39 protein-coding genes (1 of these 39 cut by a window edge) are annotated in these 40,664 nt (G+C 71.1%); 19 read left to right on the forward strand and 20 right to left on the reverse strand.

The genetic code is table 11. From position 1 onward, the window contains the following. The 6 genes from ABFX51_RS26215 to ABFX51_RS26240 all read left to right on the forward strand — a co-directional run. Nucleotides 1-154: the 3' end of an IspD/TarI family cytidylyltransferase gene (locus ABFX51_RS26215; protein WP_091514451.1), read on the forward strand. The gene continues 488 nt to the left of window position 1, outside the view; 154 of the gene's 642 nt are visible here — the last part of the coding sequence; the start codon falls outside the window, past its left edge; it ends in the stop codon at nt 152-154. Next, the gene (ispF, locus tag ABFX51_RS26220; RefSeq protein ID WP_091514452.1) at nt 151-618 is read left to right on the forward strand and encodes a 2-C-methyl-D-erythritol 2,4-cyclodiphosphate synthase; all 468 of its coding nucleotides are present in this window, start codon (nt 151-153) and stop codon (nt 616-618) included. Before ABFX51_RS26215 ends, ispF begins: the two co-directional genes overlap by 4 nt. 61 nt (nt 619-679) lie before the next feature. Continuing rightward, nucleotides 680-1,348, forward strand: coding sequence for an HAD family hydrolase (locus ABFX51_RS26225; RefSeq protein WP_091514549.1), 669 nt, complete (start codon nt 680-682; stop codon nt 1,346-1,348). 34 nt (nt 1,349-1,382) lie between these two features. Next, nucleotides 1,383-2,774 (forward strand): cysteine--tRNA ligase, encoded by a 1,392-nt coding sequence (gene cysS / locus ABFX51_RS26230; protein WP_091514455.1) that lies wholly within the window; start codon nt 1,383-1,385, stop codon nt 2,772-2,774. 5 nt (nt 2,775-2,779) lie between these two features. After that, entirely contained in the window at nt 2,780-3,739 is a 960-nt protein-coding gene (rlmB, locus tag ABFX51_RS26235) for a 23S rRNA (guanosine(2251)-2'-O)-methyltransferase RlmB (RefSeq protein ID WP_091514457.1), read from the forward strand. Nucleotides 3,740-4,370: 631 nt separating this feature from the next. Then, nucleotides 4,371-5,804, forward strand: a complete 1,434-nt coding sequence (locus ABFX51_RS26240) for an MBOAT family O-acyltransferase (RefSeq protein WP_091514460.1) — start codon at nt 4,371-4,373, stop codon at nt 5,802-5,804. A gap of 8 nt (nt 5,805-5,812) precedes the next feature. Here ABFX51_RS26240 and ABFX51_RS26245 read toward each other — a convergent pair whose 3' ends face one another. After that, nucleotides 5,813-6,103: a hypothetical protein gene (locus ABFX51_RS26245; protein ID WP_346055204.1), complete on the reverse strand. Its 291-nt coding sequence runs from the start codon at nt 6,101-6,103 to the stop codon at nt 5,813-5,815. 170 nt (nt 6,104-6,273) lie between these two features. Here ABFX51_RS26245 and ABFX51_RS26250 point away from each other — a divergent pair, with 170 nt between their 5' ends. Beyond that, entirely contained in the window at nt 6,274-6,822 is a 549-nt protein-coding gene (locus ABFX51_RS26250; RefSeq protein WP_346055205.1) for a hypothetical protein, read from the forward strand. On the opposite strand, the gene ABFX51_RS26255 is transcribed toward ABFX51_RS26250, so the two are convergent. The 3 genes from ABFX51_RS26255 to ABFX51_RS26265 all read right to left on the reverse strand — a co-directional run bounded on the left by ABFX51_RS26255 (nt 6,797) and on the right by ABFX51_RS26265 (nt 10,079). Next, nucleotides 6,797-7,180 carry a VOC family protein gene (locus ABFX51_RS26255; RefSeq protein ID WP_091514467.1) on the reverse strand — a complete coding sequence of 128 codons (384 nt, stop codon included), beginning with the start codon at nt 7,178-7,180 and terminating at the stop codon, nt 6,797-6,799. The genes ABFX51_RS26250 and ABFX51_RS26255 overlap by 26 nt on opposite strands. A gap of 10 nt (nt 7,181-7,190) precedes the next feature. After that, nucleotides 7,191-8,831, reverse strand: a complete 1,641-nt coding sequence (locus ABFX51_RS26260) for an APC family permease (RefSeq protein ID WP_091514469.1) — start codon at nt 8,829-8,831, stop codon at nt 7,191-7,193. Nucleotides 8,832-9,038: 207 nt separating this feature from the next. Next, nucleotides 9,039-10,079, reverse strand: coding sequence for a coiled-coil domain-containing protein (locus ABFX51_RS26265; protein WP_245783338.1), 1,041 nt, complete (start codon nt 10,077-10,079; stop codon nt 9,039-9,041). Nucleotides 10,080-10,290: 211 nt separating this feature from the next. On the opposite strand from ABFX51_RS26265, the gene ABFX51_RS26270 reads away from it, so the two are divergent. Continuing rightward, nucleotides 10,291-11,466, forward strand: a complete 1,176-nt coding sequence (locus tag ABFX51_RS26270) for a DUF445 domain-containing protein (protein WP_425425877.1) — start codon at nt 10,291-10,293, stop codon at nt 11,464-11,466. A gap of 30 nt (nt 11,467-11,496) precedes the next feature. Next, the gene (locus ABFX51_RS26275; RefSeq protein WP_091514475.1) at nt 11,497-12,702 is read left to right on the forward strand and encodes a DUF445 domain-containing protein; all 1,206 of its coding nucleotides are present in this window, start codon (nt 11,497-11,499) and stop codon (nt 12,700-12,702) included. A gap of 6 nt (nt 12,703-12,708) precedes the next feature. Here ABFX51_RS26275 and ABFX51_RS26280 read toward each other — a convergent pair whose 3' ends face one another. From ABFX51_RS26280 to ABFX51_RS26290, 3 genes are read right to left on the reverse strand one after another with little or no spacing between them, the layout of a single operon-like run. Further along, nucleotides 12,709-13,575, reverse strand: coding sequence for a metal ABC transporter permease (locus ABFX51_RS26280; protein ID WP_245783342.1), 867 nt, complete (start codon nt 13,573-13,575; stop codon nt 12,709-12,711). A 9-nt stretch (nt 13,576-13,584) separates the two neighbouring features. Next, nucleotides 13,585-14,385: a metal ABC transporter ATP-binding protein gene (locus ABFX51_RS26285; RefSeq protein WP_346055206.1), complete on the reverse strand. Its 801-nt coding sequence runs from the start codon at nt 14,383-14,385 to the stop codon at nt 13,585-13,587. Next, on the reverse strand, nt 14,382-15,284 hold the full coding sequence (locus ABFX51_RS26290) for a metal ABC transporter solute-binding protein, Zn/Mn family (RefSeq protein WP_091514484.1): 903 nt from the start codon (nt 15,282-15,284) through the stop codon (nt 14,382-14,384). Before ABFX51_RS26290 ends, ABFX51_RS26285 begins: the two co-directional genes overlap by 4 nt. A 198-nt stretch (nt 15,285-15,482) precedes the next feature. On the opposite strand from ABFX51_RS26290, the gene ABFX51_RS26295 reads away from it, so the two are divergent. The 3 genes from ABFX51_RS26295 (at nt 15,483) to ABFX51_RS26305 (ending at nt 18,055) form a co-directional block, all read left to right on the forward strand. Further along, nucleotides 15,483-16,583 (forward strand): LacI family DNA-binding transcriptional regulator, encoded by a 1,101-nt coding sequence (locus tag ABFX51_RS26295; protein ID WP_091514486.1) that lies wholly within the window; start codon nt 15,483-15,485, stop codon nt 16,581-16,583. Between the two features lie 79 nt (nt 16,584-16,662). Next, nucleotides 16,663-17,157, forward strand: a complete 495-nt coding sequence (locus tag ABFX51_RS26300) for a beta-class carbonic anhydrase (protein ID WP_346055208.1) — start codon at nt 16,663-16,665, stop codon at nt 17,155-17,157. A 10-nt stretch (nt 17,158-17,167) separates the two neighbouring features. Continuing rightward, complete coding sequence (locus ABFX51_RS26305) at nt 17,168-18,055, forward strand: HhH-GPD family protein (protein ID WP_091514491.1); 888 nt, start codon at nt 17,168-17,170, stop codon at nt 18,053-18,055. Here the strand turns inward: ABFX51_RS26305 and ABFX51_RS26310 are convergent. Further along, on the reverse strand, nt 18,052-18,897 hold the full coding sequence (locus tag ABFX51_RS26310) for an SDR family NAD(P)-dependent oxidoreductase (RefSeq protein WP_091514493.1): 846 nt from the start codon (nt 18,895-18,897) through the stop codon (nt 18,052-18,054). The two genes, ABFX51_RS26305 and ABFX51_RS26310, sit on opposite strands and share 4 nt — an antisense overlap. A gap of 138 nt (nt 18,898-19,035) precedes the next feature. On the opposite strand from ABFX51_RS26310, the gene ABFX51_RS26315 reads away from it, so the two are divergent. Then, entirely contained in the window at nt 19,036-19,923 is an 888-nt protein-coding gene (locus tag ABFX51_RS26315) for a LysR family transcriptional regulator (protein ID WP_245783339.1), read from the forward strand. Nucleotides 19,924-19,927: 4 nt separating this feature from the next. On the opposite strand, the gene ABFX51_RS26320 is transcribed toward ABFX51_RS26315, so the two are convergent. Both ABFX51_RS26320 and ABFX51_RS26325 read right to left on the reverse strand, forming a co-directional pair. Further along, the gene (locus ABFX51_RS26320) at nt 19,928-20,731 is read right to left on the reverse strand and encodes an SDR family NAD(P)-dependent oxidoreductase (RefSeq protein WP_428832502.1); all 804 of its coding nucleotides are present in this window, start codon (nt 20,729-20,731) and stop codon (nt 19,928-19,930) included. Then, complete coding sequence (locus tag ABFX51_RS26325) at nt 20,694-21,476, reverse strand: alpha/beta fold hydrolase (RefSeq protein WP_346055209.1); 783 nt, start codon at nt 21,474-21,476, stop codon at nt 20,694-20,696. The genes ABFX51_RS26320 and ABFX51_RS26325 overlap by 38 nt, the downstream gene beginning before the upstream one ends. Nucleotides 21,477-21,542: 66 nt before the next feature. Between ABFX51_RS26325 and ABFX51_RS26330 the strand changes: the two genes are divergently transcribed. Continuing rightward, nucleotides 21,543-21,848, forward strand: coding sequence for an antibiotic biosynthesis monooxygenase family protein (locus ABFX51_RS26330; RefSeq protein ID WP_346055210.1), 306 nt, complete (start codon nt 21,543-21,545; stop codon nt 21,846-21,848). After that, entirely contained in the window at nt 21,838-22,665 is an 828-nt protein-coding gene (locus ABFX51_RS26335) for an SIR2 family NAD-dependent protein deacylase (RefSeq protein WP_245783340.1), read from the forward strand. The genes ABFX51_RS26330 and ABFX51_RS26335 overlap by 11 nt, the downstream gene beginning before the upstream one ends. On the opposite strand, the gene ABFX51_RS26340 is transcribed toward ABFX51_RS26335, so the two are convergent. Beyond that, nucleotides 22,652-23,632 carry an endonuclease/exonuclease/phosphatase family protein gene (locus ABFX51_RS26340; RefSeq protein WP_245783341.1) on the reverse strand — a complete coding sequence of 327 codons (981 nt, stop codon included), beginning with the start codon at nt 23,630-23,632 and terminating at the stop codon, nt 22,652-22,654. The genes ABFX51_RS26335 and ABFX51_RS26340 overlap by 14 nt on opposite strands. A gap of 113 nt (nt 23,633-23,745) precedes the next feature. On the opposite strand from ABFX51_RS26340, the gene ABFX51_RS26345 reads away from it, so the two are divergent. Further along, complete coding sequence (locus ABFX51_RS26345) at nt 23,746-24,696, forward strand: ATP-binding cassette domain-containing protein (protein ID WP_091514499.1); 951 nt, start codon at nt 23,746-23,748, stop codon at nt 24,694-24,696. Then, the gene (locus ABFX51_RS26350) at nt 24,693-25,493 is read left to right on the forward strand and encodes an ABC transporter permease (RefSeq protein WP_346055212.1); all 801 of its coding nucleotides are present in this window, start codon (nt 24,693-24,695) and stop codon (nt 25,491-25,493) included. The genes ABFX51_RS26345 and ABFX51_RS26350 overlap by 4 nt, the downstream gene beginning before the upstream one ends. A 643-nt stretch (nt 25,494-26,136) precedes the next feature. Here the strand turns inward: ABFX51_RS26350 and ABFX51_RS26355 are convergent. Both ABFX51_RS26355 and ABFX51_RS26360 read right to left on the reverse strand, forming a co-directional pair. Next, on the reverse strand, nt 26,137-29,265 hold the full coding sequence (locus ABFX51_RS26355) for an AfsR/SARP family transcriptional regulator (RefSeq protein ID WP_346055213.1): 3,129 nt from the start codon (nt 29,263-29,265) through the stop codon (nt 26,137-26,139). A 97-nt stretch (nt 29,266-29,362) separates the two neighbouring features. Next, nucleotides 29,363-31,915, reverse strand: coding sequence for an ATP-dependent Clp protease ATP-binding subunit (locus ABFX51_RS26360; protein WP_091514506.1), 2,553 nt, complete (start codon nt 31,913-31,915; stop codon nt 29,363-29,365). Nucleotides 31,916-32,225: 310 nt separating this feature from the next. On the opposite strand from ABFX51_RS26360, the gene ABFX51_RS26365 reads away from it, so the two are divergent. Further along, nucleotides 32,226-33,041 carry a (2Fe-2S)-binding protein gene (locus ABFX51_RS26365; protein ID WP_346055214.1) on the forward strand — a complete coding sequence of 272 codons (816 nt, stop codon included), beginning with the start codon at nt 32,226-32,228 and terminating at the stop codon, nt 33,039-33,041. A gap of 322 nt (nt 33,042-33,363) precedes the next feature. Here the strand turns inward: ABFX51_RS26365 and ABFX51_RS26370 are convergent, their stop codons facing one another. Together ABFX51_RS26370 and lysS are read right to left on the reverse strand one after the other, a co-directional pair. Further along, nucleotides 33,364-33,708, reverse strand: a complete 345-nt coding sequence (locus tag ABFX51_RS26370; RefSeq protein WP_091514512.1) for a histone-like nucleoid-structuring protein Lsr2 — start codon at nt 33,706-33,708, stop codon at nt 33,364-33,366. 149 nt (nt 33,709-33,857) lie between these two features. Next, the gene (gene lysS, locus ABFX51_RS26375) at nt 33,858-35,369 is read right to left on the reverse strand and encodes a lysine--tRNA ligase (RefSeq protein WP_346055215.1); all 1,512 of its coding nucleotides are present in this window, start codon (nt 35,367-35,369) and stop codon (nt 33,858-33,860) included. A 72-nt stretch (nt 35,370-35,441) separates the two neighbouring features. On the opposite strand from lysS, the gene ABFX51_RS26380 reads away from it, so the two are divergent. Then, entirely contained in the window at nt 35,442-36,194 is a 753-nt protein-coding gene (locus ABFX51_RS26380) for a class I SAM-dependent methyltransferase (RefSeq protein WP_346055216.1), read from the forward strand. Here the strand turns inward: ABFX51_RS26380 and ABFX51_RS26385 are convergent. From ABFX51_RS26385 to ABFX51_RS26405, 5 genes are all read right to left on the reverse strand, one after another. Next, nucleotides 36,191-36,961: a type III pantothenate kinase gene (locus ABFX51_RS26385; protein ID WP_346055217.1), complete on the reverse strand. Its 771-nt coding sequence runs from the start codon at nt 36,959-36,961 to the stop codon at nt 36,191-36,193. The genes ABFX51_RS26380 and ABFX51_RS26385 overlap by 4 nt on opposite strands. Beyond that, nucleotides 36,962-37,450, reverse strand: coding sequence for an aspartate 1-decarboxylase (gene panD, locus ABFX51_RS26390; protein ID WP_346055219.1), 489 nt, complete (start codon nt 37,448-37,450; stop codon nt 36,962-36,964). 13 nt (nt 37,451-37,463) lie between these two features. Beyond that, complete coding sequence (gene panC, locus ABFX51_RS26395) at nt 37,464-38,345, reverse strand: pantoate--beta-alanine ligase (protein WP_346055220.1); 882 nt, start codon at nt 38,343-38,345, stop codon at nt 37,464-37,466. Then, nucleotides 38,342-39,226 (reverse strand): Rossmann-like and DUF2520 domain-containing protein, encoded by an 885-nt coding sequence (locus tag ABFX51_RS26400; protein ID WP_091514523.1) that lies wholly within the window; start codon nt 39,224-39,226, stop codon nt 38,342-38,344. Before ABFX51_RS26400 ends, panC begins: the two co-directional genes overlap by 4 nt. Nucleotides 39,227-39,361: 135 nt before the next feature. After that, nucleotides 39,362-40,465, reverse strand: coding sequence for a PrsW family intramembrane metalloprotease (locus ABFX51_RS26405; RefSeq protein ID WP_091514565.1), 1,104 nt, complete (start codon nt 40,463-40,465; stop codon nt 39,362-39,364). Between the last annotated feature and the right edge of the window lie 199 nt (nt 40,466-40,664).

Genomic DNA, 40,664 nt, shown 5'->3' on the forward strand with positions numbered 1-40,664 from the left:
AGTGCTGCGTGAGGCGTGTGAACGGGGTGTGGACCCGGTCAGCGAACCCCCCGGTACGGTGCGGACGATCGCCGGGCACCAGAACGCGCTCCGGCTCGCGACGCCGTTCGACGTGGCCGTCGCGGAGGCACTGCTGAGCGAGGAGCAGGCGTGAGGATCGGTACCGGCGTCGACGTGCACCCGGTCGAGCGGGGACGTGAGTGCTGGATCGCGGGGCTGTTCTGGGAGGGCGTGGACGGGTGCGCCGGGCACTCCGACGGGGACGTGGCCGCGCACGCGCTGTGTGACGCGATGCTGTCCGCCGCGGGCCTGGGCGACCTCGGCGCGGTGTTCGGCACCGGCGACCCGCGCTGGGCCGGGGTGCACGGGCCGGAGTTCGTCGCCGAGGTGCGGCGGCGGATCGAGGCGGCCGGATGGCGGCTCGGCAACGCCTCCGTGCAGGTCATCGGCAACGCGCCGCGCATCGGCAAGCGCCGCGAGGAGGCGCAGGACGTGCTCGGGAAGGCCGCGGGCGGCCCCGTGAGCGTCAGCGGCACCACCACCGACGGGCTCGGCCTGACCGGCCGCGGCGAGGGGATCGCGGCGGTCGCGAGCGCGCTGCTGCTGCCGGCCGAGTAGCTCACAACTCCTGCCGGTGCGGCTGGCGCCCCGTTACGGTGGAGGCGTGATCCGTGCGGTGATGTTCGACTTTTCCGGCACCCTCTTCCGGCTCGAGCAGAACGAGAGCTGGCTGGTCCACCTCACCGACACCGACGGCGACCCGCTCGACATCGAGGCGCAGGCCGAGCTGATGCGGCGGATGACCGCTCCCACCGGGCAGGTCGTGCAGCTGTCGGAGGAGTACCAGCACGCCTGGGAGAACCGCGACCTCGACCCGGCGCTGCACGAGAAGATCTACCTCGAGGTGCTGCGCAAGTCCGGCGTTCCGCGCGTCGAGCAGGCCAAGGCGCTGTACAGCCGCCTGATCGACCCCGACGAGTGGACGCCGTACCCCGACACCGAGACGGCTCTCAAGGACACCGCGGCGAAGGGGCTGAAGGTCGGGGTGCTCAGCAACATCGCCTTCGACATCCGGCCCGCGTTCACCGCGCGCGGCCTCGACCAGTACGTCGACCAGTTCGTGCTGTCGTTCGAGGAGGGCGTCATCAAGCCGGACCCGGAGATCTTCCGGATCCTGCTCGGCCGGCTCGGCGTCGCGCCGGAGGAGGCGCTGATGGTCGGCGACAGCGAGGAGGCCGACGGCGGGGCCCGCGCGCTGGGGTGCGCGTTCGCGCTGGTCGACCCCCTGCCCACCAGCGAGCGCACGGACGGCCTGGTCACCGCGCTGCGGGCGCACGGGGTGCTCTAGCACACCGCCCCGGCGGGGCCCGTACCATTTCGGGGTGGCCTTACACCTCTTCGACACCGCGACCAGGAGCGTGCGGGAGTTCCACCCCGCCCGTAGTGGGACGGCGTCCGTCTACGTCTGTGGGGCCACCGTGCAGGGCGTTCCGCACATCGGGCACGTGCGGGGTGCGCTGAACTACGACGTGCTGCGCCGCTGGCTCGTCCACAGTGGACTGGACGTGCTGTTCGTGCGCAACGTCACCGACATCGACGACAAGATCCTCACCAAGGCCGCCGACGCGGACCGCCCGTGGTGGGAGTGGGCGTTCACCCACGAGCGTGCTTTCGAGGACGCGTACACCACGCTCGGCTGCCTGCCGCCCTCGATCGCGCCCCGCGCGACCGGGCACATCACGCAGATGGTCGAGCTGATGCAGCGCCTCATCGACAGCGGGCACGCGTACGCGGCGGGCGGTGACGTGTACTTCGCCGTCAGCACGTTCCCGGGGTACGGCGAGCTGTCGCGGCAGAAGCTCGACGAGGTGCAGCAGGGCGAGTCGCTCGGCGAGGGCAAGCGGGACCCGCGGGACTTCACGCTGTGGAAGAGCGCGAAGCCGGGCGAGCCGTCGTGGCCGACGCCCTGGGGCCCCGGCCGTCCGGGCTGGCACCTGGAGTGCTCGGCGATGGCGACGACGTACCTCGGCGCGGAGTTCGACATCCACGGCGGCGGCGTCGACCTGGTGTTCCCGCACCACGAGAACGAGCGGGCCCAGTCGAACGCGGCGGGCGACCCGTTCGCGCGGTACTGGCTGCACAACGCCTGGGTGACGCTGTCGGGCGAGAAGATGTCGAAGTCGCTGGGCAACACCGTGTCCATCGAGGCGATGCTGCGGAACTACCGACCGGTGGAGCTGCGGTACTACCTCGTGCAGCCGCACTACCGGTCCACGATCGAGTACTCGGACGGTGCGCTGTCCGAGGCGGCGCAGGGCTACCGGCGGATCGAGCAGTTCCTCCGCCGGGCCGTGAGCAGGCTGGGCGCGGTCGAGCCGGGCGCGCTGGCGCCGGAGTTCACCGCGGCGATGGACGACGACCTGTCCACCCCGGCCGCGGTCGCGGTGGTGCACAACGCGGTCCGCGAGGGCAACGCCGCACTCGACGGCGGGAACGACGAAGCGGCGCGGGAAGCGGCCGGTTCGGTGCGGGCGATGATGGGCGTGCTCGGGCTCGACCCGCTGGCGCCGGAGTGGGCGGAGAGCACGAGCACGGAGAGCCCGGCGCGGGACGCGCTGGCCGACCTCGTGGACGGCATGCTCGCCGAACGCCAGGAAGCCCGTGCGGCGCGTGACTTCGCGCGTGCGGACGCGGTGCGGGACCGGTTGCTCAAGGCCGGGATTTCAGTCGAAGACACACCAGATGGTCCTATGTGGACTGTGAGGGACGCGTAGGAACTATGGCAGGGAACTCGAAGCGCCGGGGTGCGATCCGCAATCCGGGGACGAAGAAGGGCGCCGTCAAGGGGTCCGGCGGGCAGCGTCGCAAGGGGCTGGAGGGCAAGGGCCCGACGCCGCGCGCCGAGAACCGGCCGGGGCACCCGGCGCAGCGCCGGGCGGCCGCCGCGGCGAAGGCGGCCGAGCGGGCTCGGGACAAGAAGGCCGAGGGGCCGGAGATCATCGCCGGGCGCAACCCCGTCGTGGAGGCGCTGCGGGCGGGCGTACCGGGTACGACGCTGTACGTGGCGCTGAACATCGACGCCGACGACCGCGTGAACGAGGCCGTGCGGATGGCGGCCGACAAGGGCATCTCGGTACTGGAGATCCCGCGCGAGGAGCTGGACCGCAAGACGAACCGGGCGGTGCACCAGGGGCTGGGCCTGCAGGTTCCGCCGTTCGAGTACACCCACCCGGACGACCTGCTCGCCATCGCCCGCGATTCCGGTGAGCCGCCGCTGCTGGTCGCGCTCGACGGCGTGACGGATCCGCGGAACCTGGGCGCGGTGGTGCGTTCGGCGGCGGCGTTCGGGGCGCACGGCGTGTTGTTGCCGGGGCGGCGCAGCGCCGGGATGACGGCGGTCGCGTGGCGCACGAGCGCCGGTACGGCCGCGCGGATGCCGATCGCGGTGGCGACGAACCTGACGCGCCAGCTGAAGGCGTGGGCGGGCGAAGGGCTGATGGTCGCGGGCCTCGACGCGGACGGTTCGGTGGACATCGACTCGATGGACCTGGCGACGGACCCGCTGGTCATCGTGCTGGGCTCGGAGGGCCGCGGCCTGTCCCGGCTGGTGCGCGAGACGTGCGACGTGACGGTGTCGATCCCGATGGCCGCCGGGGTGGAGTCGCTGAACGCCTCGGTGGCGGCGGCCGTGCTCCTGGCGGAAGTCGCCCGCAGGCGGCGGATCGCGGGCCGGATCTAGGGCTTTCGCTCCGGGCGGGGCTCGGTGGCTCGCGGCGGGTGACGAGGTCCGCGCTTCGGGCGGATCGCGCGCTTGGCGCCCCTCGCCCTGCTCGCACGCTTGAGGGCAGGGCGGCCGGTCGCTGCCCCGGGCGACGGTCTTCCGCTCCAGCAAATGCGGCCATCCCGGGCGGGGAATCCCGCCCCCCGGCGGCAGGCACTTGCTCCCGGCCGTTTCCTCAACAGCGCCGCCGCCTGCGGCAGGTGCTCCCGCTCGTGGCGGGCGCCACCGTTCCCAGGCAGGATTTCCGCTCGCGGCAATGCCACCCGGGCGAGGCTCCCGCCCCGTCACTCCCGGGGCGGCCCTCCGCCCCTGCGAACAAACCCCGCCTCCCGCCGACGCCCGGCCACCGCAGCCACTAACCCCGTCTCCCGTCCGCGCCCGGCCCCCGGCGAACAAACGCGCCTCCCGTCGCCAACCCGGCACCCCCGTCACCAACCCCACCTCCCGCCGACACCCGGCCACCCGAGCCACAGCCACCCACCTCCCGCCGATGCCCCCGATCCCTGTGAGGTCCAGGCCTTTTACCCCGGCGCGCGGCGTGCGTCGGTTAAGGTTCTCGGGCTGATCCTGATGGGGGGCCTCCGCACCGATGTCGTTCGTCTCGCCACTGTTCCTGTGGTACTTCATGCCGGCGTTGCTGCTCGCCGTGCTGGTGCTGCCGCGGAGCTGGCGCAACGGCATCGTCGCGGTCGCGAGCCTCGTCTTCTACGCGAGCGGCGCGGGCGCGTTCACACTGCTGCTGCTGGCGTGCATGGTGGTCAACTTCTTCGCGGGCACCGCGCTCGAACCGAACGAGTGGGACGTCCGCGCCGCCCGGCGGAAGCGGTTGCTGATCGGCGTGATCTGCTTCGACGTCGGCATGCTGGTGATCTGGAAGTACGCCGGGTTCGCGACGCAGCAGTTCGCGTTCCTGGCGCGGCTGCTGGGCGGCGACTTCCCGATCGTGCACCTCGCGCTGCCGATCGGCATCTCGTTCTTCACGTTCCACCACATCTCGTACGTCGTCGACATCTACCGCGGTGAGCGGCGGGCGTTGCGGAACCCGGTGTCGTTCGTGACGTACATCGCGATGTTCCCGCAGCTCGTGGCCGGGCCGATCGTGCGCTACCGGGAGATCGCGGACCAGCTCCCCCAGCAGCGGTCCCACCGGCTCGACGACATCGCGGCCGGCTTCCCGCGGTTCGCGCTGGGCCTGTGCAAGAAGACGATCATCGCCGACTCGCTGAACCCGATGGTCGAAGCGTGCTTCTCGACGCCGCCGGACAAGATGACGTTCGGGGTCGCGTGGCTGGGCGCGGTCGGGTACACGCTGCAGTTGTTCTTCGACTTCTCCGGTTACTCGGACATGGCGATCGGGCTCGGGCGGATGCTCGGGTTCCGGCTGCCGGAGAACTTCGCGCGGCCGTACTCGTCGGTGACGGTGACGGAGTTCTGGCGGCGGTGGCACATGTCGCTGTCGCGGTGGTTCCGGGACTACGTGTACATCTCGCTCGGCGGCAACCGGAAGGGCGCGGCGCGGACCTACCGGAACCTGTGCATCGTGTTCGTGCTGACCGGTTTCTGGCACGGCGCGAACTGGACGTTCCTGGTGTGGGGGTGCTACCACGGCGCGCTGCTGATCATCGAGCGCGCGTTCGGCTGGGACACCACCCCGGCCGCGCGCTGGCCCCGCCTCGGACGGCGGTTGCTGACGCTGGTGCTCGTGGTGTTCGGGTGGGTGTTCTTCAAGGCGCCGGACCTGCAGCAGGCGCTGACGATGATCGGCCACATGTTCCTGCCGGACTTCGCGGGCCTGACGGACGTCGTGTCGGCGGCGCTGACGAACCAGCGCCTGGTGATCCTCCTGCTCGCGCTGCTGGTGTTCGCCCTGCCCGCGCACCCCGTGACGGGCCCGCTGCTGGAGTCGTCGCGCACCCGCCCGGCGACCACGCTGCGGATCGGGGTCATGACGGCGGGCCTCGCCTACGCGACGATCCTGGTCGCGAACGGCACGTTCAGCCCTTTCCTGTACTACCAGTTCTGACGGCGGGGCTAGGCGTCCCTGACCTCGTCGACGTGGAAGTAGCCGACAGGACTGAACCCCTCGGTGACCACGACCACCGTGCCCGGCTCGATGTGGTACGGCCCGGTGTTCTCGACGACGAGCCAGCACGCTTCGGCTGGCGAGACCAGCACACCCGGGGTGACGTTGCGGAGCACGAACGAGGCCAGGCCGGAGTCGGCCGTCTGCGGCGGCACGAACGCGGTGGTCGCGTAGTCGACGTGCTCGTCCGCCCGCGGTGGTTCCGATCTGCGGCTGCCTTGCTCTGGCGTGAGCCACACGACTCGTCCACGAAACGGAAAGGGGATATCGTCCGCCAGCTTCGCCACGAGCGCGAGTATCCCAGTGGCTTCAGCCTCGTCCGACAAGCGATCCCGCGCATGACGGGCCACCCCGGCTTCTTGATCCAAAACGCCCCGCGCCCCTGCCCCTGTGGGCAAAGATGGTCCCCATGCACGTCACCCGCCGGAGGATGCCCGGCCAACTCGTCGGGTCGTTGGTCGCCGTCGTGTTCGGCGTGGTGTTCGTCGTGGTCAACAGTGGTGGGCTGCCCTCGCCGTGGCCGCTCGTGTCGCGGATCGCGGCCGCGGTCGTCGCCGTCGGGTTGCTCGTCGGGCTGCGCGGGGTCACGGCCCGGCCGGACGAGGGAAAGGGCTTCACCGACCGCCGTTACTGGCTCGTCGTCCTCGCGGAGGCCGTCGCCTTGTTCGGCGGGCTCGCGCTCATCAACGGCGTGTGGCGGCACAGCGAACTCGCCGTCGCGTGGATCGCGTTCGTCGTCGGGGTGCACTTCTTCGGGCTCGCCGTCGTGTTCCGGCTCCGCCGGTTCCACGCGCTCGGCGCGGTGCTGACCGTGCTCGGCCTCGCGGGGTTCGCGCTCGGCGCGGCAGGCGCCTCCGCGGCGACCATCGCGCTCGTGTCCGGGGTGCTGTCCGGCGCCGCGCTGTTCGCGACCGTCGCGGTGTCGCTGCGCCTCACACCGCCGGCAACCGCCGCTTGAGCAGGCAGAACTCGTTCCCCTCCGGATCGGCGAGCACGTGCCACTCCTCGGTGCCCGTCTGGCCCACGTCGGCGCGCACCGCGCCCAGCGCGAGCAGCCGCTCCAGTTCCGCGTCCTGCTCACGGTCCGTCGGGTTCACGTCCAGGTGCAGCGGGAGCTTGCCACGCTTGGGAGCCGCCGAAGGGCTGAGCACCAGCGTCGGCTGCGGCCCGCCGAACCCGACGCCCGGCGGGCCGATTTCGATGCTCCCGTCGTCCTCCCTGCCGACCTCCACGTAGCCCAGCACCGCGCACCAGAACGCCGCCAGGCGCTCGGGATCACGGACGTCCAGTACGAGTTCGCTGATCCGGCAGGCCATGCGGGACAACCTACCCGTGCGCGACGAGTTCCTCGGTCTCCCGCTCGATCGCCGCACGCACCTTGTCCGTGGACACGGCCAGCGCCACCGCCCAGTAGAAGACCACCAGGCTGAACACGATCACCACGACCAGGTCCCACCACTCCGGCAGCGCCTTGAGCTCGCCGCCGTCGCCGTACCGGCCGAGCCACGCGATCAGCACCATCCCGCCCAGCCAGACCGGCACCCACGTCACGGCCTTCCAGTCCACCGGCAGGCGGTCGGCGGGCTTCGTCGTGGCGCGGGCGATGAGGAACAACACGAAGCCCACCACGATCGCGATCATGATCTTCCACGTGATCTCGAACCCGGTCCAGTAGATGATCAGGTTCGCCGCCACGAACCCGGCGGGCGCGAGCACGTGGCCCGCCGGCGCGCGGTACGGCCGCGTGCGCTCCGGGTCCCGCTTGCGCAGCGCGATCATCGACACCGGCGCGAACGCGTACATCAGCGCCGTCGCCGACGTGATCACCTCGACCAGGTCCTGCCAGCTGGGGAACGGCAGGAACATGATCTCGCCGACCACGAACGACAGCAGGATCGCCCACACCGGCACCCCGCGCACGCTCAGCTTGCCCAGCTGCTTCGGCAGCACCCGCTCCTTGCCCATCGCGTACGACAACCGCGACGACGTGCCGAGGTAGAGCAGACCGGTGCCCGCCGGGGAGACGAACGCGTCCGCGTACAGGATGTACGCCAGCCAGCCCGCGCCGGCGAGCGTCGCGAGTGTCGCGTATGGACCGAACGAGCCCTGCGTGATCGGGTTGTCCCAGTTCTTCGCGATGGACGCTGGGTCGAGCGAACCGATGAACGCGATCTCCAGCAGCAGGTAGACGATCGTGCCGATCACCATCGCCGTGATGATCGCGCGCGAGATGTCCTTCTGCGGGTTACGGGACTCGCCACCCAGCTGCACCGCCTGCTCGAAACCCTGCAGCGCGAACACGACACCGACCGGCAGCGCCGCGAACACCCCGTGCGCACCGGACGGCGCGAACCCTCCGCCCGCCGTGAAGTTGCCGGGGTGGAACCGCAGCGACAGCAACACGACCACGGTCAGCACCGGGACCGCGACCTTCCAGATCACCGTCGCCGAGTTGCTCTCCGACAACAGCTTCACGCCGACCAGGTTGATCACCGTGAAGACCAGCATCAGCAGGGAAGCCCAGGCGAACCCGCTCGCCGTCAGCGTTTCCCCACCGGTGTGCAGCAGGTTCAGGTGCTGTTTGACCCAGGTGATGTTGTCCAGGTACTGCAGGCTCGCCTCGACCTCCACCGGCGCCAGCGCGACCGCCTGCAGCCACGCGACCCAGCCGCCGGCGAACCCACCGAGCACGCCGTAGGCCAGCGCGGGGAACCGCGCCGTGCCACCCGCCATCGGGTACGCGGCGCCCAGCTCGGCGTGCACCAGCGCGAGGGTCGCCATGATGACCGCGGTCAGGACCCACGACAGCAACGACGCGGGGCCGGCCACCTTCGCGGCTTTCAGCGCGCCGAGCAGCCAGCCGGATCCGATGATCGAACCGAGCGACACGAACATCAGGCCGTAGAAGCCGACCGACCTGCGCAGGTGCGGAGTACCTGCTTTCGTGGACTGGACGGGTTTGACCATGGAAAGCCTCGCTCCCGAATTCACCACCGGCGATGATGGCGAACTCTACGGGACGGCGGAATGGTGTTTCCCCCGCAGGTGGGTTTTGGCCGAGGAATTCGGACTTCTCGTTAATAGCGGACAAACCGCAGGTCGGGGCCCATCCGGGAACGAAAAAGCCGCCTTTCCGCGTGAGCGAAAAGGCGGCTGCGAACGGGAAATGGGACGTCAGGCGGGCACCTTCGGCGATTCCTCCGCCGGCACGAGTTCCTTGAGCGCCTCCTGCAGCGCGGAATGCGTCGCGGTGAGCCGTTCGGTGACCTCGCGCTTGAATTCCGCGGCCTGCGTGCGGTTGTGCTCGGCCTCGGCCAGCTGCTGCTCGGCGTCGGCGACGAGCACCGCGGCGCGCTCCTCCGCCTCGCGGGTCTGCGTGGACAGGCGCTCCTCGGTGGCGGACACCTTCGCGGCGAGCGCCTCCTCGGTCTCGCGGACCTTGGTGGACAGCGATTCCTCGGTGTCGCGGACCTTCGTGGCCAGCGACTCCTCGGTCTCGCGGACCTTCTTGCTCAGCGCTTCCTCGGTGGTCGAGACCTTGGTCGCGAGCTGCTCCTCGGCCTCGGCGATCTTGAGGGAGAGCTCCTCCTCCGCCTTCTGCTCGGCGGCGGCGCGGCGCTGGTCGGCCTCGGCGTCGAGGCGGGCGCGCTCGGCCTCGGCCTCGCTGTTGAGCCGCTCGATCTCGGCACGCGCGTTCGCCATCAGGTCTTCGTGCTCGGCCTTGAGCTTCGCGGTGAGCGCCTGGTACTCGGCTTCCAGCTCGTTGCGCCGCTCCGCGATCTCGGCCTCGCGCTCGGAGACCCACTTGTCGGTCGCCTTGCGGGTGTCGTGGTCGTACTTGTCGGCCTCGGCGCGGATCTGCTCGGCCTGGTTCTCCGCCTGCTGGCGCAGCTCGGCGATCTCCTCCTCGGCCAGCTGCATCATGGACCGGACGCGCTCGGTCATGGTGGCGGCGCTGTTGGGGTCGCTGGCCATGCGCGACAGGGCGGCCTTGGTCTCGGCCAGCTCCTGCTGCGCGTAGCTGAGGGCCTTCGTCAGCTCGGACACCGAGGACACCGCGTCGTCGCGGGCCTGGGCGAGCTCCTTCATCTCGGCGGCGAGCTGGTTGAGGCGCTCGTCGACCGGTACCCGGTCGTAGCCGCGGAAGACGAGCGGGAAGTGGGGGTTACCGACGGACGGTTCCGTCGACTGGATGGGGGACTGGGCAGGGGGCATGCGGCGACCTTAGTGGGTCCGCTCGCCGGATTCCATACCGCCATTCGAACGCTTCACTCACGGTGGATGGACCATGCACGTGCGGCCGAGCCGCCCAGTACGCCGGGCCCGGACCGCCGGTTACGGTTGCCGCGGGAGCCGGGAGGGGGAGCGGGTGGAACTGCAGCGGATCGTCGCGGACCTGGGCGCGCACTGGCCGGTCTACGTCACGATGCCGTTCGTCGCGGCGCTGATCGGGTACGTCACCAAGCGGGTCGCGATCGAGATGATGTTCCGGCCCATCGAGTTCGTCGGGATCCCCCCGTTCCTCGGCTGGCAGGGCGTGCTGCCCGCCAACGCCGAGCGCATGGCCACGACCGCGACCCAGACCCTCACCCGCAACCTCGTCGACCCGAAGGAGGTCTTCTCCCGGCTCGACCCGGACGAGCTCGCGAAGCAGATCGAGGGCCCGCTGCTGGAGGTCGTCGAGGACGTCACGCGCGAGGTGATGGAGCAGTACCAGGCGCGGCTGTGGGAGGCGCTGCCCGAGGGCGCCAGGCAGCTGCTGCTCAACCGCGTGCGGGCGGAGTCGCCGAAGGTGATCGCCAAGATCATGCGCGAGATCTCGCACGACGTCGACGAGGTGCTGGACCTGGAGCACATGGTCGTGAAGAACCTCGTGCGCGACAAGGCGCTGCTCAACCGCCTGATCCGGAACATCTCGCGGCCGGAGATGCGGTTCATCGCGCGCTCCGGGCTGGTGTTCGGGTTCGCGCTGGGCATCGTGCAGCTGGTCGTGTGGGCGGCGACGAAGTCCCCGATCGTGCTGCCGTTGTTCGGGCTCGGCATCGGCTGGTTCACCGACTGGCTCGCGCTGAAGATGATCTTCCTGCCGCGCGAGCCGCGGGAGTTCTTCGGCCTCTACACCTGGCAGGGCGTGTTCCAGAAGCGGCGGGACCAGGTCGCGGCCGACTACGGCGACATGATCGCGCGGGAGATCATCACGATCCCGAACCTGCTGGAGGAGGTGCTGCGCGGCCCGCGGTCCGACCGGCTGTTCCAGATGATCACGCGTGAGGTGCAGCGCACGATCGACACGCAGGCGGGGCTGGTCAAGCCGCTGGTGGTCGCGGCGGTGGGCAGCCGGCGGTACCAGGAGATGAAGCAGGCCGCCGCGATCAAGGCGGCCGAGCGAGTGCCGGACACCATCCGCTACGCCGAGGAGTACGCGGTCAACGCGCTGGACGTGCGGAACACGATCGTCGAGCGGATGCGGCGACTGTCCCCTGTGGAGTTCGAGGGGCTGCTGCGCCCGGCGTTCCGGCAGGACGAGTGGAAGTTGATCGCGGTGGGTGCCGTCATCGGCGGTCTCGTGGGCGAACTGCAGGTACTGCTCCTGCTGCACTAGTCTCCCGGAGAAAGGGAGGGAGGTCAGGAGGTGGCGCAGGACCTCGCCGCGCACTGGCCGGTGTACCTCCTGATCCCGTTCGTCGCCGCGCTCATCGGTTACCTCACCAAGCGCGTCGCGATCGAGATGATGTTCCGCCCGCTGGAGTTCGTCGGCATCCCGCCGTGGCTGGGCTGGCAGGGCGTGGTGCCCAAGCACGGCGGGCGGATGGCGGCGATCGCCACCGAACTGCTCACGTCGAACCTGCTCGACCTCAAGGAGATCTTCGCCCGCATCGAGCCCGCCCGGCTGACCGCGGAGATCGAGCAGCCGCTCCTGCGCGCGATCGACGACATCACCCGCGACGTGCTCGCCGAGTACCAGCCGAGGTTGTGGGAAGCACTGCCGGCGATGGCGCAGGAGCTGGTCGTCAAGCAGGTGCAGGCGGCGGCGCCGCGGTTCGTCCAGGACCTGGTGACGGACCTGCGGGAGAACCTGGACGAGGTGCTCGACGTCAAGCACATGGCCGTCCAGCGGCTCACCCGCGACAAGGCGCTGCTCGTCCGGCTGATCCGCGAGACCACGCGGCCCGAGATGGCGTTCATCGCGCGCTGCGGCAGCTACTTCGGTTTCGGGCTCGGGCTCGTGCAGGCCGTCGTGTGGGCGCTGACGAAGAACCCGTGGGTGCTGCCGGTGTTCGGCGGCTGCATCGGGCTGTTCACCGACTGGCTCGCGATCAAACTGATCTTCCTGCCGCGGGAGCCGGTGCGGGTGCTGGGGCTGACCCTGCAGGGCAAGTTCCAGCGGCGCCGCCGCGAGGTCGCGCGCGAGTACGGCGAGGTGATCGCGCGCGAGGTGCTCACGACGCGGAACCTGCTCGACGCGATCCTGCGCGGTCCGCGCGCCGACCAGATGGTCGCGATGGTGCGGCGGGTCGTGTCCAAGGCCGTCGACGAGCAGGCCGGGCGACTGGTGTCGCTGACGGTCGGCGCGCCACGGCTGCGGGAGCTGAAGACCGCGGCGGCCGACCGGGCGGTGGCGCTGCTGCCGGACACCGTGCGGCACGCCGAGGGCTACCTGACCGGGGCCATGGACGTCGCGCACGTCGTGGAGCGGCGGATGCTCGCGCTCAGCCCCCGCCAGTACGAGAACCTGCTGCGTCCGGCGTTCCGGCAGGAGGAGTGGAAGCTGATCGCGGTGGGCGGGGTGATCGGTTTCCTCGTCGGGGAGCTGCAGGTCCTGCTGATGCTGCACTGAGCGGCGTCAGCCTGCCGGTGCCGGCGCGAGCTCCGGTGCGGCGACCTTGCCCGCGCGGCCGCGGCGGTACGCGATCACCCGGCACACCAGGTAGATCAGGAACGAGATCGCCGTGACGAAGGCGCTCACCGGGACCCCGGGCGCCAGCGACAGCACGATCCCGCCCAGTGCGGCGGCCTCCGCGAACACCACGGCCAGCACCGTCGCGCGCCAGGGGCTCGCCGTCACGCGCATCGCGGCCGCGGCCGGGGTCACCATCAGCGCCACCACCAGCAGCGAGCCGACGATCTGCACGCCGAGCGCCGTCGCGATGCCCACCAGCACCGCGAACACCACCGACAGCACCCGGCCCGGCACACCACGCGCGGCCGCGACGTGCGGGTCCACGCTCGCGAACAGCAGCGGCCGGTAGATCCCCGCGAGCACGAGCAGCACGACCACCGCCGCGGCGACCAGCACCACGATGTTCGTCGTGTCGATCGAGACGATCTGGCCCACCAGGATGCCGAACTTGTTCGACGTGCGCCCCGGGTAGAACGTCAGCAGCAGCACCCCGAGCCCCAGCCCGAACGACAGGATCACGCCGATCACCGAGTCGCGATCGGACTCCCGGCCGCCGAGCAGGCCCAGCAGCAGCGCCGCCAGCACGGACCCGGCGAGCGCGCCGTACTCCACGCCGATGCCCAGCAGCAGCGCGCCGGCCGCGCCGGTGAACGCCAGCTCGGCCGTCCCGTGCACGGCGAACGACATCCGCCGCGTCACGATCAGCGGCCCCAGCACACCCGCGACGAGCCCGAGCACCGCCGCCGCCAGCAGCGCCGTCTGCACGAACGGCTGGGCCAGCAGCTGCCCGGTCAGCCCGAAGTCGAACATCCGGTCCACTCAGGACACCCGCTCTTCCGGTTCGAGGTGGTGCGCCTCGTCCTCGCACAGCGCGCTCTGCGCACCGGCGATGTGGATCTGGCCGCCCACCCGCAGCACCTCGATCTTCGTCCGGTACAGCTCCGACAACGTCTTCGAGTTCATCACCTCTTCGGGCGTGCCGATCCGGAACCGGCCGTCCACGAGGTACAGCACTCTGTCCACATAGGACAGAACGGGGTTCAGCTCGTGGGTCACGAACAGCACCGCCGTCCCGGCCTCGCGCCGCCGCCGGTCGATCAGCGCGCTCACCGCGCGCTGGTGCCCGAGGTCCAGCGACAGCAACGGCTCGTCGCACAGCAGCACGTCCGGGTCGCCGATCAGGGCCTGCGCGACACGCAGCCGCTGCTGCTCGCCACCGGAAAGCCGGCCGACGGGCGACTTCGCGTACGCCGACGCGCCGACGGAGTCGATCGCGGCCGCGACACGGCGCCGCCGCTCCCGCAGCCCACGCAGGCCGAGACCCCAGCGGTGCCCGTCGAGCCCCAGCCCGACGAGGTCGACGCCACGCAGGGTGAGCGCCTCCTGCATCGCCCGCTGCTGCGGCACGTACCCGACCGGGTGGTCGCTCGCGATCCGCCAGGAACCGGCGGACAGCGGCTGCAGCCCCAGCAGCACCTTCAGCAGGCTCGTCTTGCCGGACCCGTTCGGCCCGAGGATCGCGACGAACTCGCCGGGCTGGACGCTCAGGTCCAGCCCGGACCACAGCGTGCGCCCGCCGAAGGCCAGGCTCGCGCCGGAGATCTCGACTGCGGGACTCAAGAGTTCAGTGCTCCTGCCAGTGCGTCGACTTCGCTGGTCATCCAGGAAATGTAGTCCGTGGCACCGGCGGGCAGCGTCTCGGTCACGTCCACCACGGGCAGTCCGGCCTGCTTCGCGTTGTTCACCACCTGCTGCGTCACCGGCGTGACCGTCTGCGCGTTGTTGACGACGGCCTTGACCTGCTTGCCCGAGATCAGGGCGTTGACCTCGGCCAGCGCGGCGGCCGGGACGTCGCTCTCCTCCTCGACGGCCTCGGAGAACTCGTGCGGCGTGGCGTCGGTGACCTTCGCGGTCTCCAGCAGGTAGTGCGCGACCGGTTCGGTGGCGATGACCTTGCTGTCCGGGTGTGCGGCGCCGGCCTGCTCGGTCTTCGCCTGCAGCTCGGCCACCTTGGTCTTGAACGCGTTCGCGTTGGCGGTGAAGGTCTGGGCCGCCGAGGGGCGCAACTGCCCCAGCTCGGCGGCGACCTGGTCGGCGACCTTCTGGACGGAGGCGAAGCTGTACCAGACGTGCTCGTTCTCATCGCCCGTCGCGGCGATGTCGTACGCGACCAGCTTCTTGGCGTTCGTCGCCTGGTCGGCCAGCTTGGTGAAGAAGTCGTCGTAGCCGCCGCCGTTGGCGAGCGTCAGCTGCGCCCGCTGCGCGGCGAGCGCGTCCTGCGGGGTGGTCTCGTACGAGTGCGGGTCGGCGGCCGGGTCGTGGATGATCGACGTGACCTGCACCTGGTCGCCCCCGACGGCCGACACCACGCTGCCCCAGACGTCGGTGGACGCGACGGCCTCGACCTTCCCGCCGCTGTCGCCCGCGGTGTTACCACCACCACACGCGGCGAGCGCCAGCACCAGTGCGGTGGCGGCGGAGGCCAGGCCGATCAGGCGCGGCAAACGACTGGAACGCATCACGACTTCTCCCGAAAGTGGCAGGTAGCGGCACCGTCAGTAGTTATTGGAAACGGTTTTCGAGTTCACCTTACGCTACCGGGTGACGATCTTGGCAAGCCGGGTTACGGCTGTCTGAACGCCGCGTTGCGGGCAGCACTTCCCCCACGTGCTCCGCGCCGACTTCAGGAATCCGTTCTGAACCGTTACGGTTCCCTCATGGGGCGTCCTATGCGCATGAGGCGACAGGCGACGTTGGCGTCGCTCGCCGCGGAACTCGGCGTGTCCAGGACCACGGTGTCCAACGCCTACAACCGGCCCGACCAGCTCTCCCCCGAACTGCGCCGCCGCGTGCTGGAGACCGCCCGCCGCCTCGGTTACCCGGGCCCCGACCCGGTGGCCCGCTCGCTGCGCACGCGCAAGGCCGGCGCGGTCGGGCTGCTGCTCACCGAGAACCTGTCGTACGCCTTCCGCGACCCCGCCGCCATCGGCGTGCTCGAAGGGCTCGCGCTCGCGTGCGAGGACGCCGGCGTCGGTCTGCACCTGGTGCCCGCCAGCCCCGGCCGCGACGACGTCGCCGCCGTGCACCGCGCGGGCGTCGACGGGTTCGTCGTCTACTCGGTGCCGGACGACGACCCCCACCTGGCCGCCGTGCTGGCCCGCCCGGTGCCCACCGTGATCATCGACCAGCCGCAGGTCGACGGGCTCGACCGCGTGGGTCCCGACGACGCGGCGGCGATCACGAAGCTCGCCGAGCACCTCGTCGGGCTCGGCCACCGGCAGGTCGGCGTGCTGTGCATGCGGCTGGGCCGGGACCGCAACGACGACTTCGTGTCGCTGGAACGCCAGCGCACCGCGCACTTCCACGTGCAGCGCACCCGGCTGGAGGCGCTCGCGACCGCGTTCGGCAAGGCCGGGGTGGACTGGGCGACCGTGCCGGTCGTCGAGCGCTTCGAGCACACGGTGGACGAGGGCGCCTCGGCGGCCCGGCAGCTGCTCGGCGCGTACCCGCAGGTCACGGCCCTGATCTGCACCTCGGACATCCTCGCGCTCGGCGCGCTCGCCGAGGCGGAGCGCCGCGGCCTGCGCGTGCCCGCCGACCTGACCGTGACCGGGTTCGACGGCATCGCCGAGGCCGAGCGGCTCGGGCTCACCACCGTGCACCAGCCGGTGCTGGAGAAGGGCCGGGCCGCGGGCAAGCTGCTGCTCGCCGCGGGTGAGCACGTCAACCCGAAGGTGATCACGCTCGAGACCGAGCTGCGCATCGGCACGACCTCCGCGCCGCCGCGCACGATGGAGGAGCACTGGTTCGGACCGTGATGTTCGTCGGTCCCGATTGCCCCGTGCCCGCCGGCCAGGTCAAATGGAGCAGGCCGACACCGATGCCGGGAAGAGACGGATGACCGCGATCGAGGAGCTGCTCAAGCGCCACCAGGAGCTCGAGGACAGGTTGCGGGGTGACCGTTCCTCGCCGCAGCCCTCGCTGCACGTGGCGATCCTGACGTGCATGGACGCCCGCATCCGGGTGTTCGAGCTGTTCGGCCTCATCCAGGGCGAGGCGCACATCCTGCGCAACGCGGGCGGCGTCGTGACCGACGACGTGATCCGCTCGCTCGCCCTGTCCCAGCGCAAGCTCGGCACCACCGAGGTGATCATCGTCCAGCACACCACGTGCGGCCTGTCGATGGTGACCGAGGACGACTTCAAGGACGAGCTGGAGCAGGACACCGGGCTGCGGCCGACGTGGGCGGTGGAGGCGTTCCGCGACGTCGCCGACAGCGTGCGCACCTCGATGCGGCGGGTCAAGCGCAGCGCGTACCTCCCGCACACCGACAACGTGCGTGGTTTCGTCTACGACGTGCACACCGGCGACCTGACCGAGGTCGACGGCTAACCTGGGCGCCGTGCCGATCGACGCCGAAACCCTGATCGACTGGTTCGACCGCACCGCGCGCGACCTGCCGTGGCGGCGGCCCGAGTGCACCGGCTGGGGTGTGCTGGTCAGCGAGATCATGCTGCAGCAGACGCCCGTCGCACGCGTGCAGCCGATCTGGGAGGAGTGGCTCGCGCGGTGGCCGGTGCCGTCCGCGCTGGCCGCCGAGAGCCAGGGCGAGGTGCTGCGGGCGTGGGGCAAGCTCGGCTACCCGCGCCGGGCGCTGCGGCTGCACGCGGCCGCGTCGGTGATCGCGGCCGAGCACGGCGACGTCGTACCGTCCGATGTGGACACTCTGCTCGCGTTGCCCGGCATCGGCGCGTACACCGCGCGGGCCGTAGCGACGTTCGCCTACGGCAAGCGGGCGCCCGTGGTCGACACCAACGTGCGGCGCGTGGTGGCGCGGGCCGTGCACGGTGCCGGGGACGCCGGGCCGCCGTCGACCACCCGCGACATGGCGGACGTCGAGGCGTTGCTGCCCGTCGAGGAGGCCCGTGCGGCGCGGTTTTCCGCCGCGCTGATGGAACTCGGGGCGCTGGTGTGCACGGCCCGCTCACCGAAGTGCGCGGACTGCCCGATCTACGACACGTGCTCGTGGCAGCGGGCGGGGCGGCCGGCGTACGCGGGCCCGGCGAAACCCGTGCAGAAGTTCGCGGGCACGGACCGCCAGATCCGCGGCCGGTTGCTGGACGTGCTGCGCGGTACGCCGGAGCCGGTGTGGAAGGAGAAGCTGGACGTGGTGTGGCCGCAGGACGCCGGCCGCCGCGACCGGTGCCTGGCGTCGTTGCTGACGGACGGCCTGGTGGAGCAGATCCCCGACGGCCGTTTCGCCCTGCCCGGCGAACACGCGGCGAACTAACCCGCCCGGAGCACGCGTTCGGTGAGCCCCCGGGCCGCTGCGACCAGCTCGGGCGTGAGCGGGGCGGTCAGCGCGTTGGCAGGCGCGAGATCGGCATCGAAGACGGTGCCGGTTTCCAAGCCCGGGGCGGTCGCGGCGTGGATGATCGGGGCGATCACCTCGGCCGCCGGCCGCTGCACCCCCTGCCACACGGTGTCCCAGAGCGGACGCAGCGGCGGGGGCAGGATCTCGGGCTCCATCTCCGCGGCGTTGGGTGTCGCGGCGGCGCCGGGATCCGCGGCGAACACCGAGACGCCGGTGCCCCGCAGGCGCTCGGCCAGTTCGAGCACCGCGGCCAGGTGCGCGAGCTTGGCCCGGCCCGAAACGGCCATCCCGTAGTACTCGCCCGGCACGTCCACCTCGTCGTACTCCGGCACGCCGAGCGTCATCGCGGCGGTGATGGAGGACGACGTGACGTCCACGATCCGGCTCGGCGCGCCTGCCTGCAACGCGTCCAGCAGGGCCTCGGTCAGCACGAGCGGCGAAAGGTGGTTGAGCGCGAAGGCCGCCTCGATCCCGTCCACCGTTTCCCAGCGCCGCACCCACATGCCGCCCACGTTGTTGATCAGCAGCCGCAACGGTCCCTCCGCCGCGAGCCGGGCGCCGAGCACACGGACCTCCGCGAGCGACGACAGGTCGGCTCGCAGGAACCGGGCATCCCGGCCGAGGCTGTCGGCCACCCGCTTGCCGCGCCACTCGTCGCGCCCCACCACGGTCACCGCGTACCCCCGCCGTGCGAGCTCCCGCGCGACCTCCAGCCCGATGCCGCCGGTGCCCCCCGTGACGACCGCCTTCTCCGCCATGTGCGCCCTTCCGTCCGCGGGGCGGCTGATCTGCCCCTCGGGGCCAGCTCAGCAACGCGGGGGACGGTCGGGCCAAGTCCCGGGTGACATGGTGCGATGCCGGTGCGGCATGGGTGCAGGTCGTGACAGGCTGGGCAGGTGCGGGACGAGGTGGAACTCAGGCAGCTGCGGTACTTCCTCGCTGTCGCCGACGAGCGGAACTTCACCCGCGCCGCCGCGCGGCTGGGCATGACGCAGCCGGCGCTGTCCCGGGCCATCCGCGCTCTCGAAAAGTCCGTGGACGCAACGTTGTTCCTCCGCGAGCACCGCGGCGCCGAGCTCACCGCGGCCGGGCGGGCACTGGCCGCGGAGGCCGGGGACATCGACTCGTTCACGAAAGCCGCCCTCGCCCGCGTCACCCGCCTCGGCGGCGACTCACCCCACCTCCGGATCGCCGCACTGGGCTGCGAGATCGGCTGGCTGGAGCTCCTGGTGCGGTCCTACAACGAGCGCTACCCGGAGGAGGTGCCGGCGCGAGCGGTCTTCGCCAACCGGGGGCTGCAGGAGGACGAGCTGCGCGACGGCACGGCCGACGTCGCACTGTTGCGCACCCCGTTCGACAGCCGAGGCGTCGACAGCGATCTACTGTGGACAGACGAGCACGTCGTGCTGGTCCACGAAGGGCACCGGTTCGCCGACGGTACCTCGGTCCACAGTGCGGATCTCGCCGGCGAGGCCTTCCCGGTCTGGGCCGAGGAGGCGGCGGCAGGCAGGCTCGCGCCCGTGTTCGAGCAGTACGGCCTGAGGCCGGGGCCGGTGGTGCACGACACCGCCCAGTACGTCGGCGCGGTCAGACTGGGTCAGGCGATCGGCGGCCTGCCGGTCCCGATGCTGTCCGGGATCCCCTTGGACGGCATCAAAGCGCTACCCCTCACCGGGGCGCCGCCGAGCGAGGTCCACGTCGCGTGGCTCGCGACCGCCACCTCCCCCGACGTGGCCCGGTTCGTCCGGCACGCGGTGGCGCAGGCCCTCGCCACCACGGACTAGCGGCTCACAACGGGACGACGGCGTTCTTTCCGCCGTCCACGGGCAACGTCACACCCTGGACGTAGGACGCCTTCGGCGAGACGAGGAACCGGATCACCTCCGCCACCTCCCCGGGCTCGGCACCCCGGCCCGCGGGCACACCGGCGAGGTACCCGCCGTACATGTGGCGCACGTGCTCGTTGAGCGGGGTCAGGACGTAACCGGGCTCGACCGCGTTGACCCGCACGCCACGTGGTCCGTACTCCGCGGCCCACGACTTCGTCAGCATCATCAGCGCGCCCTTCGCCGCCTGGAAGGCACTCGTACCCGCGGTCGCCGCGGTCGTGCTGAGGCTCCCGACGTTGACGATCGCGCCGCGGCCGCACTGTGCCATGGCGGGTGCGAACGCCGCGGTGAGGAGGTAAGGCGCCTTCACGTGCAGGTTGAACGCCGCGTCGAACATCTCCTCCGTCGTGTCCTCGGTCGGGGAGAACGTGCCTCCTCCGGCATTGTTGATCAGCACCTCCACGGTGCCGTCGCCGACGGCCTCCTTCATCTCGGCGATGAAACCGCGTACGGAGGCGGGGTCCGCGAAGTCGGCGACCAGGTCGGCGGCCCGCCCGCCGGCCGATTCGACCGCCTTCCGGGTCTCGGCGGCCCGGTCGCGGTCGCGGCCGCACACCACGATCGAGTAGCCGTCCTCCGCCAGCCGCAGCGCGGTCTCCCGCCCGACCCCGCTCGTCGAACCCGTGACCAGGGCCCACTCACCGCGTGACTGTGCCCTTTCCGGTTCAGCGCCCCAGCACCTCCGACAGGAAGGCCTCGACAGCGCCCCGGTACGCCTCCGGGGCGTCGTCGTGCACGACGTGACCAGCGCCTTCGACCACGACGTGCCTGCCCTTCGGCACACGGGCCGCCAGCTCCGCCTGCTGACCGGGCGGCATGGCCGTGTCACCGGCCTCGACCACCAGCAGCGGGCACCGCACATCGTCCACAAAGGACCAGTACTCGCGCCGCCCCCACTCCGCCGCGATCTCGTACAGGTCCTCGAGATCGGCGATGAGGTGGTAGCCGTCCTCCCGTTCCTCCACGCACTCGGCGAAGTAGTTCCCCGTGCTGCCGAAGAACTCCCGCACGTGCGCGAGCGACTGGAACGGCACCGGCCACGACTCGAAGTACCCCCGCCACGTCTCGACCGTCCGGCCGCGCTGGTCCGGCGCCATGTCCTCGACCACCACCGCCCGCACCAGCTCCGAGTGCGTCGCCGCGGTGGCCCACGCGTGCAGCCCGCCCATCGAATGCCCGATGAGCACCGCGGGCTCGTCGAACGTCCGCAGCAGCGCGGCCACGTCCTCGACGAACTGCTCCGTCGTCCACGGCCCGGTCCGCGCCGCGCGCCCGTGGCCACGTGCGTCGAGCCCCACGACGTGACCGTAGGGGAGCAGCCACTGGGCGACCGGCCACCACGTCCGCGCCCGTCCCATCAACCCGTGCAACAACACGATGGGCTGCCCCTGCCCACCGAAGTCCACCACGCCCACGTGCGCCGCGTCCTGTCCCCGCAACTCGGTCATCCTGCCAGGGTGGCACGAGACGGCCACCCCCAACGGAGACGCTCCGCGTCGCAGTACAGTCTTTTCATGGCAGTCGTCAAGATCAACGCGATCGAGGTGCCCGAGGGCGCCGGTCCGGAGCTGGAGAAGCGCTTCGCCCACCGGATGCACGCGGTCGACTCGCAGCCCGGCTTCCTCGGCTTCGAGCTGCTGCGCCCCGTCGCGGGCGAGAACCGCTACTTCGTGTACACGAAGTGGGAGTCCGAGGAGCACTTCAAGGCGTGGGCCGAGGGCCCGTCCCGCGAGGCGCACTCCGGCGAGCGCGCCAAGCCGGTCGCCAGCGGCGCCAGCCTGCTGGAGTTCGAGGTCGTCGACCTCGACAGTGCGCACTGACGACGAACTGGACCGCGCGGCCGCGCTGATCGCGGCCGCCGACGCCCTGCTGGTCTGCGCCGGCGCCGGTATGGGCGTCGATTCCGGCCTGCCCGATTTCCGCGGCGATGAGGGGTTCTGGCGCGCGTACCCGCCGTACGAGCGGCTGGGCCTGCGCTTCGCGGAGATGGCCGACCCGCGTCACTTCGCCGAGGACCCGGCGCTGGCGTGGGGTTTCTACGGCCACCGCCTGGAGCTGTACCGCCGCACCGTGCCGCACGAGGGGTTCGCGCTGCTGCGCAAGTGGGGCGAGGCCAAACCGGGCGGAGCCGCCGTCTTCACGTCCAATGTGGACGGACAGTTCCAGAAGGCGGGGTTCGGGCTCGTCGCCGAGGTGCACGGGTCGATCCACCACCTGCAGTGCACGGTGCCGTGCGGTGAGCGCATCTGGTCGGCCGCCGACCTCCACGTCGAGATCGACGAGGACACGATGCGGGCCGCCGAACCGCTGCCGGAATGCCTCGACTGCGGCCGCCTCGCGCGGCCCAACATCCTGATGTTCGGCGACTTCGACTGGCTGTCCCGCCGGAGCGACGAGCAGCTGCGCGCGGTGAACGAGTGGCGCCGCGAGTGGCCGGACGTCGTCGTGCTCGAACTGGGCGCGGGCCAGGCCGTGCCGACCGTCCGGCGCTACGCCGAACTGGCCAGCGCCGCGAACGGCGCGCTCGTCCGCATCAACCCGCGTGAGCCCGACGTCCGGCACGGCCGCGGCGTCTCGCTCCCCTACGGCGCGCTGGACACGCTCACCGCGCTGGACGAGCTGCTCACGGCAGGCTGACCTCCGCCAGCACCGCGTGGTGGTCGGAGTCGGGCACGTCGAGCACGCGGTAGCCGTCCACCGCGACACGCGGGTCGACGAGGACGTGGTCGATGGTCACCGGCGGCGGGAAGAACGACGACGGCCACGTCGGCTTGAACCCCTCGCCCCGGCTCAGCCCCGCGTCCGTGTACCCCGCGTCGAGCAGGTCCCGGAACGTCGCGTGGTCCACCGTGGAGTTGAAGTCCCCGGCGAGGATCCGGACCGTGCCACCCGGGTTCGGCCTCGGCAGCCCCGCCATCTCCTTCTTCCACTCCTGCGGGTCGGTCGTCGGCGGGATCGGGTGCACCGCGACCACCTCGACCGCCGTGCCGTGCACGTCCACCCGCGCGCTCGGCTGCTCCATCCGCGAGGGACCGGTCAGGGACAGCTCCGTGAGCGGGTAGCGCGACGCGATTCCCGAGCCCGCGCCGCCGAACTGCGGTTTGAACACCCGGTACGGCAGCAGCTGGAACAGCCCGGCCCGCTCCAGCGCGGCGGCCTCGCGCGGGGTCAGCTCCAGCAGGTTCAGCACGTCGACCTGGTTCTCCCGCACCAGCCGCACGACACTGGCCACGTCCGCCTTGCCGAGGTACTGGTTCGACGACATCACCCGCAGCTTCGGCCCGTGCGCGACCGGTTGCGCGGAGGCGAACGCCCTCGGCAGCAGCATCCCGACCAGCGCGATCGCGACCACCAGCACCACGCCGCCGATCCACCAGTGCCGGAAGGCCAGCGACACCCCACCGAGGAGGAGCCCGCCGACGGCGACGTACGGCGTCAGCGCGAGCAACGCGGCGGTGATCCGGTTGCCGTCGATGCCGAGCAGCCGCAGCGCGGCGATCTCCAGGAACCCCAGCGCCAGCACCGCGAGCGCGATCATGCGCAGCGTTCTGGCCGGTGAACCGTGCTGGTGGACCGCGGTGCCCGCGCTGTCGGTGATCTGCACACGCTCCTTTCTACGCGAACCGCTGCCAAGCCGGTGTCAGCTGCTGACAGCGCGCTGTGCGCGGGCTGCCAGCGCGGGGGTGCACCGTGGTCCCCACGACGAGGGAGGATCACATGTCGCTGGCGATCCGGGCGGAGGGCCTGGTGAAACGCTTCGGGGACACGGTCGCGCTCAACGGCGTCGACCTGGAGGTCCCCACGGGCAAGGTGGTGGGTGTGCTCGGCCCCAACGGGGCGGGCAAGACCACGGCGGTCCGCATCCTGGCCACGCTGCTGCGGCCGGACGGCGGGCACGCGACGGTCGGCGGGTACGACGTGGTGCGCGACCCCGTGCGGGTGCGTTCGCTGATCGGGCTGACCGGGCAGTACGCGTCGGTGGACGAGGACCTGTCGGGGACCGAGAACCTGGTGCTCATCGGGCGGTTGCTGGGCCTGTCCCGGCCGGACGCCCGGCACCGCGCCGTCGAGCTGCTGGAGCAGTTCGAGCTGACCGAGGCCGCGGGCCGCGCCGCCAAGACGTACTCCGGGGGGATGCGGCGGCGGCTCGACCTCGCGGCGAGCCTCGTCGGCCGCCCCCAGGTGCTGTACCTGGACGAGCCGACGACGGGCCTGGACCCGCACGCACGCAACGAGGTGTGGGGCGTGGTGCGCAAGCTCGTCGCGGACGGGGCGACCGTGCTGCTGACGACGCAGTACCTCGAGGAGGCCGACCAGCTGGCCGACTCGATCACCGTTTTCGACCACGGCCGGGTCGTGGCGAACGGGCGGGCCGACGAGCTGAAGCGGCGCGTCGGCGGGCAGACCATGCTGGTGCGCCCGACGTCGCTCGCGGACCTGGACGCGGTGTCCCGCATCCTCGGCGACCTGACGGGGGTGCAGCCGATGCGGGACGACGACACCGGGTTGCTGACCGCGCCCGTGTCCGACCCGGTGCTGTTGTCCACTTTGGTCAGGAAGCTCGACGAGGCGGGGATCGTCGCGGACGAGGTCGCGCTGCGGCTGCCCAGCCTCGACGAGGTTTTCCTCGCCCTGACCGGAAAACCGACTGAGGAGGTGGCGGCATGACGGCCGCTGTTCTCGCGCCGCCGCAGCGGGTGAGCCCCGCGAAGGCGGTGCAACACGGGCTTTCGCTGGCCTGGCGGGGCGTGCTGAAGATCCGGAAGAACCCGGAGCAGCTGATCGACGTGACGCTCCAGCCGATCCTGTTCCTGGTGATGTTCGTGTACCTGTTCGGCGGCGCGATCTCCGGCAGCACGGGCACCTACCTGCAGGCGCTGGCGCCGGGGCTGCTGGTGCAGAACACGATCATGGCGAGCCTGTCCGCGGGCGTCGCGCTGAACACCGATGTCAGCAAGGGCGTGTTCGACCGGTTCCGCAGCCTGCCGATCGCGCGTTCGGCCCCGCTCGTGGGCGCCGTGCTGGCCGACATCGTGCGCTACCTGGTCGCGATCGTGGTGCTGCTGGTGATGGCGACGATCATGGGTTTCCGCATCACGACGAACCCGCTGGCCGCGGTCGTCGGCGCCGCGCTGATGATCGTGGCGGGGTTGTGCTTCTGCTGGATGGCCGTGTTCGTCGGGATGCTGGTCCGCACGCCGGGCGCGGTGCAGGGGATCATGATCGCGCTGGTCTTCCCGCTGACGTTCGGCAGCAACGTGTTCGTCCCGAGCACGACGATGCCGGGGTGGCTGCGGGCGTGGTCCGACATCAACCCGGTGAGCCTCCTGACCGATGCGATGCGCGGTCTGCTGGTCGGCGGTGAGGTGGCGGGGCCGCTGCTCGGAGCGCTCGCCTGGCTCGCGGGGATCGTGCTGGTGTTCTTCCCGCTCGCGATGCGCGCCTACCGGCGCCGCGTGGGCTGATCACAGGGGGTGCGGGCAGCCGGTCCCGGGGGGACCGGCTGCCCGCCGTTTTCGTTCGGGGGCGGGCCTTCGGGGGCGGGCCTTCGGGGGCGGGCCTTCGGGGGCGGGCCTTCGGGGTGGGCGCTGTGGTCTCGGGCCGGGCGGTTCGCCGCCGTCTCCGCTCAGGGGCGGGCGCTGTGCCCCGGGTCGGGCGGTTAGCCGCCGTCTCGGGCCAAGGGCGGCTGCCCCGCCGTTGCCGTTGAGGGGGCGCCGTTCAGGGGCGGCCGCCACCTCTCGGGGCAAGTGCGGCCGGCCTCGCCCTTCAGAGGCGGGTGCCGTTGCCGTTCAGGGCAGCCGCCGTGGTTTCTGTTCGGGTGCGGCCGCCACCCTCTCGGTTCAGGCGGTTCGCCGCCCGCCGTCCCATCCAGGCAGCCCGCCGTTCTCATTCCAGCGACCGGCCGCCCACCGTCACCATCCAGCCACCGGCGCCCGTCATCCCCTCCAGGCCGCCAGCCACCCGTCGCCGCCGCCCCGGCCACCGGCCGTTTACCGTCCCTGGCCCGGCCGCCCGTCATCCCCCTCCAGGCCGCCAGCCACCCGCCGCCGCCAGCCGCCTACCGTCCCTCGCCAGGCCACCGCCCACCGGCCGACCACCGGCCCCCGGTCACCCGCAGAACTCCCGCCGCAGCGCCTCGATCGCTTCCTCCTTGCCGAGCCCCGCCCCGGCCTGGAAAGCGCTTTCAAACCCCGCCCCCAGCACCGCCTTCAGCTCGGCGACCAGCGCCCGCAGCTCCGGGTCACCCTCGTCGAAGGCGCCGCGCACCACCTTGGTCACCCCCAGCGCCCACGCCGCGCGCTCCGCCTTCCCTTCCAGCGCCAGCAGTCTCGCGCCGACCTGTGCCGCGGCCGCCACGTCCGGCATGTCCTGCCGCCGGGTGGAGGTGCGGACCGCGGTGGGCAGCGCCTCGCGCGCGGCGGCCGCGTCGCCCTCCGAAACGGCGAGCGAGGCGCTCAACAGGGACACCCACTCCTCCGCCATCGCCATCGGGAACGGCAGCCGCTCCGCCGCCCCGGTCACCCACTCCAGCACCTCACGGGCCTGCGCGAAGTCCCCGTCCCGCCGCGCCAGGTCCATCAGGGTGAACCGGACGATGGCCCGGTGTTCCAGCTGCCCCAGCTCGTCGGCGAGCTGCTGCGCCTCGCGGATCTCCCGCCACGCTCCTTCGACGTCGCCGGACCGGTACAGCTCGTTCGCCAGCCGGGACTGCTGCTGCACGGTGTCCTCGGCCGACGCCAGCTCCCGCGCCAGCGCCAGCCCGTGCCGGTACCCCGCGATCGCCTCGGCGTGCCTGCCGCGCAACGAATGCGCGCTCGCCTGCATCCCGATGGTCATCGCGACGCCCCACCGGTCACCCAGCTCGCGGAAGCCTTCGAGCGCCTGCTCCCGCACCCGCTCGCTGCCGTCGAGGTCCCCGGCGTCGTCGAGGACGAAGCCCTGCACCCACCGCGCCGCGGCACGGGCCCACGGGTCCGGCAGCTCCAGCGCCCGGCGCAGCTCCCGTTCGGCCAGCTCCCAGTCCCGCGCGAGGAAGACCAGCATCGGCACGGCGAGGGCGAGCGCCGGAAAACGCCGCCACGCCTCCGTCCGCGCGTACTCGTCGACCAGCGAGTGCAGCTGGGGCATGTCCTCGATCATCGGAGCCGCCTTGACGAGCGCCGCGAGCACCTCGAACGCGGCACGCACGTCCTCGGGGAGCCGGTCACCGAAGGCGAGCACGTCCCCCATGAACGCGCCGGGTTGCTCGCCCAGCCCGCGGATCACCCAGTACCAGCACAGGGCCGCGGTGAACCGGTACGCCGTCTCGGGGTCGCCGGTGTCGATCGCCCTGCGCAACGCGGTGAGCATGTTGTCGTGCTCGGCCTCGAAGACGCGGATCGCCCGCAGCTGGTCCGCGGTGCGCAACAGCGGCTCGTGCTCCTCGGCGATCCGCAGGTAGTGGTCGGCGAACCGCCTGGCCACCAGCTCGCGCTCGCCCGCCTCGTCGAGCCGCTCCTCGCCGTAGACCCGGAGCGTCTCCAGCATCCGGTACCTCGGCTCGTCCCCCTCCACGGCGTCCACAATGGACTTCTCGACGAGCGAGCCGAGCACGTACAGCACGTCCTCCCGTGGCAGCAGCTCGTCCGCGCAGATCTCCTCCGCCGCGGAGGTGGTGGCACCGCCGGGAAAGACCGAGAGCCGCCGCGCCAGCACGCGTTCGGGTTTCTCCAGCAGGTCCCAGCTCCACTCGACGACGGCACGCAGCGTCCGCTGCCGGGGCAGTGCGATCCGGCTGCCCGACGTGAGCAGGCGGAACCGGTCGTCGAGCCGTCGCGCGATCTGGTCCACGGTCATCGAGCGCAGGCGGGCCGCGGCGAGTTCCAGCGCCAGCGGCATCCCGTCGAGCCGGCGGCAGATCTCACGCACGGGCTCGGTGGTCGTCTCGTCGAGCGCGAATCCGGGGCGGACCGAGGCGGCTCGCTCGGTGAACAGCCGCATCGCCTCCGGCACCTCCAGCGGCCCCAGCTGGCACAGCAGCTCACCCGTGATCGCGAGCGGTTCCCTGCTGGTGGCGAGGATCCGCAGGTTCGGCAGGCGCGTCAGCAGCTCGTGGGCGAGCTCGGCGGCCGCGCCCACGACGTGCTCGCAGTTGTCCAGCACGAGCAGGCCGCCCGCGCTGCCGATCAGGTCGGTCACGCGGTCGAGCGGCTCCATGACGTGCAGCGACGGCGGCGTGTTGAGCACCCGCATGTCCAGCGAACGCAGGGCGGCGAGCACAGCGCTGATGACGTCGCCGGGATCGCGGACGGCCGCGAGCGCCACGAACCACACCCGGCCGCGCTCGGCGTCGGGATGGCGGACGGCGGTTTCCGTGGCGAGCCTGGTCTTGCCCGCACCACCGGGACCGGCGAGCGTGACCAGGCGGGCGGACGCGAGCGAGCGGGCGAGCAGGTCCAGCTCCCGTTCGCGCCCGACGAAGCTCGTCAGCCGCACCGGCAGGTTGTCGTTGACGGGTCGCGGGGTCGCGAGTTCGCCGCGCAGCACGGCGAGGTGCACCTGCCGGAGCTCGGCCGAGGGATCGACCCCCAGCTCGTCGGCGAGCAGGGCGCGGGTGTGCTCGTAGACGGCGAGGGCGTCGGACTGGCGCCCGGCCGCGTAGAGTGCCCGCATCCGCAGCCCCGCGAGGCGCTCCCGCAACGGGTGCTGGGCACCGGCGGTTTCGAGGTCCGCCAGCACGTCCGCGTGGTGGCCCAGCTCCAGCTCCGCCTCGAAGCGGTCCTCACGCGCGCTCGCCCGCAGCTCGTCGAGCCGCGCCGCGGGAGCCTGGGCGAACGGTGCGTCGAGGACGTCGGAAAGCGCTTCCCCGCGCCACAACGCGAGCGCTTCGGTCAGCGTCGTGGCCGCGGCCGCGTGGTTCCCGGCCGCCAGCTCGTGACGGCCACGCGTCGCCAGCTCCTCGAACCGGGCGGCGTCGACCTCCTCGACCTTGAGCACGTAACCGCCGGCGGTGGAGGACAGCCGGGCGCTGTCACCGAGAGCGCGCCGCAGCCGCGAGACGAGGGACTGCAACGCGTTGACCGCGTCGGCGGGCGGTTCGGCACCCCACAGCCCGTCGACGAGCGACTCGGGGCTGACCGGGCGGTTCGCGTCGAGCGCGAGCCTGGCCAGGAGCATGCGCAGACGGGCGCCGCCGACCTCGATCGGCGCCCCGTCGTCCCCCCGGACCCGCAACGGGCCGAGCACATCCACGCGCACGGTTCCAGCTTCCCAGATTCCCCCGACCGATTTACCTCCGACAACGCGAACGCCCCCAGGGAGTTCCCTGGGGGCGTCCGCTACGGCCTACCGGTCGTCAGTCGTTCTCGGCCTCGTGCCGCGGGTCGTTGCCGGCACCGATGGACACGGGCGGGGCGTCGGGCACCTCGAGCGGCTTCGGCTCGCCGCGGAAGGTGAACTTCGCCTGGTCGTCCCTGTCCTCCGGGTTGCCGCTCCAGCCCTCGACGTCGACGATGACGATCTGCCCCGGCTGCACCTCGCCGAACAGGATCTTCTCGGACAGCTGGTCCTCGATCTCCCGCTGGATGGTCCGGCGCAGCGGACGGGCACCGAGCACCGGGTCGAAGCCGCGCTTGGCCAGCAGCGCCTTCGCCTTGTCGGTCAGCTCGATCGCCATGTCCTTGGCCTTGAGCTGGGTCTCCACCCGGCGCACCATCAGGTCCACCATCTGGATGATCTGCTCCTGGGTGAGCTGGTGGAAGACGATGATGTCGTCGATGCGGTTGAGGAACTCCGGCCGGAAGTGCTTCTTCATCTCCTCGTTGACCTTCTGCTTCATCTTGTCGTACCGCGACGTGTCGTCGTTTCCGGCGGAGAAGCCGAGGCTCACGGACTTGGAGATGTCCTGCGTGCCCAGGTTCGAGGTGAAGATCAGCACCGTGTTCTTGAAGTCGACCGTGCGACCCTGCCCGTCGGTGAGGCGGCCGTCCTCCAGGACCTGCAACAGGGTGTTGTAGATCTCCTGGTGGGCCTTCTCGATCTCGTCGAACAGCACGACCGAGAACGGCTTGCGGCGCACCTTCTCGGTGAGCTGGCCGCCCTCCTCGTAGCCGACGTAGCCCGGAGGGGCACCGAACAGCCGCGAGGCGGTGTAGCGGTCGTGGAACTCGCCCATGTCGATCTGGATGAGCGCGTCGTCCTCGCCGAACAGGAAGTTCGCCAGCGCCTTGGACAGCTCGGTCTTACCGACACCGGACGGGCCGGCGAAGATGAACGAGCCGGACGGGCGCTTCGGGTCCTTCAGGCCGGCGCGGGTGCGGCGGATGGCCTGCGAGACCGCCTTGACGGCGTCCTCCTGGCCGATGATCCGCTTGTGCAGCTCGTCCTCCATGCGGAGCAGACGCGTGGTCTCCTCCTCGGTGAGCTTGAACACCGGGATACCGGTCCAGTTGGCCAGGACCTCGGCGATCTGCTCGTCGTCGACCTCGGCGACGACGTCCAGGTCACCGTCCTTCCACTGCTTCTCCCGCTCGGACTTCTGGCCCAGCAGGGTCTTCTCCTCGTCGCGCAGGCGCGCGGCGCGCTCGAAGTCCTGCGCGTCGATCGCCGACTCCTTGTCCCGGCGGACGGCGGCGATCTTCTCGTCGAACTCACGCAGGTCCGGCGGCGCGGTCATCCGGCGGATGCGCATCCGGGCACCGGCCTCGTCGATCAGGTCGATCGCCTTGTCCGGCAGGAACCGGTCGTTGATGTACCGGTCGGCCAGCGTCGCGGCGGCGACCAGCGCCGAGTCGGTGATCGAGACGCGGTGGTGCGCCTCGTACCGGTCGCGCAGGCCCTTGAGGATCTCGATGGTGTGCTCGAGCGACGGCTCGCCCACCTGGATCGGCTGGAAGCGGCGCTCCAGCGCGGCGTCCTTCTCGATGTACTTGCGGTACTCCTCGAGCGTGGTGGCGCCGATCGTCTGCAGCTCACCGCGGGCCAGCATCGGCTTCAGGATCGAGGCCGCGTCGATGGCACCCTCGGCGGCACCCGCCCCGACCAGCGTGTGCAGCTCGTCGATGAACAGGATGATGTCGCCGCGGGTCTTGATCTCCTTGAGCACCTTCTTGAGGCGCTCTTCGAAGTCACCGCGGTAGCGGGAGCCCGCGACCAGCGAGCCGAGGTCGAGCGTGTAGAGCTGCTTGTCCTTGAGCGTCTCGGGCACCTCGCCCTTGACGATGTTCTGGGCCAGGCCCTCGACGACGGCGGTCTTGCCCACGCCGGGCTCGCCGATGAGGACCGGGTTGTTCTTGGTGCGGCGCGACAGCACCTGCATGACCCGCTCGATCTCCTTGCTGCGCCCGATGACCGGGTCGAGCTTGCCCTCGCGGGCGGAGACGGTCAGGTTGCGGCCGAACTGGTCGAGCACCAGCGACGAGGACGGCGTGCCCTCCCCACGGCCGGCACCGGCCTCGGCCGGCTCCTTGCCCTGGTAGCCGGACAGCAGCTGCAGCACCTGCTGGCGCACGCGGTTGAGATCCGCGCCGAGCTTGACGAGCACCTGCGCCGCCACGCCCTCGCCCTCGCGGATCAGCCCGAGCAGGATGTGCTCGGTGCCGATGTAGTTGTGGCCGAGCTGGAGCGCCTCGCGCAACGACAGCTCGAGCACCTTCTTGGCCCGCGGGGTGAAGGGGATGTGCCCGCTCGGAGCCTGCTGGCCCTGGCCGATGATCTCCTCGACCTGCTGGCGGACGCCCTCCAGCGCGATGCCCAACGATTCGAGCGCCTTGGCGGCGACACCCTCACCCTCGTGGATCAAACCCAGGAGGATGTGCTCGGTGCCGATGTAGTTGTGGTTGAGCATCCTGGCCTCTTCCTGGGCCAGGACGACCACCCGCCTCGCGCGGTCGGTGAACCTCTCGAACATTCCCACTCCCTCGACTGCTGCGCCGGCGGTGAGCCTCCATCCCGCGTTGGCGATGGATTCAGCACCGTGAGTCCACTGTAGTAGCCGACAGCTTCCACCGGGCTACCACTGGGGCGAATCAGGTCACAGAAGTCAGTACGCCGACCTTCGCCGGCCTCGCGTTTTCGCTGCTTACTGACGTTCTTTCCAACGCGTGGCCCCCGCCGGGGATTCCGCCGGCGGCCTTTGTCCGCTCACCGCGAACAGACGCCGGATACCCCGGTGGCGCCTCCCCCAAAAGCCGGTAAGGTAAGGCAGACCTAACACCCGGATGGAGCAGCGGGAGGCCGTGATCGACACCGTGCGACGGCACCCCGCCGTGCCCGGCCTCGCCGACTCCGTCACCAGGGTGGCACCGCTCCAGCGGCGCACCGAATTCCGCCCCGACCTGCCCGGGGACGGCGAGTGGCAGCGCTGCGCGGACCTGCTGGCGGACCCCGCGCGGTTCGTGGCGTGGCGCAGAACCCTCGCCGGGTGGCTGCGGGCGCGGTTCGGAGAAGCACCCGGAAGGACCACGGCCGGTTACGTCATGTCGTGGTACCTGCACGTGCCCGCCTACACCGCGGCGCTGCTGCTGCACCACGAACGGAGGGTGCCGCTGCTCCGGCCGGAGGAGCTGGCCTTCCGGCTGGGCGGCGACCGGCCGCACCCGGAGGGGATCGCCGTACTCGGGAGCGAGTTCTACTGCCTGCCAGCCGACCCCGCGGCGGGCTGCCCCGACGCGACCGTCGTCAGGGACGAACGGGCACTGGCCGCCGCGCTGCGCGCCCGCTACACCGGACACGCCGCCCGGTTCGTCGCCGCCTACGCACCGGTGAGCCGGCTCGGCCGCCGCATGCTGTGGGCCGCGGCGACGGACGCGCTCGACAACGCACTGTGGTGGGCCGGGCGCCAGGGCGGGGACGAAGGCGCCGGGGTCGCCGACGCGGCACTGGTGCTCGACGCCCGCTACCCACCCCTCACGGCCGCGTCGGCACTGCGGCTGGAAGGCCGGTGCTGGACCCGCCGCCGGGAGAGCTGCTGCTTCTCCTACCTCCTGCCCGGCGAGGCGGAGTGCGCCGAATGCCCGCGCCTGCGCGCGCAGTGATCTTGACCACTACGCGGCCGAGCGCATCCGGGAAATGGTGCCCGCGGAACGCACGGGGCGAATGTGCCATCGGACCCCTGCGCGTACCGCCACGGACTCCGTGCGGGGAATCGATTACTCGTGTTCGGTGATCACACCCGCAACGCGCAAGTTGCAGTCGCGGATTAGCACGGAACCGAATTCGACCTATTGGACGATGCCGAAGACCGGCCGGACCGGACGCCCCAGAAGCGTAGAACAGAGTTCAAGAAAGCCGGAGACGTGAACGGGGCCGCCGAGTGTAATCCCGGCGGCCCCGTACGCGGCTATTGCCCCCGAAGGGTCAGTTCTTCTTGTGGTAGGCCTCGACGACCTCGGACGGGATACGTCCGCGGTCGGAAACCTGGAAGCCGTTCTTGCGCGCCCACGCACGAATGGCCTGGTTCTGCTCGCGGTCCACCGAAGCGGAGCTGGCCGCGGGCTTCGCCGAGGGACGGCCCGCGCGCTTGCGGCCACCGGCCCTGCGGGCGTGCTCGACGTACTGGGCGAGAGCGTCCCGCAGCTCCTCCGCGTTTTCACTGGACAGGTCGATCTGGTAGTTGATCCCGTCCAAACCGAACTCGACGGTCTCGTCCGCCTCGGAACCGTCGAGGTCGTCCACGAGGGAGACCAGCACCTTCTGTGCCATCAGTTTCCTCCTGTTTTGAACTAGCCGCGAATGTCTTGGGTAGGGGCGAGTGCCCCTGTTCGAAGCCATTGACTAGGACATTAATACCCGGAATCAGCGCACAACGCAAACTTCGTTTGCATTGCGCGTCTGTGCGAGCGGGCCGGCAACTATTCCGGACGCACGAGCGGGAACAGGATCGTCTCGCGGATACCGAGGCCGGTCAGCGCCATGAGCAACCGGTCGATGCCCATTCCCACACCACCGGATGGGGGCATTCCGTACTCCAGGGCCCGGAGGAAATCCTCGTCCAGGCTCATGGCCTCGCTATCCCCGGCCGCGGCCAAACGGGACTGCGCGGTCAGCCTTTCCCGCTCCACGACCGGATCGACCAGCTCGGAGTAGCCCGTGGCCAGCTCGAAACCGCGTACGTAGAGGTCCCACTTCTCGGCCACGCCTGGCCGGCTGCGGTGCTGCCTGGTCAGCGGCGAGGTCTCGATCGGGAAATCACGCACAAATGTGGGTTCGTGGAGGTGATCCCCGACCAGGTGCTCCCACAGTTCCTCGACCAGCTTGCCGTGCCCCAGTTTCGGGTCCGGCTCCAGGCCGTGCGCCCGGGCGAAGCCCCGCAGCTCCTCGACCGTGGTGTCGGGCGCGACCTCCTCGCCGAGGGCCTCGGACAACGACCCGTACATGGTGAGCGACTTCCATTCACCCGACAGGTCGTAGGGCGTTCCGTCGGCGAGTGTCACTTCGAGGCTGCCGAATACGGCCTGTGCCGCTTCCTGGATCAGCTCCCGGGTCATCACCGCGTTGGTGTCGTACGTCGCGTACGCCTCGTAGAACTCCAGCATGGCGAATTCGGGCGAATGCGAGGAGTCACTGCCCTCGTTCCGGAAGTTGCGGTTGATCTCGAAGACCTTCTCGATACCGCCCACCACGCAGCGCTTGAGGTACAGCTCCGGCGCGATGCGCAGGAACAGGTCGATGTCGAACGCGTTGGAGTGCGTGACGAACGGCCGGGCCGCGGCGCCGCCGTGCTGCGTCTGCAGCATCGGCGTCTCGACCTCGACGAACCCGCGCCGTTCGAAGGAATTGCGCAGCGAACGCACGACACCGGCCCTGGTGCGGACGACGTCACGCGCCTTCGGCCGCAGGATCAGGTCGACGTAACGCTGCCGGATCCGCGTTTCCTCGGCCAGCTCCTTGTGCGCGACCGGCAACGGGCGCAGCGCTTTCGCCGCCATCTGCCAGCGGTCGGCCATCACGGACAGCTCGCCGCGCCGGGACGTGATGACCTCACCGTGCACGAAAACGTGGTCGCCGAGGTCGACCTCCGATTTCCAGTCGGCCAGCGCCTCCTCGCCGACACCGGCGAGGCTGATCATCGCCTGCAACTCCGTGCCGTCGCCTTCGCGCAGAGTGGCGAAACACAGTTTTCCGGTGTTCCGGATGAACAGCACGCGTCCCGTGACCCCGACGACGTCACCGGTCGAGGTGTCGGCGGGCAGGTCGGAATACTTCGCCCGGATCTCCGCGAGGGTGTGCGTGCGCGGCACCTCGACGGGATACGGGTCACCACCTTCCGCGATTATCCGGTCGCGCTTGGCCCGGCGAACCCGCATCTGTTCCGGCAGGTCTTCTTCGGGCAGGGGGCGCTCGGAAGCGGCGGAATGGGTCATACGCATAGGGTACGAAGCCCGTCCCACGCTGGGCCAACCGGATTACCTTTGCCCGCGAATAGTATCGATCGGGTGACCGATCCCACTTCTGCCGCGTACCAGCGGCGCGCCCGCTCCTTCGGCGCACGGGCGAAGGCCTACGCCGAGCACCGCCCGGACTACCCGCTGCCCGCCCTGCGCTGGGGGCTGCCCGAGGGGGCAGCAAGGGTCCTGGATCTCGCCGCGGGCACCGGCAGGCTTTCCGAAGGGCTGCTCGCACTCGGCCTGCACGTCGAAGCCGTCGAGCCGGATCCGGAGATGCGCGCCGAGCTGACCCGCCGACTCCCCGGCGTGCCAGCCCACGCCGGGACCGCGGAGGAGATCCCGTTCGGCGACGGCGAGTTCGACGCCGTGCTCGCGGGGCAGGCGTTCCACTGGTTCGACCTGGACCGCGCACTGCCCGAGATCGCGCGGGTGCTCCGGCCGGGCGGCACGGTCGTCGCGCTGTGGAACCACGACGACGAATCCGTGCCGTGGGTCGCGGAATTCGCCCAGTTGTCCCGCACGAACTCCAGCACCCGGTGGCTGTCCCAGTGCCCGGAACTGCCGCCGCACGCCGCGTTCGGTGCTTACCAACGCGAGGAGTTCCCGCACCGACAGCGCCGCACCGCCGAGACGCTCGTCGAAACGATCGCGACGCACTCGCACCTGCTGACCGCCTCCGAGGAGGAACGGGCCGCGACGCTGGAGCGGCTCCGGCGGTTCCTCGCGAAGAACCCGGAAACCGCACAGGGCGAATTCGACCTGCCGATCGTGACGACGGTGCTGAAGGCGGTGCGCTCCTAGCGGGCGTACTGCCTTTCGAACACCAGCCGCAGGCCCAGCAACGTCAGGTCCGGCACGTGGTCGGTGATCGTCTCGGACTCGGAGATCACGAGCGGCGCCAGGCCGCCCGTCGCGAGCACCGCTACGGGACCGTCGCCGGACAGCTCCTTCACGATCCGCCGCACGAGCCCGTCGACCTGCCCCGCGAAGCCGTAGAGGATGCCGGACTGCAGGCATTCCACGGTGTTCTTGCCGATGACCGACCGCGGCGGCACCAGCTCGACCTTCCGCAGCGCCGCGGCCCGGTCGGCGAGCGCGTCCACCGAGATCTCGATGCCCGGCGCGAACGCCCCGCCCAGGAACTCGCCCTTCGCCGAGATCGCGTCGACATTGGTCGACGTGCCGAAGTCGACCACCACGCACGCCGTCTGGTGCAGGTGGTGCGCGGCGAGCGTGTTCACGAGGCGGTCCGCACCCACCTCACGCGGGTTGTCGACGAGCAACGGCACGCCGGTGCGCACGCCCGGTTCCACCACGACCTTCGGCACGCGCCGGTAGTAGCGGGACAGCATCACGCGCAGTTCCCGCAGCACGGCGGGCACGGTGGACAGCGCGCTGATGCCGGTGACGGCGTCGGCGTGCTCCCCGAGCAACCCGCGCATGGTGAGGGCGAGCTCGTCGGCGGTCATCTGCGCGTCGGTCCGCATCCGCCAGTTCCCGACCAGTTCGGACCCGTCGTAGAGACCGAGCACGATGTTGGTGTTGCCGACGTCGATCGCCAGCAGCACCTAGTTCTCCGCGTGCAGCAGGGCGTCGAGCTTCGCGGCGTCCACGGTCTCCGCCACCGGGAACGTGGCATCGGGCGGCAGGGCCACCGTGCCGCTGATCAGCCCCGAGCCCTCCGGCGCGTACGCCGCGTCCGAACCCTCGTGCTTGATCCGGTTGTCGGCGTCGACGAACACGATCCGCGGCCGGAACGACACCGCCTCGGCGGCGTCCATCTGCGCGTAGGACATCAGGATCACCAGGTCACCGGGGTGCACCAGGTGCGCGGCGGCACCGTTGATGCCGATGACCCCGCTGTCCCGCTCGCCCGCGATCACGTACGTCTCCAGGCGCGCACCGTTCGTGATGTCCACAATGGACACCTGCTCGCCCGGCAGCAGGTCGGCCGCCTCCATGAGCGTCTCGTCGACGGTCACCGAGCCGACGTAGTGCAGGTCGGCCTGCGTGACCGTCGCCCGATGGATCTTCGACTTGAGCATCGTGCGGTACATGTGCCGTTCCCTTTCATTCCCCTGCGGCGCCGAGCAGGACGGGCACGTTGTCGATCAGCCGGGTCGTGCCGACCCTCGCGGCGACCAACAGGCGTGCCTCTCCATCGACGGGCGCGGGACCCAGATCGGTTCCCCTGAGTTCGAGGTAGTCGACGGACACCGCGGGCCGGGCGGCGAGCGTCTGCCGCGCCATGTCGAGCACGGCTTCCGCGCCCTGCGCGCCGACGTGCGCCCCGGCGGCCAGCGCCGCCGACAGCACGGCGGCGTCGGCACGCTGCTCCTCGCTGAGGTAGACGTTGCGCGACGACAGCGCCAGCCCGTCGTTCTCACGGACGGTCGGCACGCCGATGACCCTCGTGGGGAAGTTCAGGTCGCGCACCATCCGCTTGATCAGCACCAGCTGCTGGTAGTCCTTCTCGCCGAAGAACGCGTAGTCGGGGCGCACGATGTTGAACAGCTTCGACACCACGGTCAGCACCCCGGCGAAATGCCCTGGCCGGGCGGCGCCTTCCAGTTCGTCGCCGAGCGGGCCGGGGTGCACCGTCACGGCGTGGCCCTCGGCGTAGAGGTCGCCGGCCTTGGGCACGAACGCCAGCTCGACCCCGGCGTCGGTGAGCACCTCCAGGTCGCGGTCGAGCGGGCGCGGGTACGCCTCGAAGTCCTCGCCCTCGCCGAACTGCAGCGGGTTCACGAAGATCGAGGCGGCCACGACGGTGTTCGGCAGGCGCTTGGCGCGGCGCAGCAGCTCGCGGTGCCCGGCGTGCAGCGCGCCCATCGTCGGCACCAGCGCGACCTTGCGGCCGACGGAGTGCAGGGCCGCGCTGACGCGGGCCACGTCGTCGGGCGTCTGGAACGTGTTCAGCTGCCCGCGGGTGAACTTCGGGGTGGGGGTCACGGTTGGGGTCCTTCGAGGAGTTCGGTGATTTCGGCGGCGGCGTCCGCGCCGAGCAGGCCCGCCGCTTCGGCTCGCGCGGCCGTCCGGCGGGCGAGGGCGGTGTAACAGGGGCGGACCTCCGGCGCTTCCGCGCCCAGCACCGCCAGGTGCTTGCGGACCGTGCCGGCGTCACCTCGGGCGACCGGGCCGGTGAGGGCGCGGTCACCGTGGCGCAACGTGTTGTCCAGCGCGGCCGACAGCAGCGGGCCGAGCATCCGCTCGCCGTTCGGGATGCCCGCACCGGCCAGCAGGTCAAGACAGTCTGCCACCAGTGTCGCGAGGTGGTTCGCGCCGTGCGCGAGCGCCGCGTGGTACAGCGGGCGGGCGGCCTCCGGCACGCGGACGGCCTCGCCGCCCATCTCCACGGTCAGCGCCTCGCCGACGTGCCAGGCGACCTCGTCGGACGCGGTGACGCCGACGCTGCACGCGGCCATCCGCTGCAGGTCCTCCTCGCGCCCGGTGAACGTCATCACCGGGTGCAGCGCGAGTGGGAGGGCACCGGATTCGACGGCGGGAGCCAGCACGTCGAGCCCGTGCGCGCCCGAGGTGTGGATGACGATCTGGCCGCTGCGCCAGGACCCGGTCGCGGCGAGCCCGGCGACCAGACCGGCCAGCTCGTCGTCCGGGACGGCGAGCAGCACCAGGTCGGCGGCACCGACCACCTCGTCGGGTGGCAGCAGCGGAACTCCCGGCAGCAGGCGTTCGGCCCGCGCGTGGGAGGCGGCGGAGATCCCGGAGGCGGCGACGACCGTGTGCCCCGCCCTGGCGAGGGCGGCACCCAGGACGCTGCCGACCCGGCCCGCGGAAACGACGCCGACGGCGAGCCTCGCCGGCCGCGTCATGGCGTGCCCCGGTGGACGCTCATGGCAACAAAGCTCCTCGATTTCGTTCCAGTCCCGCTCTTCGGTCGCGGGTACCGGACGACGGCGCGAGAGTAGCCCGGACGCGGGCGGTTGTTCCGGTGTTGGTGACTAGCTTCACCCGTCGGCGTGCTCACCGGCCAGCCGGACGGCCTCGGCCCTGGCCGCGCGCAGCTGCCCGAGCAGTTCGCCCTCACGACGGCGTGCCTCGGCATTTCCCTTGTGCCGCTTGAGGAAAGCCAGTTCGGTCACGGCGTTCTGGTACTCGGCGACGGCCTTCGCCGCGCGCCGCCCCGACTGCCGCCGCGCCTGCCTGCGCCACTCCCGGCGGCCGGTCAGGCTCGACAGCAGTTCCACCTCCGACGCCGCGATCCACCGCGCGCGGACCATACCCGGCAGCGCGGCCTCGACGATCCGCTGCTCACGCCGCCGTTGCAGGATCACGACGAGCACGACCGCGACGAACATCGGCACCATGATCAGGAAGTAGACGTTGAGGAACGTCTTCGCCCCGCCGAGCGTGGCCGCGCCGTTCCACAACGCGTGCAGGCAGACCGCACCGAGGTACCCGCCCAGCGGCGCGAGCACCTTCACCGGCCCGCGGGGTGCCCGTGCGGCGACGCCGATGCCGACACCGGTGAGCGCGGTGAACAGCGGGTGCGTGAACGGCGAAAGCACACCCCGCAGCACGAACGCCGCGATCACGCCGGCGCTGGTGCCGTCGCCGAAGCCGTAGTCGGCGAACGCCCGGCCGAAGTAGTAGATGTTCTCGGTGAAGGCGAAGCCCGCGGCGGTGAGCCCGGCGTAGACGATGCCGTCGATGATCCCGTCGAACTCCTCGCGGCGGCGCAGCAGCAGGAGCAGCACGAAGGAGCCCTTCGCCGCCTCCTCGACGAGTGGCGCCGACACGAGCGCGCTGACCCGGCTGCCCCGGCCGTTGCCCAGCAGGAGGTCCCCGACGGTTTCGGCGGTGTTGTTGATGAGCAGCGCGGTGATCGTCGCGATGCACGCACCCCACACGAAGGCGAGCAGCAGCAGTTTCGCGGGTTCCGGCTCCCAGCGGTCGACCCACAACACGGCGGCGACCACGACGGCGACCGGTACGAGCGCGGCCGCCACGCCGATCACGACGGCGAGCGGCCCGACGCGGACCGTGGCGAGCGCGAGCAGGGTGAGCCCGCAGACCGCGACCAGGACCAGGCCGAGGACGGGCAACAGCACGGTGATCCTGCGGGGTGCCGTCGTCACAGCCCGGAACTCTACGGTGACGCGCCGGTGTCGCAGAAGGGACGGGGTGAGGTCGGCCCCAGCCACCGGCGAATCGTCGGTGGGGCCGGTCGGTTGGTCCCGGGGTGCGCGGCGGGGGGGGTGTCCCTATGTGGTTGTCAAGCGGCGGCGGGCGTGTTTTTGGGTTGCGGGG

Source organism: Amycolatopsis dongchuanensis (assembly GCF_039542405.1).
GTDB lineage: Bacteria > Actinomycetota > Actinomycetes > Mycobacteriales > Pseudonocardiaceae > Amycolatopsis_E > Amycolatopsis_E sacchari.

Excerpts from the sequence above, each read along its gene's own strand:
- ABFX51_RS26310 (WP_091514493.1), bottom strand. The coding sequence starts at position 18,897 with ATGGCGGAGAAGGCGGTCGTCACGGGGGGCACCGGCGGCATCGGGCTG.
- ABFX51_RS26370 (WP_091514512.1), bottom strand. The coding sequence starts at position 33,708 with ATGGCACAGAAGGTGCTGGTCTCCCTCGTGGACGACCTCGACGGTTCC.
- ABFX51_RS26250 (WP_346055205.1), top strand. The coding sequence starts at position 6,274 with ATGCACGTCACCCGCCGGAGGATGCCCGGCCAACTCGTCGGGTCGTTG.
- ABFX51_RS26280 (WP_245783342.1), bottom strand. The coding sequence starts at position 13,575 with ATGTTCGACTTCGGGCTGACCGGGCAGCTGCTGGCCCAGCCGTTCGTG.
- ABFX51_RS26350 (WP_346055212.1), top strand. The coding sequence starts at position 24,693 with ATGACGGCCGCTGTTCTCGCGCCGCCGCAGCGGGTGAGCCCCGCGAAG.
- ABFX51_RS26270 (WP_425425877.1), top strand. The coding sequence starts at position 10,291 with ATGCCGTTCGTCGCGGCGCTGATCGGGTACGTCACCAAGCGGGTCGCG.
- panD (WP_346055219.1), bottom strand. The coding sequence starts at position 37,450 with ATGTACCGCACGATGCTCAAGTCGAAGATCCATCGGGCGACGGTCACG.
- ABFX51_RS26290 (WP_091514484.1), bottom strand. The coding sequence starts at position 15,284 with ATGCGTTCCAGTCGTTTGCCGCGCCTGATCGGCCTGGCCTCCGCCGCC.
- ABFX51_RS26260 (WP_091514469.1), bottom strand. The coding sequence starts at position 8,831 with ATGGTCAAACCCGTCCAGTCCACGAAAGCAGGTACTCCGCACCTGCGC.
- lysS (WP_346055215.1), bottom strand. The coding sequence starts at position 35,369 with ATGACCCATTCCGCCGCTTCCGAGCGCCCCCTGCCCGAAGAAGACCTG.
- ABFX51_RS26365 (WP_346055214.1), top strand. The coding sequence starts at position 32,226 with ATGGAGCAGCGGGAGGCCGTGATCGACACCGTGCGACGGCACCCCGCC.
- rlmB (WP_091514457.1), top strand. The coding sequence starts at position 2,780 with ATGGCAGGGAACTCGAAGCGCCGGGGTGCGATCCGCAATCCGGGGACG.
- ABFX51_RS26345 (WP_091514499.1), top strand. The coding sequence starts at position 23,746 with ATGTCGCTGGCGATCCGGGCGGAGGGCCTGGTGAAACGCTTCGGGGAC.
- ABFX51_RS26325 (WP_346055209.1), bottom strand. The coding sequence starts at position 21,476 with ATGACCGAGTTGCGGGGACAGGACGCGGCGCACGTGGGCGTGGTGGAC.
- ABFX51_RS26240 (WP_091514460.1), top strand. The coding sequence starts at position 4,371 with ATGTCGTTCGTCTCGCCACTGTTCCTGTGGTACTTCATGCCGGCGTTG.
- ABFX51_RS26300 (WP_346055208.1), top strand. The coding sequence starts at position 16,663 with ATGACCGCGATCGAGGAGCTGCTCAAGCGCCACCAGGAGCTCGAGGAC.
- ABFX51_RS26265 (WP_245783338.1), bottom strand. The coding sequence starts at position 10,079 with ATGCCCCCTGCCCAGTCCCCCATCCAGTCGACGGAACCGTCCGTCGGT.
- ABFX51_RS26330 (WP_346055210.1), top strand. The coding sequence starts at position 21,543 with ATGGCAGTCGTCAAGATCAACGCGATCGAGGTGCCCGAGGGCGCCGGT.
- ABFX51_RS26295 (WP_091514486.1), top strand. The coding sequence starts at position 15,483 with ATGGGGCGTCCTATGCGCATGAGGCGACAGGCGACGTTGGCGTCGCTC.
- ABFX51_RS26360 (WP_091514506.1), bottom strand. The coding sequence starts at position 31,915 with ATGTTCGAGAGGTTCACCGACCGCGCGAGGCGGGTGGTCGTCCTGGCC.
- ABFX51_RS26400 (WP_091514523.1), bottom strand. The coding sequence starts at position 39,226 with ATGACGCGGCCGGCGAGGCTCGCCGTCGGCGTCGTTTCCGCGGGCCGG.
- ABFX51_RS26255 (WP_091514467.1), bottom strand. The coding sequence starts at position 7,180 with ATGGCCTGCCGGATCAGCGAACTCGTACTGGACGTCCGTGATCCCGAG.
- ABFX51_RS26225 (WP_091514549.1), top strand. The coding sequence starts at position 680 with ATGTTCGACTTTTCCGGCACCCTCTTCCGGCTCGAGCAGAACGAGAGC.